This is a genomic window from Microbacterium sp. Leaf159 (genome assembly GCF_001423615.1).
Lineage (GTDB): Bacteria > Actinomycetota > Actinomycetes > Actinomycetales > Microbacteriaceae > Microbacterium.
Genome location: NZ_LMOU01000001.1, coordinates 378,492 through 430,301 on the forward strand (window position 1 = coordinate 378,492; position 51,810 = coordinate 430,301).

General features: G+C 68.7%; 40 protein-coding genes, 4 tRNA genes and 1 pseudogene (1 of these 45 cut by a window edge). 21 read left to right on the top strand and 24 right to left on the bottom strand.

Going from position 1 to position 51,810, the window contains the following annotated elements:
• On the bottom strand, positions 1-969 hold the beginning of the coding sequence (locus ASF80_RS01900; RefSeq protein WP_157520963.1) for a DNA topoisomerase (ATP-hydrolyzing) subunit A. 1,476 nt of this gene lie to the left of the window's left edge; 969 of the gene's 2,445 nt are visible here — the first part of the coding sequence; the start codon lies at positions 967-969; its stop codon lies off the left edge, out of view.
• 60 nt (positions 970-1,029) lie between these two features.
• Between ASF80_RS01900 and ASF80_RS01905 the strand changes: the two genes are divergently transcribed.
• A complete protein-coding gene (locus ASF80_RS01905; protein WP_056307511.1) occupies positions 1,030-2,151 on the top strand; it encodes an alkaline phosphatase family protein in 1,122 nt (373 codons plus the stop codon).
• Between the two features lie 48 nt (positions 2,152-2,199).
• Here ASF80_RS01905 and sepH read toward each other — a convergent pair whose 3' ends face one another.
• Positions 2,200-3,237, bottom strand: coding sequence for a septation protein SepH (gene sepH, locus ASF80_RS01910; RefSeq protein ID WP_056307513.1), 1,038 nt, complete (start codon positions 3,235-3,237; stop codon positions 2,200-2,202).
• Between the two features lie 196 nt (positions 3,238-3,433).
• Between sepH and ASF80_RS01915 the strand changes: the two genes are divergently transcribed.
• Entirely contained in the window at positions 3,434-3,727 is a 294-nt protein-coding gene (locus ASF80_RS01915) for a DUF4193 domain-containing protein (protein ID WP_056307515.1), read from the top strand.
• 79 nt (positions 3,728-3,806) lie between these two features.
• On the opposite strand, the gene ASF80_RS01920 is transcribed toward ASF80_RS01915, so the two are convergent.
• Positions 3,807-4,271, bottom strand: coding sequence for a DUF3093 domain-containing protein (locus ASF80_RS01920; RefSeq protein WP_056307517.1), 465 nt, complete (start codon positions 4,269-4,271; stop codon positions 3,807-3,809).
• Between the two features lie 12 nt (positions 4,272-4,283).
• On the opposite strand from ASF80_RS01920, the gene dut reads away from it, so the two are divergent.
• From dut to dxs, 5 genes are all read left to right on the top strand, one after another.
• On the top strand, positions 4,284-4,757 hold the full coding sequence (dut, locus tag ASF80_RS01925; RefSeq protein WP_056307519.1) for a dUTP diphosphatase: 474 nt from the start codon (positions 4,284-4,286) through the stop codon (positions 4,755-4,757).
• Positions 4,750-5,337 carry a DUF3710 domain-containing protein gene (locus ASF80_RS01930; protein ID WP_056307521.1) on the top strand — a complete coding sequence of 196 codons (588 nt, stop codon included), beginning with the start codon at positions 4,750-4,752 and terminating at the stop codon, positions 5,335-5,337. Before dut ends, ASF80_RS01930 begins: the two co-directional genes overlap by 8 nt.
• Positions 5,334-6,074 (top strand): DUF3159 domain-containing protein, encoded by a 741-nt coding sequence (locus ASF80_RS01935; RefSeq protein ID WP_056307523.1) that lies wholly within the window; start codon positions 5,334-5,336, stop codon positions 6,072-6,074. The genes ASF80_RS01930 and ASF80_RS01935 overlap by 4 nt, the downstream gene beginning before the upstream one ends.
• A gap of 153 nt (positions 6,075-6,227) precedes the next feature.
• The gene (locus ASF80_RS01940; protein WP_056307525.1) at positions 6,228-9,062 is read left to right on the top strand and encodes an aconitate hydratase; all 2,835 of its coding nucleotides are present in this window, start codon (positions 6,228-6,230) and stop codon (positions 9,060-9,062) included.
• A 169-nt stretch (positions 9,063-9,231) separates the two neighbouring features.
• A complete protein-coding gene (gene dxs, locus ASF80_RS01945) occupies positions 9,232-11,172 on the top strand; it encodes a 1-deoxy-D-xylulose-5-phosphate synthase (RefSeq protein ID WP_056307528.1) in 1,941 nt (646 codons plus the stop codon).
• A gap of 33 nt (positions 11,173-11,205) precedes the next feature.
• Here the strand turns inward: dxs and ASF80_RS01950 are convergent, their stop codons facing one another.
• From ASF80_RS01950 to ASF80_RS01960, 3 genes are all read right to left on the bottom strand, one after another.
• Positions 11,206-11,901, bottom strand: a complete 696-nt coding sequence (locus ASF80_RS01950) for an SPFH domain-containing protein (protein WP_056307531.1) — start codon at positions 11,899-11,901, stop codon at positions 11,206-11,208.
• 140 nt (positions 11,902-12,041) lie between these two features.
• Positions 12,042-13,493, bottom strand: coding sequence for a glycerol-3-phosphate dehydrogenase/oxidase (locus ASF80_RS01955; protein WP_056307533.1), 1,452 nt, complete (start codon positions 13,491-13,493; stop codon positions 12,042-12,044).
• The gene (locus ASF80_RS01960; protein ID WP_082488151.1) at positions 13,490-14,098 is read right to left on the bottom strand and encodes a TetR/AcrR family transcriptional regulator; all 609 of its coding nucleotides are present in this window, start codon (positions 14,096-14,098) and stop codon (positions 13,490-13,492) included. Before ASF80_RS01960 ends, ASF80_RS01955 begins: the two co-directional genes overlap by 4 nt.
• 20 nt (positions 14,099-14,118) lie before the next feature.
• Here ASF80_RS01960 and ASF80_RS01965 point away from each other — a divergent pair, with 20 nt between their 5' ends.
• The 3 genes from ASF80_RS01965 to ASF80_RS01975 are packed head-to-tail and all read left to right on the top strand — an operon-like array spanning position 14,119 to position 18,308.
• Positions 14,119-15,741, top strand: a complete 1,623-nt coding sequence (locus ASF80_RS01965; protein ID WP_235559853.1) for an FAD-binding oxidoreductase — start codon at positions 14,119-14,121, stop codon at positions 15,739-15,741.
• Position 15,742: 1 nt separating this feature from the next.
• The gene (locus tag ASF80_RS01970) at positions 15,743-16,657 is read left to right on the top strand and encodes a YegS/Rv2252/BmrU family lipid kinase (RefSeq protein WP_056307537.1); all 915 of its coding nucleotides are present in this window, start codon (positions 15,743-15,745) and stop codon (positions 16,655-16,657) included.
• Entirely contained in the window at positions 16,650-18,308 is a 1,659-nt protein-coding gene (locus ASF80_RS01975; protein WP_056307539.1) for a GMC oxidoreductase, read from the top strand. The genes ASF80_RS01970 and ASF80_RS01975 overlap by 8 nt, the downstream gene beginning before the upstream one ends.
• A gap of 43 nt (positions 18,309-18,351) precedes the next feature.
• Here ASF80_RS01975 and ASF80_RS01980 read toward each other — a convergent pair whose 3' ends face one another.
• From ASF80_RS01980 to ASF80_RS01995, 4 genes are all read right to left on the bottom strand, one after another.
• The gene (locus ASF80_RS01980) at positions 18,352-20,511 is read right to left on the bottom strand and encodes a 3-hydroxyacyl-CoA dehydrogenase NAD-binding domain-containing protein (RefSeq protein ID WP_056307541.1); all 2,160 of its coding nucleotides are present in this window, start codon (positions 20,509-20,511) and stop codon (positions 18,352-18,354) included.
• A 6-nt stretch (positions 20,512-20,517) separates the two neighbouring features.
• The gene (locus tag ASF80_RS01985; RefSeq protein WP_056307543.1) at positions 20,518-21,723 is read right to left on the bottom strand and encodes a thiolase family protein; all 1,206 of its coding nucleotides are present in this window, start codon (positions 21,721-21,723) and stop codon (positions 20,518-20,520) included.
• A gap of 73 nt (positions 21,724-21,796) precedes the next feature.
• Positions 21,797-22,990 (bottom strand): ribonuclease D, encoded by a 1,194-nt coding sequence (locus tag ASF80_RS01990; RefSeq protein WP_056307545.1) that lies wholly within the window; start codon positions 22,988-22,990, stop codon positions 21,797-21,799.
• Positions 22,983-23,564: a DUF3000 domain-containing protein gene (locus tag ASF80_RS01995; protein ID WP_056307547.1), complete on the bottom strand. Its 582-nt coding sequence runs from the start codon at positions 23,562-23,564 to the stop codon at positions 22,983-22,985. The genes ASF80_RS01990 and ASF80_RS01995 overlap by 8 nt, the downstream gene beginning before the upstream one ends.
• 25 nt (positions 23,565-23,589) lie before the next feature.
• Here ASF80_RS01995 and ASF80_RS02000 point away from each other — a divergent pair, with 25 nt between their 5' ends.
• Positions 23,590-24,744: an alpha/beta hydrolase gene (locus ASF80_RS02000; protein ID WP_056307550.1), complete on the top strand. Its 1,155-nt coding sequence runs from the start codon at positions 23,590-23,592 to the stop codon at positions 24,742-24,744.
• On the opposite strand, the gene ASF80_RS02005 is transcribed toward ASF80_RS02000, so the two are convergent.
• Together ASF80_RS02005 and ASF80_RS02010 are read right to left on the bottom strand one after the other, a co-directional pair.
• Positions 24,728-25,159: a SufE family protein gene (locus ASF80_RS02005; protein ID WP_200934731.1), complete on the bottom strand. Its 432-nt coding sequence runs from the start codon at positions 25,157-25,159 to the stop codon at positions 24,728-24,730. The two genes, ASF80_RS02000 and ASF80_RS02005, sit on opposite strands and share 17 nt — an antisense overlap.
• Positions 25,160-25,178: 19 nt before the next feature.
• Positions 25,179-26,072 carry a sulfurtransferase gene (locus tag ASF80_RS02010; protein WP_056307553.1) on the bottom strand — a complete coding sequence of 298 codons (894 nt, stop codon included), beginning with the start codon at positions 26,070-26,072 and terminating at the stop codon, positions 25,179-25,181.
• A 147-nt stretch (positions 26,073-26,219) separates the two neighbouring features.
• Here ASF80_RS02010 and zapE point away from each other — a divergent pair, with 147 nt between their 5' ends.
• The 3 genes from zapE to ASF80_RS02025 all read left to right on the top strand — a co-directional run bounded on the left by zapE (position 26,220) and on the right by ASF80_RS02025 (position 29,225).
• Positions 26,220-27,269, top strand: coding sequence for a cell division protein ZapE (gene zapE / locus ASF80_RS02015; protein WP_056307556.1), 1,050 nt, complete (start codon positions 26,220-26,222; stop codon positions 27,267-27,269).
• 115 nt (positions 27,270-27,384) lie between these two features.
• Positions 27,385-28,623: an ammonium transporter gene (locus tag ASF80_RS02020; RefSeq protein ID WP_056307558.1), complete on the top strand. Its 1,239-nt coding sequence runs from the start codon at positions 27,385-27,387 to the stop codon at positions 28,621-28,623.
• A gap of 20 nt (positions 28,624-28,643) precedes the next feature.
• Complete coding sequence (locus ASF80_RS02025; RefSeq protein ID WP_056307560.1) at positions 28,644-29,225, top strand: type II toxin-antitoxin system PemK/MazF family toxin; 582 nt, start codon at positions 28,644-28,646, stop codon at positions 29,223-29,225.
• On the opposite strand, the gene ASF80_RS02030 is transcribed toward ASF80_RS02025, so the two are convergent.
• The gene (locus tag ASF80_RS02030) at positions 29,194-29,853 is read right to left on the bottom strand and encodes a Pr6Pr family membrane protein (RefSeq protein ID WP_056307562.1); all 660 of its coding nucleotides are present in this window, start codon (positions 29,851-29,853) and stop codon (positions 29,194-29,196) included. The two genes, ASF80_RS02025 and ASF80_RS02030, sit on opposite strands and share 32 nt — an antisense overlap.
• Before the next feature lie 96 nt (positions 29,854-29,949).
• Here ASF80_RS02030 and ASF80_RS02035 point away from each other — a divergent pair, with 96 nt between their 5' ends.
• Positions 29,950-30,330: an SPW repeat domain-containing protein gene (locus tag ASF80_RS02035; protein WP_056307564.1), complete on the top strand. Its 381-nt coding sequence runs from the start codon at positions 29,950-29,952 to the stop codon at positions 30,328-30,330.
• Positions 30,331-30,379: 49 nt separating this feature from the next.
• On the opposite strand, the gene ASF80_RS02040 is transcribed toward ASF80_RS02035, so the two are convergent.
• Positions 30,380-30,802: a GIY-YIG nuclease family protein gene (locus tag ASF80_RS02040; protein ID WP_235559854.1), complete on the bottom strand. Its 423-nt coding sequence runs from the start codon at positions 30,800-30,802 to the stop codon at positions 30,380-30,382.
• 141 nt (positions 30,803-30,943) lie between these two features.
• On the opposite strand from ASF80_RS02040, the gene ASF80_RS02045 reads away from it, so the two are divergent.
• Together ASF80_RS02045 and ASF80_RS02050 are read left to right on the top strand one after the other, a co-directional pair.
• Positions 30,944-31,444, top strand: a complete 501-nt coding sequence (locus tag ASF80_RS02045) for an RNA polymerase sigma factor (protein WP_235559855.1) — start codon at positions 30,944-30,946, stop codon at positions 31,442-31,444.
• A 121-nt stretch (positions 31,445-31,565) separates the two neighbouring features.
• The gene (locus ASF80_RS02050; RefSeq protein ID WP_056307568.1) at positions 31,566-31,949 is read left to right on the top strand and encodes a YybH family protein; all 384 of its coding nucleotides are present in this window, start codon (positions 31,566-31,568) and stop codon (positions 31,947-31,949) included.
• Positions 31,950-32,001: 52 nt separating this feature from the next.
• Here the strand turns inward: ASF80_RS02050 and ASF80_RS02055 are convergent, their stop codons facing one another.
• The 8 genes from ASF80_RS02055 to ASF80_RS02090 form a co-directional block, all read right to left on the bottom strand.
• A complete protein-coding gene (locus tag ASF80_RS02055) occupies positions 32,002-32,793 on the bottom strand; it encodes an ABC transporter ATP-binding protein (RefSeq protein WP_056307570.1) in 792 nt (263 codons plus the stop codon).
• On the bottom strand, positions 32,790-33,857 hold the full coding sequence (locus ASF80_RS02060) for a FecCD family ABC transporter permease (protein ID WP_056307572.1): 1,068 nt from the start codon (positions 33,855-33,857) through the stop codon (positions 32,790-32,792). The genes ASF80_RS02055 and ASF80_RS02060 overlap by 4 nt, the downstream gene beginning before the upstream one ends.
• Positions 33,854-34,882 carry an iron chelate uptake ABC transporter family permease subunit gene (locus ASF80_RS02065; RefSeq protein WP_056307574.1) on the bottom strand — a complete coding sequence of 343 codons (1,029 nt, stop codon included), beginning with the start codon at positions 34,880-34,882 and terminating at the stop codon, positions 33,854-33,856. The genes ASF80_RS02060 and ASF80_RS02065 overlap by 4 nt, the downstream gene beginning before the upstream one ends.
• Before the next feature lie 10 nt (positions 34,883-34,892).
• Positions 34,893-35,783: a siderophore-interacting protein gene (locus ASF80_RS02070; RefSeq protein ID WP_056307576.1), complete on the bottom strand. Its 891-nt coding sequence runs from the start codon at positions 35,781-35,783 to the stop codon at positions 34,893-34,895.
• Complete coding sequence (locus tag ASF80_RS02075) at positions 35,780-36,745, bottom strand: ABC transporter substrate-binding protein (protein ID WP_056307578.1); 966 nt, start codon at positions 36,743-36,745, stop codon at positions 35,780-35,782. The genes ASF80_RS02070 and ASF80_RS02075 overlap by 4 nt, the downstream gene beginning before the upstream one ends.
• Positions 36,746-36,855: 110 nt before the next feature.
• Positions 36,856-37,647 (bottom strand): helix-turn-helix transcriptional regulator, encoded by a 792-nt coding sequence (locus ASF80_RS02080; RefSeq protein WP_056307580.1) that lies wholly within the window; start codon positions 37,645-37,647, stop codon positions 36,856-36,858.
• Between the two features lie 65 nt (positions 37,648-37,712).
• Positions 37,713-38,714, bottom strand: a complete 1,002-nt coding sequence (locus tag ASF80_RS02085; RefSeq protein ID WP_056307582.1) for a SecDF P1 head subdomain-containing protein — start codon at positions 38,712-38,714, stop codon at positions 37,713-37,715.
• Positions 38,715-38,826: 112 nt separating this feature from the next.
• Positions 38,827-38,899, bottom strand: a tRNA-Val gene (locus ASF80_RS02090).
• A gap of 152 nt (positions 38,900-39,051) precedes the next feature.
• On the opposite strand from ASF80_RS02090, the gene ASF80_RS02095 reads away from it, so the two are divergent.
• The 3 genes from ASF80_RS02095 to ASF80_RS02105 all read left to right on the top strand — a co-directional run bounded on the left by ASF80_RS02095 (position 39,052) and on the right by ASF80_RS02105 (position 39,345).
• A tRNA-Gly gene (locus ASF80_RS02095) sits at positions 39,052-39,124 on the top strand.
• A gap of 53 nt (positions 39,125-39,177) precedes the next feature.
• Positions 39,178-39,248 (top strand) — tRNA-Cys (locus ASF80_RS02100).
• Between the two features lie 25 nt (positions 39,249-39,273).
• Positions 39,274-39,345, top strand: a tRNA-Val gene (locus ASF80_RS02105).
• A 103-nt stretch (positions 39,346-39,448) separates the two neighbouring features.
• Here the strand turns inward: ASF80_RS02105 and ASF80_RS02110 are convergent.
• Together ASF80_RS02110 and ASF80_RS02115 are read right to left on the bottom strand one after the other, a co-directional pair.
• On the bottom strand, positions 39,449-40,498 hold the full coding sequence (locus tag ASF80_RS02110) for a 2,3-butanediol dehydrogenase (protein WP_056307584.1): 1,050 nt from the start codon (positions 40,496-40,498) through the stop codon (positions 39,449-39,451).
• 28 nt (positions 40,499-40,526) lie between these two features.
• Positions 40,527-41,078 carry a TetR family transcriptional regulator gene (locus tag ASF80_RS02115; RefSeq protein WP_056307586.1) on the bottom strand — a complete coding sequence of 184 codons (552 nt, stop codon included), beginning with the start codon at positions 41,076-41,078 and terminating at the stop codon, positions 40,527-40,529.
• 202 nt (positions 41,079-41,280) lie between these two features.
• Between ASF80_RS02115 and ASF80_RS18845 the strand changes: the two are divergent.
• A pseudogene (locus ASF80_RS18845) lies at positions 41,281-51,810 on the top strand (DUF11 domain-containing protein); the annotation flags it as partial.

The window sequence follows — 51,810 nt, forward strand, 5'->3', positions numbered from 1 at the left end:
CTCGAGCACCGCGTTGGGGTCGAACCCGGTCTTGATGCCGATCGCGACGCGCAGACCGTGGTTGCGGTCCGTGAGGTCGGTCACATCACTGATGCCCTGCAGCTTCTTCGCCTGCACCGCATCGCGGATCTTCTCGATCAGTCGCTCGGGGCCGACCATGTACGGCAGCTCCGACACGATGATGCCGGTTCGGCGCGGGCCGAGAGGTTCGACGGAGACCTTGCCTCGCACCTTGAGCGCGCCGCGCCCGTTCGTGTACGCGTCCTTGACACCGTCGAGACCCATCAGGATGCCGCCGGAGGGGAAGTCGGGCCCCGGTACGAACTCCATGAGCTCTTCGGTCGTGGCGTCGGGGTTCTCGAGCAGGTGAGTGGCGGCGGCGACGACCTCGATCAGGTTGTGCGGTGCCATGTTGGTGGCCATGCCGACCGCGATGCCGCTCGCTCCGTTGACGAGGAGGTTCGGGAAGGCGGCCGGGAGCACCGAGGGCTGCTGGAACTGGCCGTCGTAGTTCGGGATGAAGTCGACGACGTCTTCGTCGAGGTTCTCGGTGAGCGCCATCGCCGGCGATGCCAGGCGTGCCTCGGTGTAGCGGGCGGCGGCGGGACCGTCGTCGAGTGAGCCGAAGTTGCCGTGGCCGTCGACGAGGGGAACGCGCAGCGCCCATTCCTGGGCGAGTCGCACGAGGGCGTCGTAGATCGCGGTGTCGCCGTGCGGGTGCAGCTTTCCCATGACCTCGCCGACGACGCGGGCGCTCTTCACATGACCGCGGTCGGGCCGCAACCCCATCTCGGCCATCTGGTAGAGGATGCGGCGTTGAACGGGCTTCAGCCCGTCGCGAGCGTCGGGCAGTGCCCGCGAGTAGATCACCGAGTACGCGTACTCGAGGAAGGAACCCTGCATCTCGGTTTCGAGATCGATGTCCTGGATTCTCTCCGGGGCGAGCTCGGGAGGCGGGGTCTTCGGCATGGCCATCCTGAATGGGTGCGAGGCTGAGGGCGTACGGGAGCCTGTGTCAGACTGGCTCGGATGCCCTTCATTCTACCGTCCGAGTCGCTCGCAGTCCGGAGCGTCGTCGGGGTGGCGGACGACGTGTTCGCCGCTCTGCGCGGCGAGTCCGCGACCCTGCCGCGGGCCGAATCCGTCGTGCTCGTGCTGATCGACGGCCTCGGCGCGATCAGCCTGCGCGCCCATGCCGGGCACGCCCGCACACTGACGGCGGGAATGGCGAAGAAGGATGTGGCCCATTCGGTCTTCCCCTCGACCACCGCGGCGGCCCTCACGAGCATCCTCACGGGCGTGTGGCCCGGCGAGCATGGGCTGGTCGGATACAGCGTGCTGGACCCCGCACAGGACACTCTGGTCAATCAGCTCACCGGCTGGGAGTCCGAAGGGATCGACCCCGCGACCTGGCAGGCTGCGCCGACGATCTTCGAGCGCGCCCGTGCCGAGGGGCGACCGACCTTCGCGGTCGGTGTCGCCGCCTACGCCGGAAGCGGGTTCACACGAGCGACGCTGCGCGGTGCCGACTTCGTCGCCGCGCAGACGCCGGCAGAGCGGGTCCAGGTCGCGTACGACCTGGCCGAACGGCACCCCGGTTCGCTGGTGTACTGCTACCTGCCGGAGGCGGACAAGGCGGGCCACCGCTACGGCCTGGATTCGGTGCAGTGGGTGTCGGCGCTCGAGGAGATCGACGCCGCGATGTCCCGGCGGGTGCCGCCGGGAGTCGGAGTGCTCGTCACCTCGGACCACGGCATGGTCGATGTACCCGCGCACCGGCAGGTCGTGCTCGAAGTCGAGCATCTGGCCGATGTGCGTCACATCGGCGGGGAACCGCGGATGCTGCACGTCTACGTCGATCCCGACGTCGAGGCCGCGGCCGTCGCCGCTCGATGGACGCGCGATCTCGACGGACGCGCCGATGTCGGCACCCGTCAGGAAGCGATCGCGGCGGGGCTGTTCGGCCCGGAGGTGACTGCCGCCGCCGCATCGCGGATCGGCGACGTGCTCGTCGTCGCGCGCGGCAACGGTGCGGTCTATGACGGGACCGCGCAGGATCAGCGCAGCCGGGGAATGATCGGTCAGCACGGCGGCCTCACTCCGGAGGAACGTCAGGTGCCCCTGCTCCGCTTCGGTGCGTTCGCCCGCTGAGCGGTCTCTGAGCCGACCCGTGGAGCGCTCGCGTCCGACCCGCGGACTCTACTCGTCGGTGCGTGCCCCGAAGACGATCTCGTCCCACGAGGGCATGGCGTTCCGTCGCTTGCGTCGGCCGGAGTTGTCGTTCGTCGGCTCGGGAGCGACCTCGGGCTCGTCGTCCTCATCGGGCGCGGAACTCTCGAAGGCATCGAACAGCGCGATCGGATTGCGATCGTCCTGGTCGTCTTCGGATGTCTCCAGGATCGGGGCGGTCTCCCGCTGTCCGCGACGACGACGAAGGGCTTCGAGCAGGTCGGCGGTCTCGGGGCTCGTCGTCGCCGACTCCGGTGCGCGCTTGATCGCAGCATCCTGCACCGCCGCGGGGGAGCGCTCGGGCGCGGCAACGTCCTCGACATCGGCCTCGGGGGCAGCGATCAGTCGAGGTCCGAAGGCGCCGGAGTCGAAGCGGCTGTCGTCCTTGTAGGGCGATGCCTGGCGCTCGGCCTCGACCGCTCGCAGTCGCGGGATGAGACCTTCGGGGAGTGAGCCCTGGCGTGAGAGCTGTGTCGCATCGGCGTTGAGCGGCGACAGGGCACTGCGACGCGGATCGAAGCTCCAGCGGGCATCGTGCTCGACCTCGTTCGCGGCGAACTCGAGCTTGATGATCCAGCCGCTCTCGTCCTTCCAGCTCGCCCAGCGTTCGGCGGAGGCCTCGATCTCGGAGAGCTTGGCGCGGATGGCGGTGCCGAACGTCGGCTGCGCGTCGGGCTCGACATCGCTGCCGATCAGCACGGGAACGGCGAGAGCCTGGCCGATCACGTGCTCGCGCTCAGCCAGCACGGGGCCTTCGAAGCGGATGACGTCGTCGACGCTGATGCCGAGGAGCTCTGCCACCTCGGGGGCCGTGAGTCCGGCGCGGATCTGCGCCTGGATGTCGCGCGGGCTCGCGGCGAGTCGCTGAGCGGTCGGCTCGCTCTGTCGCGTCGCCCGTCGGATCTCGCGGTGCAGGACGTCGTCGATGGGCAGCGCGAAGCGCTCGCCCGACTCGGTCGCGAGTACGAGCAGACCTGCTTCTGTGCCGACGATGGTGACGTTTTCCATGCGAATGCCCCTCTGATGGGTGTGCGTTCATGGTGTCACGCGGGGTGCCTCTCAGCCGGGAATACTCTGGGCGTGCCGTGAGTTTGGTCTGTCGCACGCACCGGCATTTGCTTATTGCCTCACAGTCGTGCAAACTATGGCCGCCGATTACCCCGACGGCGCACCACCCACTCGCATGAAAGTGGAGATTCACCACATGGCAACCGACTACGACGCTCCCCGCAAGAGTGAAGACGACTCCGAGTCGATCGAAGCCCTCAAGGAGCGTGTGCCGGACAAGAGCTCCGGCTCTTCGGGAGACGAAGATGCGGACAACCCGTCCAGCTTCGATCTTCCCGGAGCCGATCTTTCCGACCTCGAGCTCGATGTCGTCGTGCTGCCCGCGCAGCAGGACGAATTCACCTGCATGAACTGCTTCCTCGTGAAGCACCGTTCACAGCTCGATCACGAGGGCTCCTCCGGCCCCATCTGCAAGGAGTGCGCCGCCTGAGCGCACGCGAACGAGATTCCACGCGCCCCCGACCTCTCGGTCAGGGGCGCGTCGTCTTTGTCCGTGGGGGCGGGTGTCGTCAGCCCCGGGATGCGAGGATCGCCGCCGCGAGGCGGTCGGGCGTCCTGGTCGAGACGGTCCAGGTGTCGACCGGGTCGTCCGGGTCGATGTTGGGCACCACGACGATGCCGTCGACGCCGCCGCGGATCAGGTGCCATCCGCGGGCCGGCAGGCCGGGACCGCGCGCCTGGCGTGCCTCTTCGCCGCTCAGCGCCGTCGGCGTGCCGAGGTGTCGAGTCTCGATGTGCGCCCGTCCGGCGCGGAGCACGTCGCCCTCGACCGACACGACGGGCGTGAGGGCGATGAATGCGATCACGAGCAGTGCCGACACCGCGGCGCCGACGATCAGCGCGATCGTGGAGCCGACGGGGACGAAGATGAGGGCGACCATCGGGCCCGCGAGTGCGACCGTCACCAGCAGCCACAGGCTGGGGGACAGTCTCTCGCGGTAGCGGGTCCGCGCGTCAGGAGCGATGTTCTGCATTAGCCTCGTGGGGTGACTGATTCCGTTGATGTCCCCATTATCGCCTCTGTGGTGCCCGGTTACGCCCACCCCGGCGATGCCGGAGCCGATCTGGTGGCGGCGGAGGCCGTTCATCTCGGCCCGGGGGAGCGCGCCCTCGTGGCGACGGGCGTGCGCATCGCCCTGCCTGAGGGATACGCGGCGTTCGTGGTGCCGCGCAGCGGCCTCGCGGCCAAGCACGGCATCTCGATCGTCAACTCTCCTGGCACGGTGGATGCCGGATACCGCGGCGAGATCAAGGTGAGCCTGATCAACACCGACATCCGCAGCGCGTACGATGTGGCCGTCGGCGACCGCATCGCGCAGCTGATCGTCATGCCCGTGACGCGAGCCACGTTCATCCCGGTCGAGGAGCTGCCCGACAGCGTCCGCGGCGAAGGTGGCTTCGGTTCGACCGGCTACCAGGCAGGATCCCATTCCCCTTCGGCAGGACAGGCCAATGACTGACAACAACGCGACTCCCTCGAAGTCGGCTCCGGACGACCGCGCGACTCAGGGTCCATTCGACGACTCAGAGGCGAACCCCGTGCGCCCCTACATCGACCTCGGCGGAATCAAGATCCTTCCGCGCGAGGGACTGAACCTCCGCCTGGAGGTCGAGGAGCAGTCCAAGCGCATCGTCGCCGTCGGCCTCGACTACGCCGACTCCTCCCTGCAGGTGCAGCCGTTCGCCGCACCGCGCTCGGGCGGGCTGTGGGACGAGACGCGAGTGCAGCTGCGCGATCAGGTCCGCGGCCAGGGCGGTCGCGTCGAGGAGCGGGACGGCCCTCTCGGCAAGGAGCTGCTCGCCGAGGTGCCGGCCGCCGCGAACGAGGGCTCGGAGCTTCGGCTCGCCCGGTTCATCGGCATCGACGGTCCGCGCTGGTTCCTCCGCGGCGTGATCGGCGGTGCCGCCGCGTCCGATCTCGAGGCGGCTGCGAAGGTCGAGGACCTCTTCCGGTCGATCGTGGTCGTCCGTGGTGGGGCTCCGATGCCTCCGCGCGACCTGATCCCGCTGAAGATGCCCGCGACTCCCGGCTCCGCGTGAGCACCCCGGCCCCGGCCTCGGAGCCCGAGCGCGAGCAGAGCGCATCGGACATCGTCGGCGCCGCGCTCGGTGGCGCCGCCCGGCGTGCAGGACTCGACCCGAACGAGAGCGGCGCGACCCACAAGGTGGTCTGGTCCGCGATCGGCGGGTGGCGCGGGATCCTCGAATCCGTCCTGCCGAGCCTCGCGTTCGTCATCCTCTTCACGATCCGCCCGGAGCCGCTGATTCTTCCGCTGGGGGTCTCTGTGGGACTCGCGGCCGTGTTCACGATCGTGCGGTTGGTGCAGAAGTCTCCGCCATCGGCGGCCATCGGCGGCCTGGTGGCTGCGGCCGCAGCCGCGGCACTCGCCCTGTGGACAGGACGAGGCGAGGACAACTTCGTCCCCGGACTGATCACGAACGCCGCGTACGGCACGGCGATGCTCGTCTCCGCGCTGATCGGGTGGTCGCTCATCGGCCTCGCGGTGGGTTTCCTGATGGGGGAGGGCACCGCCTGGCGCGGCGACCGCCGCAAGCGCCGGGCATTCTTCTGGCTCGGGGTCGCCTGGGCCGCACTGTTCTTCGCTCGGCTCGCGGTGCAGCTCCCGCTGTACCTCGCAGGCGACGTCACGGCGCTCGGCACGCTCAAGCTCATCATGGGTCTTCCGCTGTTCGCACCGCTGATCGCGGTCACGTGGCTCGTCGTGCGCGCGCTCTACCCGCGCGCGTCGGATGCCGAGGCGCCTGCCCAGTCGTGATAGATTTATCTTGACATCAAGATAAATTGCAGGCTTTCGCCCGGAGGCCGAGCAGAGCAGACTGGTTAGGTCTGCCTTGCTAGCCGCAGGGGCTCGCTGGCGAGCAAGATGGAGGCGCCTGTCGCTCCCATCCGAATAGAAGGAGACGGATTCGTGTCCACGGTGAACAGCTTCGGTGCCAAGAGCACCCTGACGGTCGGCAGCACCGACTACGAGATCTTCCGCATCGACACGGTGCCCGGTTTCGACAAGCTCCCCTTCAGCCTCAAGGTCCTCCTTGAGAACCTGCTTCGCACCGAGGACGGCGCGAATGTGACGAAGGCGCAGATCGAAGCCCTGGGTTCGTGGGATGCTGCGGCAGAGCCGAGCACCGAGATCCAGTTCACGCCGGCCCGCGTGGTCATGCAGGACTTCACCGGTGTTCCCTGCATCGTCGACCTCGCCACCATGCGCGAGGCAGTGACGGCGCTCGGCGGCGACGCGAACAAGATCAACCCGCTCTCGCCCGCCGAGATGGTCATCGACCACTCGGTGATCGCCGATCTCTTCGGTTCCGAGAACGCGCTCGAGCGCAACGTCGAGATCGAGTACGAGCGCAACGGCGAGCGCTACCAGTTCCTCCGCTGGGGCCAGACGGCCTTCAGCGACTTCAAGGTCGTCCCGCCCGGAACCGGCATCGTCCACCAGGTGAACATCGAGCACCTGGCCAAGGTCATCTACGACCGAGACGTCAACGGCGTGCTGCGCGCGTACCCCGACACCTGTGTCGGCACCGACTCGCACACCACGATGGTCAACGGTCTGGGCGTGCTCGGCTGGGGCGTCGGCGGCATCGAGGCCGAGGCCGCGATGCTCGGCCAGCCTGTGTCGATGCTCATCCCGCGCGTCGTCGGCTTCAAGCTGTCCGGTGAGATCCCGGCCGGTGTCACGGCGACCGACGTCGTCCTCACGATCACCGACCTGCTGCGCAAGCACGGCGTCGTCGGCAAGTTCGTCGAGTTCTACGGCGAGGGCGTGGCGTCCGTGCCGCTGGCCAACCGTGCCACGATCGGCAACATGTCTCCGGAGTTCGGCTCCACCGCCGCGATCTTCCCGATCGACGACGTCACGCTCGACTACCTGCGCCTGACCGGGCGCAGCGATGAGGCCGTCGCACTAGTCGAGGCCTACGCCAAGGAGCAGAAGCTCTGGCACGACGCGTCTCACGAGCCCACCTTCAGCGAGTACCTCGAGCTCGACCTCGGCACCGTCGTGCCGTCGATCGCCGGCCCGAAGCGCCCGCAGGACCGCATCCTCCTCTCGGAGGCGAAGACGCAGTTCGAGCACGACATCCTGTCGTACGCATCGGCGTCGACCTCGGACTCGATCGTCGACCTCGAGTCGAAGCACTCGTTCCCCGCGTCCGACCCCGGTCAGGTTCCCGGAGAAGAGGCGCCGACCACCCGTCCGGTGCACATCAACAGCGGTGCTCCGGCCAACGCGTCGACGCCGGTGCCGGTCACGACGCCCTCGGGCGAGAAGTACATCCTCGACAACGGTGCTGTGACGCTCGCGGCCATCACGTCGTGCACGAACACCTCGAACCCGTCGGTCATGATCGCCGCAGGTCTCGTCGCCCGCAAGGCGCTCGAGAAGGGCCTCAAGCAGAAGCCGTGGGTCAAGACGACGCTCGGCCCCGGCTCGAAGGTCGTCACGGACTACTACGAGAAGTCCGGACTCGACAAGGATCTCGAGGGCCTCGGCTTCTACACCGTCGGCTACGGCTGCACGATCTGCATCGGCAACTCGGGTCCGCTGATCGAAGAGGTCTCCGCGGCCATCAACGACCACGACCTCGCCGTGACCGCCGTGCTCTCGGGCAACCGCAACTTCGAGGGTCGCATCAGCCCCGACGTGAAGATGAACTACCTCGCCAGCCCGCCGCTGGTCATCGCCTACGCGCTGGCAGGGTCGATGCACTTCGACTTCGAGAACGACGCGCTCGGCAAGGGAACCGACGGTGAGGACGTCTTCCTGAAGGACATCTGGCCCACCCCGGCCGAGGTCCAGGAGCTGGTCGACTCGTCGATCTCGCGCGAGCAGTTCATCAAGCAGTACGCCACGGTCTTCGACGGTGACGAGCGCTGGCGCAGTCTGCCCACCCCGGACGACGACATCTTCCAGTGGGACGAGAACTCGACCTACGTGCGCAAGGCCCCGTACTTCGACGGCATGACGATGGAGCTCACCCCGGTGCGCGACATCGAGGGCGCGCGCGTCATGGCGACCCTGGGCGACTCGGTCACCACCGACCACATCTCGCCCGCCGGAAACATCAAGGCCGGCACGCCCGCCGCTCAGTACCTCACCGAGCACGGCGTCGACCGCAAGGACTTCAACTCCTTCGGTTCGCGTCGAGGCAACCACGAGGTCATGATCCGCGGAACCTTCGCGAACATCCGCCTGAAGAACATGATGGTCTCGGCCGTCAACGACGGTCAGGTCGTCGAGGGTGGGTACACCCGCGACTTCACCCAGGCGGGCGGCCCGCAGTCGTACATCTACGACGCGAGCATGAACTACCAGGAGCAGGGCACCCCGCTCGTCATCTTCGGCGGCAAGGAGTACGGCTCCGGCTCGTCGCGTGACTGGGCGGCCAAGGGCACGAGCCTGCTGGGCGTCAAGGCGGTCATCACCGAGAGCTTCGAGCGCATCCACCGCTCGAACCTGATCGGCATGGGCGTCGTCCCGCTGCAGTTCCCGGCCGGCGAGAGCTGGGAGTCGCTGGGTCTCGACGGCACCGAGGTCGTCTCGATCACGGGTCTCGAGGAGCTCAACAACGGCACCACCCCGAAGACGGTCCGCGTGACCGCCACCCCGACCGATGACTCGCCCGAGGGCAAGCAGGTCGTGGAGTTCGACGCGGTCGTCCGCATCGACACCCCCGGTGAGGCGGACTACTACCGCAACGGCGGAATCCTGCAGTACGTGCTGCGTTCGCTGGTCTGATCGCACAGTCGAAGAGGGCTCGGTTCTTCGGAACCGGGCCCTTTCCGCGTGCCAGCGCCTGTGTCAAGGGGGAGTCGCTCTCCGAGCTTTCCCGGATGCCCGGGGTAGGATCGAGCAGGCGTCCGTACCGGAATCGGATGCCGCGAACGGTGCCTATGAGGAGGTGCAGATGCCGATTCTTCCGAGCATCTCAGGACCCCGTGACCTCGACTCGCTGTCCGAGGATCAGCTCATCGAGCTCGCGGGGGAGATCCGTGAGTTCCTCGTCGAGAACGTGTCGCGCACCGGCGGGCATCTGGGCCCGAACCTCGGTGTGGTCGAACTGACGATCGCCCTGCACCGCGTCTTCTCGTCTCCCGACGACCCGTTCATCTTCGACACCGGGCACCAGTCGTACGTGCACAAGCTGCTCACCGGGCGTCAGGACTTCTCGTCGCTCCGAGTGCGCGGAGGGCTCGCCGGCTATCCGCAGCGTTCCGAGAGCCCGCATGACGTCGTCGAGTCGTCCCATGCATCCAGCTCGCTGAGTTGGGCCGATGGCGTCTCGCGCGCACTGACCGCGACCGGGCGCGCAGACCGCCATGTGGTCGCCGTGGTCGGAGACGGGGCCCTGACCGGCGGCATGACGTGGGAAGCGCTCAACAACATCTCCGACGACAACGACCGCAACCTCGTGATCGTGGTGAACGACAACGGGCGCTCGTACGCGCCGACCATCGGTGGGATGTCGCGTTACCTGAACCGTGTGCGCACCGCGGCGGCGTACAAGGAGCTGCATCACAAGTCGGATCGCCTCTTCAGAGCATTCGGGCCCGTCGGCCGCGCGGTGTTCCGCGGCGTACGGGGCGGCACGCACGGGTTCCTCTCGCGCTTCACGAACAACGAGGCGCTGTATTCCAATCTCGACATCAAGTACCTCGGCCCGGTCGACGGACACGATCTTCCTGCGCTTCTCGAGACCCTCGAACTCGCGAAGTCGTTCGGCGCACCCGTCATCGTGCACACCATCACCGAGAAGGGCCGCGGCTACCAGCCCGCCCGCGACGACGAGGCCGATCAGTTCCATGCCGTCGGGCGCATAGATCCGACGACCGGTGAGACGCTCTCGTCGGGAGGGACCGGCTGGACCGATGTCTTCTCCGATGCGCTCGTCTCGGTCGGCGAGCGACGCTCGGACGTGATCGCCATGACCGCCGCGATGCTCCGCCCGACCGGGCTGGCTCCGTTCGCGGAGCGATTCCCCGATCGTGTGTACGACGTGGGAATCGCCGAGCAGCACGCCGTGGCGTCCGCCGCAGGTCTCGCCTTCGGCGGGCTGCACCCTGTCGTGGCGCTCTATGCGACGTTCATGGGCCGCGCGTTCGATCAGGTGCTGATGGATGTGGCGCTCCACCGTGCGGGCGTCACGTTCGTCCTCGACCGTGCAGGTGTCACCGGTCCCGACGGTCCGAGTCACCACGGAATGTGGGACCTGGCGATGCTGCAGATCGTCCCGCACATCCGCATCGCGGCTCCGCGAGACGGCGCGCGTCTGCAGGAAGCCCTGGACGAGGCCGTCCTCGTCGAAGACGCCCCGACCGTGATCCGCTTTCCCAAGGGCGATGTCGCGCCTGAGCTGCCCGCCCTTGAGCGCCTGCACGACGGTGTCGACGTGCTCGCCCGCGGCGAGTCCGAAGACGTGCTGCTCGTGGCGATCGGGCCGTTCGCCGCGCTGGCGATGGATGTCGCCGAGCGTCTGCGCGCTCAGGGCATCGGAGCGACCGTGATCGACCCCCGCTGGGCGATCCCGGTGCAGCCCTCGATCGTCAGCATGGCCGCGCGTCATCGCCTCGTCATCACGCTCGAAGACGGAATCCGCGTCGGAGGCATCGGCACGCGCGTGCGTCAGGTGCTCCGCGAGGCGGGCATCGACACGGCTGTCGACGAGCTGGGACTGCCGGACGAGTTCATCGATCACGCCTCACGCGATCAGATCCTCGCGGATGCCGGGCTCACGGCGTCGAAGATCGCGCAGGACGTCGTCGCCCAGGTGCTCGGCACTCGTATTCCGGTCGCTCGCCAGTCGGGGGAGACCGGCGCCGTCGATCTCCCGCTGCACGAGCGGAGCTGATCGCGGGCAGCACGCCCGTGAGCGCCCGCCCGGTCAGTTGAGGGCGTGGAGAGCCGCGACGGCCTCGGCGCCGCGGTCGGTGTCGCGGAGCGCGGTGGAGAGCAGATAGCCGTCGGTCAGGGCGTCGCCCGTGACCATCACCCGGACGAGCTCGACGCCGCAGGAACGTCGCACCTCCTCGGCGCTGGCGGCGATGACGCGGGTGTTGATCTCGTCGTTATGCGGCAGCTCCGCGCCGTCGAGGCTCCGGATGACGTCTCGCAGCGCGGCGCCGACGATGTTCGACGCGCGCTCGTTCACGTTCACCACGTCGAGCTCGAACACCCGGAGATCTCGGCCGGTAGCCAGCGGTCTCCACTCGAAGGACGCGTGCACACGGTGCTGATGCCCACTGGCTCCGGTCATCTCGCGGGCCGGCAGGTCGGTCGCGCGACAGCGGACGTCGATGAGCTTGTACCAGTAGAACAACGGGAAGGCGCCGTGCGATCCGGGATCGAGCACGACGACCTCGCCGACCGCGCCCCCGCGTGAGGTGGGCCGCCGCTGGGGTCTGTTGCGGATGATCGGCTTGCCGTTCCGGGTGCGGATCGCCGCCCACCCCTCATCCACTGTGACGACGAAGATCTTCAACAGGGCCGGGACGACCAGCAGGATCGTGAGGATCGCCGTGCCGGTCTTGAACAGACCCGACATTCCCTTACCGCCCAGCATCGTGAGGAGCATGTCCATGACACCACTGTGCCGTGTCCTGCCTCTGCGCGCGGCCATTCGCCGCTCTCCGACGTCGCTGTTCACGCGCTGTTCCGTGGACGTTACCCGCGACGCCGCGAGGCGGATACGCCGCGGCTGCGCATGTGGCTCGACGCTCCTCAGTCGAGGTCCGCGAGCGCCTCGGCGAGCCGCGCTTCGGTCGTGGCCCACGCCCGCTCGCGGTCGGCGTCCACGAGGCCGACCCTGGTCCGCCGGTCGAGGACGTCGTCGACGGTCATCGCACCCTCGGCGCGCACGGCGAACTCGATCTGTGCACGGCTCACCGCGCCGTCGACGTCAGAACCGGGGTGAGACCAGTCCGGCGCCGTGTCGGTGAGCCGGAGGGATGCCGTCCGACTCGGTGCGGCATCCAGGTCGTGCACGCGTGCCGCGAGGTCGACCGCGTCTTCCGCCATCCGCCGATACGTCGTCAGCTTGCCGCCGAGGACGTTGACGAACCCGGCCTCGGAGACGGCGACCAGATGGCGGCGGGAGATGTCCGCGGTCGAATCGGAGCCCGTGTCGACCAGCGGGCGCAGGCCCGCGAACGCCCCGCGCACTCGGTCCCGTCCGATGGGCTCCGCGAGCACCCGGTTCAGCGTCGAGAGCAGGAAGGATATCTCGCCCTCGGTCGGCGTGGGGATCCGGGGAACGGGGCCCGGAGCGTCCTCGTCGGTCAGGCCGACGATCACCCGGCCGCTCTGCTGCGGCAGGGCGAACACGTAGCGGCTGATCGAGCCCTCATGCGGGATGGTCAGCGCCGCCGACGGGTGGCCGAGGTCCGCGGCGTCCAGGAGGATGTGGGTTCCGCGGCTGGGACGCATGGTGATCGACTCGTCGAGGGTCCCGGCCCACACCCCGGTGGCGTTGATCACCGAGCGGGCTCGGATGTCGAGGCTCTCGCCGGTCAGCGCGTCTTCGGCGATCGCCCCGTCGCTGCGGAGCTCGCGTGCGCGGACCCGGGTGAGGATGCGCGCTCCGAGAGCCGCCGCCGTGCGTGCGACCGTCACGACCAGTCGCGCATCGTCGACGAGCTGCCCGTCGTACGAGAGCATGCCGCCCCGTAGTCCTCGGCGGTCGAGCGCCGGGACCAGACCATGGGCGGCGCGCGCGGAGACCAATCGCGGTCCGGGCAGCACCGCGCGCGGCGTGCGGGACCGCATCCGCAGCAGATCACCCATGGCCATCCCCGCGACGCCCGCCGTGCGCTGCGCGGGGCTCACTCCGACGGCGAAGGGCATCAGCTGGCCGAGCGGTCTGATGAGATGCGGTGCGATGACCGTCATCAGCAGGTGCCGCTCGAGGGCGCTCTCCTTCGCGGTCGCGACATCACCGGTGGCGAGATAGCGAAGGCCGCCGTGCACGAGCTTCGAGCTGAACCGGCTCGTGCCGAATGCGAGGTCATCCGCTTCGAGCAGCGTGACGGTCAGCCCTCGGGATGCGGCGTCGAGAGCGACTCCCGTGCCGGTGATCCCGCCGCCGATCACGAGCACGTCGACGGTCTCGTCGGCGGCCCGAGCGAGGTCTGCGGCCCGACGCACGACGTTGAGGTCGGGGGAGTGAGTGGTCATGGCCGGAGCAGTCCGTCGAGTGCCGCACGCAGCTCGCGCTCCCACGATTCCTCGGAGATCAGCTCCGAGACGGTGCCGTGCGACAGCACCGCCGATTGCGCGATGAGCAGCAGCATCACCGCGATCTCGGTCGGCTCTCCCGGCCTGACGCTCCCGCCCTGTTGCGCGGTCCGGATCGCCGCGGCGAGCCACTGCAGGATCAACCGCTGGCTCGATCCGACCCGCTGCAGCGTGTAGCGGGTGAAGACCTCAGGCTCGTCTGCGAGCAGTCGCCCGTAGAGCTCGTCGGAGCGGAAGGCCGCCGAGAAACGGAGCACGTCGTCGACGAGATCGTGGCGGGTGAGGGGATCTGTCGGAAACTGCGAGACGATGCCGGCGACCCGGCGGAGGAGGGCTGAGCGCACGACGTCGTCGGCGTCGTTCCAACTGCGGTAGATCGTCGGGCGACTGTGGCCTGCGCGTCGCGCGAGCTCTGCGATGGTGACTCCGTGCACCCCTCTGCGGCTGATCAGCTCATCGGCCGCGTCGAGGATGCGCGCCTGGGTGGCGTCCCAGAGCGGATGCTGCGCGAGCCGCGCTACGGCATTCACTTGACGTTCTTCCATGATGTGTCACACTGTAACGCATGGGTCAGGAGAACGGCAGAGTCGCCGCACGATCGGAGATGCGGTGGAACGGCTGGGGCGACCCCGCGAAGGCCGATGACCTGCCCCGCGCCGTGCGGGCGCTGCTCCCGTTGCTGCTCGGGCGTATCCGCAAGCCCGCCGCGCCCGTCGAGCTCGGGGACGTGCTCCTCGACGCCTCTGCGCTGACTCCCGACGACATCGCGGCGTTCATCGTCGTCGTGGGCGACGATCGGGTCGATGTCTCGGACGAGGCTCGGATCCGCCACGCGGGCGGCCGCTCCACGCCCGACCTGCTGCGAAGGCGACTGGTGCATCAGGCCACCCCGGATGCCGTCGTCCTTCCTGACACGCACGACGAGGTCGCTGCTGTGCTCGCCGTCGCGGCTGACCGCGGGGTCGCGGTGATCCCTTTCGGCGGCGGGACGAGCGTGGTCGGGGCCCTCGATCCGCAGCGCGGTCGTCACCATGCCGTGATCAGTCTGGATCTGCGCCGACTCACCGGTCTCCTCCGCCTGGACGAGGTCAGCGGCGAAGCCGTCCTCGCCGCAGGGACCACCGGGCCCGATGCAGAGGCGCTGCTCGGCGCGCACGGATACGAGCTCGGCCATTACCCGCAGAGCTTCCGCTACGCGACGATCGGCGGGTTCGCGGCGGCTCGATCGTCGGGACAGAACTCTGCGGGTCACGGTCGCTTCGACACGATGGTCACGGGCATCCGGGTGGCCACGCCGACCGGTGACATCGATCTCGGGCGGTCGCCGGGTTCGGCTGCGGGGCCAGACCTCGTCCGCGTGTTCCTGGGCTCCGAAGGCATCTTCGGGGTGATCACCGAGGTCCGCGTCCGCATCCATCCGATCCCGCGTGAGCGTGTTCTCGAGTCCTGGACCTTCCCGGATTTCGTGGCGGGTACCGATGCCCTCAGAGCCGTGGCGCAGCACGGTGGCGGGCCGACTGTCATCCGCCTCTCCGACGAGGCGGAGACCGCGGTCAGCCTCGCGCAGGTCGGCCGGATCGGCAAGGCGCTCTCGAAGGGCGCTGCGGTCGTCACCGTGTACGAGGGCGACGGCATCGTCGAGCGCCGGGCGCGCACGTCCGCTCTGCTGGCCGGTGCCGGTGGAGTGTCCTCCGGTGAGGGAGCCGCAGAGGGATGGCTGGACGGACGCTTCGACGGCCCGTACCTGCGCGACGCACTGCTCGATGCCGGAGTCTTCTGCGAGACCCTCGAGACGGCGACCACCTGGGCGAACCTCTCCATGCTGAAGGCGGCGGTCACGGCGGCCCTCCGCGACGGCCTCTCGGATGCCGGGGTGAAGTCCTCCGTGATGTGCCACGTCTCCCACGTCTACCCCACGGGTGCATCGCTGTACTTCACCGTGCTGGCCGGCATCCGGTCCGACCCGCTGGAGATCTGGGGTCAGGTCAAGGCGCGCGTCAACGACGCGATCATCGCGAGCGGCGGCACGATCAGCCACCACCATGCCGTGGGTCGGGACCACGCGCCGTGGCTGGAGCAGGAGATCGGCGAGACCGGCGTGCGGATCCTGGCCGCGATCAAGCGAGAGCTCGACCCGACGGGGATCCTCAACCCCGGCGCCGTGATCGCCGCTGATCGGATGCGCTGACGTGGCCGATCACATCGCCGTGCTGTCGAATCCCTCCGCAGGCAAGGGGCGCGCCGGGCGTGAGGCAGCCGCTGCTCTGGCCCACCTGCGTGCACGCGGCGCGGACATCCATGCCTTCACAGGGCACTCCGCCGAGTCGAGCCTCGTGCTCGCGGCGCAGGCACTCGATGAAGCGCCTCGAGTGCTGGTGATAGTCGGGGGAGACGGCACGCTCTCCGGCATCCTCGACCTGCTCTGCGAGAGCGCCGTCCCCGTCGCACTGGTGCCGGCCGGCACGGGGAACGACCTCGCGCGGGCGCTCGGGCTCCCTCGCCACGACCCGGTCGCCGCGGCGGAGCTCGCGCTCTCCGGAGTGGCCAGGGCGATCGATGTCGGAGAGATACGCACCGGTGGCCGAGTCACGCCGTTCCTGACGATCGCGGCTCTCGGCTTCGACGCGAAGGTCAGCGATCGCACCAACCGGCTGCGCTGGCCCCATGGTGTGCTGCGCTACTACCTCGCCCTCGTGATCGAGCTCCTGCGCCTGAGCCCGATGGAGTTCACGGTGTCCGTCGACGGCTCCGACGCCGTGGCAGCTCCTGGCACGCTCGTGGCCGTCGGCAACACCGAGAGCTATGGAGGCGGCATGCCTGTGTGTGTCGGCGCGGCGGCCGACGACGGTCTCCTCGACCTCGTGCAGGTCGCACCGCTGAGCCGCCTTCGTCTGCTGCGGCTGTTCCCGCTGCTGCTCCGAGGCACCCACCTGTCGCGCCGCGAGGTGGCGCACAGACGTGCCCGTTCCGTGACGGTGAGTGCACCGGGACTCGTCGTCTACGCCGACGGAGAGCGCATCGGTGTGGATGAGTGCACGATCGGGATCCGCCCGGCCGCGCTCACCGTCCTGGTGCCTGCAGCGAAGGAGACGGGTGATGACTGACGCCGGCAGCAAGGCACGTGCCAGCGCGGCGTTCGACGAGGACGTGATCGTGATCGGTTCGGGGTTCGGAGGATCCGTCTCGGCGCTGCGGCTCGTCGACAAGGGCTATCGCGTCCGGGTCTACGAGGCGGGACGCCGCTTCGAAGACGACGACTTCGCGAAGACCAGCTGGGACCTGCGTCGCTACCTGTGGGCGCCGGCGGTCGGCTGCTACGGCATCCAGCGCATCCATCGTCTGCCGCACGTCATGATCCTCGCCGGAGCGGGTGTCGGCGGAGGATCGCTGAACTACGCCAACACGCTCTACCAGCCGGGCGGCGGCTTCTTCACGGATCCCCAATGGAGCGCACTCGCGAACTGGGATGCCGAGCTGTCTCCGCACTACACGACGGCGAAGCGGATGCTCGGCGTGGTCGAGCGATACCCCCATTCCGGCCCCGTCGAGCGCATCATGGCGGGTGCCGCAGAGGATCTCGGCGTCGGAAGCACGTTCCGGCGCGCTCCGGTGGGCGTGTGGTTCGGTACGCCGGGGGAGCGCACGCCTGATCCGTTCTTCGAGGGAGAGGGCCCCGATCGCACCGGCTGCACACTCTGCGGCAACTGCATGGTCGGATGCCGTGTCGGCGCGAAGAACACGCTGATGAAGAACTACCTCGCACTCGCGGAGCGCCGTGGCGCGGTGATCGAGCCGCTCCGCACGGTCACCGAGGTGCGCGAGCTCGCGGGCGGTGGGTTCGCCGTGACGAGCGAGCGCAGCGGTGCCTGGCTTCGTCGTGATCGCCGCACTGTGCGCGCCGGTCAGGTCGTGCTGGCCGCGGGCACCTGGGGCTCTCAGCAGCTGCTGCATCGGATGAAGCACTCGGGTGCTCTTCCCCGTGTGTCCGACGCTGTCGGGCGACTCACGAGGACCAACTCCGAGGCGCTCGACGGCGCGATCGCGACGCGGGTTCCGGCTTCCCTCGACCTCGCGAAGGGCGTCGCCATCACCACCTCCTTCCACGTCGACGAGCGCACCCATGTCGAGAACGTGCGCTACGGGCCGGGCTCGAATCTGATGGGCGCGCTGGCGTCGATCATGGTGCCAGGAGACATGCCTCTCGGTCGCCGACTGGGCGGTCTCGTCGGGCGGTTCCTCCGGGCGCCGATCCGTCAGCTGCGCCTGGGGTCTCTCCGGCACTGGAGCGAGCGCGGCATCATCGCCCTCGTCATGCAGACCGTCGACAACTCGCTGACACTGTCTCTGCGGCGCCGATTCGGACGCCTGGTGATGACGAGCAGGCAGGGGCACGGTGAGCCGAACCCGAGCCACCTGCCGCAGGCGCACCGTGCGGCTGCGGCGATCGCCGCGCGCATGCAGAAGGAGGGTGGCGTGCCGGCAGAGGCGCGGGGCTCTTGGCCTGAGGTCTTCGGCATCCCCCTCACCGCGCACTTCCTCGGCGGTGCCGTGATCTCGGCGTCTCCTGCGACCGGGGTCGTCGATCGCTACCACCGCGTGTGGGGCCATCCCGGGCTGCACGTCGTCGATGGGGCCGCGGTACCCGCGAATCCGGGTGTGAACCCGTCGTTGACGATCACGGCCCTCGCGGAGCGGGCGATGTCGTTCTGGCCGCGCTCCGGCGAGGTCGACGAGCGTCCCGTTCAGCAGGCATGACGAAGGGGGCCGCGCAGAGCGCGACCCCCTTCGATGCGTCCGATCAGTGGCTCTCGATACCGCGGATCTGCGGGGTGTGGAACTCTCCGCCGAAGGCGCGTTCCGAGGCACCCTCGCGGTCGAGGTAGGGCGAGGCCCCACCATCGATGAACGGCCAGCCGGCGCCGAGGATGAGGCACAGGTCGATGTCCTCGACCTCGGGGACGACGCCCTCGTCGAGCATCAGCTTGATCTCGCTCGCGAGACCGTCCTGCACCCGCTGCAGGATCGTCTCGGCCGACGCGGGCGTCTTGCCGACCGCGGGCTTCAGCAGCTTCTCGGCCTGCTTCGTCCAGCCGGTCACCCGACCGCCCTTGTCCTTCTCGATCACCGCGTCGAGCTCCGCGAGAGCGTGGAAGTTCTCGTTCGCGTAGAAACGCTCCGGGAAGGCGTGCGCCATCGTGTCCTGCACGTGAGCGGCGACCTTCCATCCGACCAGGTCGATCAGCTGGAAGGGTCCCATCGGCAGCCCGAGAGGCGCGAAGGCCTTCTCGACCTCCGTGATCGGCGTGCCCTCGTACACCGCGCGAGCGGCCTCGCCCATGACCTTGGCCAGCAGACGGTTGACCACGAAACCGGGCGCGTCCGCGGTGAGCACCGCGTTCTTGCCCAGGTTCTTCGCGACGACGAACGCGGTCGAGAGCGCACCCTCCGAGGTGACGGGCGTCTTCACGATCTCGATCAGCGGCATCACCGCGACCGGGTTGAAGAAGTGGAATCCGACGAGGCGCTCGGGGTGAGCGAGCTTCGCGCCGATCTCCTCGACCGACAGCGACGAGGTGTTGGTGGCCAGGATCGCGTCCTCGGCGATGATCTTCTCGATCTCGCCGAACACCTGCTGCTTGACCCCGACCTCTTCGAAGACGGCCTCGATGACGAAGTCGCAGTCCGCGTACAGGCTCTTGTCGGTCGTGCCGGTGACGAGCGCACGCAGCTTGTTCGCGGAGTCCGCGTCCAGTCGGCCCTTGCCCTCGAGCTTGCCGATCTCTTCGTGGATGTAGGCGACACCCTTGTCGACGCGCGCCTGGTCGAGGTCGGTGATCAGCACCGGCACCTGCAGCTTGCGCACGAACAGCAGCGCGAACTGGCTCGCCATGAGCCCCGCGCCGATGATGCCGACCTTGGTGACCTTCTTGGCGAGAGCCTTGTCGGGCGCGCCGACGGGCCGCTTCGCGCGCTTCTGCACGAGGTCGAACGCGTACATGGATGCCGCGAACTGGTCGCCGGTCACGAGTTCGGCGAGAGCCTCGTCCTCGCGAGCGAAGCCCTCGGCCTTGGTGCCGCTCTTCGCCCGGTCGAGCAGTTCGAGCGCGGCGTACGGCGACTTCGGAACGGTGCCGATCTTCGACTCGAGCATGCCGCGTGCCATCTTGATGGCGATCGGCCACTTGGTGAGTCGCTCGATTTTGCCCGGCTCGTTCTTGCGCTCGACCTTCTTGCCGCCGAGGACCGCGTCGGCCCAGGCCAGCGAGTTCTCGAGGTAGTTCGCCGCGGGGAAGATCGCATCGACGATGCCCAGATCGAACGCCTGCTGCGGCTTCAGCATCCGGTTCTGCTTGAGCGGGTTCGAGATGACGACCTCGAGCGCGTTCTCGATCCCGATCAGGTTCGGCAGCAGGTAGGCGCCACCCCAGCCGGGGATGATGCCGAGGAAGACCTCGGGGAGAGCGATCGCCGCGGCGGACGCGTCGACCGTGCGGTAGCTGGAGTTGAGCGCGATCTCGAGGCCGCCGCCGAGCGCCAGCCCGTTCACGAACGCGAACGACGGCACGCCGAGCTCGCCGAACTTGCCCAGCACCTTGTGGCCGAGCTGCGCGATCAGGCGGGCGTTGTCACGCGAGCCCACCTTGCTGATGTCCGAGAGGTCGGCCCCGGCGGCCAGGATGTACTGCTTGCCGGTGATCCCGACGGCCTGGATCTCTCCGGCGGCGGCGCGAGCGGCGAGGCCGTCGAGTGTCTCGCCGAGAGCGGTGAGCGTCGCCGGTCCCAGCGTGTTCGGACGCGTGTGGTCTCGTCCGTTGTCGAGGGTGATCAGGGCGAGCACCTTGCCCGATGCGAGACGGATGTCGCGCACGGGCGAGTGCGTGATCACCTCGCCGTCGGTGAGGGCCTGGATGGGGGAGAAGTCGACGTTCGCGTACTGTTCGGAAATCGAGTGTGCCATCGGCGCTTACTTCCTCTTCTTGCCGTCGAAGTGCGGGTTCTCCCAGATGACGGAGCCGCCCTGCCCGAGCCCGACGCACATGGCCGTCAGGCCGTAGCGCACGTCGGGACGCTCGGCGAACTGCGCCGCGAGCTGGATCATCAGACGCACACCGGATGCCGCGAGCGGGTGTCCGAGTGCGATCGCGCCGCCCCACTGGTTGACGCGGGGGTCGTCGTCGGCGATCCCGAAATGATCGAGCAGCGAGATGACCTGGATCGCGAAGGCCTCGTTGAGCTCGAACAGGCCGATATCGGCGATCGTGAGCCCGGCCTTCTTCAGCGCCTTCTCGGTCGAGGGGATCGGGCCGATGCCCATGATCTCGGGCTGGACGCCCGCGAACGCGAACGACACCATGCGCATCTTCGGTGCGAGACCGAACTCCTTCACCGCACCGCCGCCGGCGAGCAGCGACATCGTGGCACCGTCGGTGAGAGGCGACGACGTGCCGGCGGTCACACGACCGTGCGGCCTGAACGGCGTTTTGAGCGCGGCGAGGTCGTCCATCGTCGTCTGCGGGCGCCGGCCCTCATCCTCCGTGGCGAGTCCCCAGGCTCCGTCTGCGGTCTTGGTCGCGACGGACACGAGATCGGGCTGGATCTTGCCGGCGTCGTACGCGGCCTGCACCTTGTGCTGGCTGAGCATGCCGAACCGGTCGGAGCGCTCCTTGGTGAGGTGCGGGAAGCGGTCGAAGATGCGCTCGGCCGTGACGCCCATGTTCAGGGCGCCGGGGTCGACCATGCGCTCCGCGACGAATCGGGGGTTGGGGTCGGCGTTGCCGCCGATCGGGTGATGGCCCATGTGCTCGACACCGCCGGCGAGGGCGAAGTCGTACATCCCCACGCCGATGGATGCGCCCATCGTCGTGACGCTCGTCATCGCGCCCGCGCACATGCGCTCCACGGCGAGGCCGGGAACCGTCTGCGGAAGCCCTGCGAGGATCGCCACCGAGCGGCCGAGGGTGAGGCCCTGGTCTCCTGTCTGGCTCGTCGCCGCGATGGCGACGTCGTCGATGCGATCAGCAGGGACTGCTGCGTTCCGCTCCATCAGGCCGATGGTCGCCTTCACGGCGAGGTCATCTGCGCGGGTGTTCCAGTACATGCCCTTTTCGCCGGCGCGCCCGAAGGGGGTGCGCACTCCATCGACGAAGAAGACGTCCGAGATCTCGGCCACTCTGCCTCCAAGTTTGTGCGGTGGCCTCAGTCTATGGAGGGCCGGAAACCGGGAAGAATCGGTTGGATCGAACCTACGAAGCGGGGGTGGGGGCCTCGTCCGGCGTTTGCGCCGCCTCTACAAAGGCGTCGGCGATCTTCTGTGCGGTCTGTGCAATCTGCCACGGGCGTGCACCGAGCGCCGCGAGGGCATCGCCGATGGCCTCGGGAGTCGTGCCCGGCACATCCCAGGCCACGCGGCGAAGGTAGTCGGGGGTCAGCAGGTTCTCAGTCGGCATCCCCAGTTCCTCTGCCGTCGCCTCGATCACGGGACGTGCGGCCTTGAGTCGCGCATCGGCCTCGGGGTTGCGGTCCGACCACGCACGAGGCGGTGGCAGGGCATCGCTGGGGACGCGTTCGCGCGGAAGCTCCTCGGTCGCGCGCCCGTCGACGAAGGCCTGCCACCAGCGGTCGAGCTGCGTGCGGCTGGCGCGCCCCTGGAAGTCCTTGACTCCGGCGAGCGCCTGTTTGCTCTGCGGGTTCGCGAGGACCGCCGCGATCAGCGAGCGGTCGGGGACCAGGCGACCGGGAGAGACGTCCTGATCCTGTGCGAAGGCCTCTCGCGCCTGCCAAAGCGACCGGGCGACCGCGAGGTTGCGGGATCCGCGGACCTGGTGCAGCCCGCTCAGCCGGCGCCAGGGGTCCTCTCGAGGCGGCTTGGGGAGGCGAGTGAGGGTCGCTGCGAACTCCTCGGCCGCGTACTCGGTCTTGCCCTGCTCCTCGAGCTCGGCCTCGAGCGCCTCGTAGACGTCGATCAGGTGCAGCACATCGAGGGCCGCGTACTCGAGCCAGCTCGCGGGCAGTGGTCTTGTCGACCAGTCCGCGGCCGAGTGCTCTTTCTTGAGCGTGATGCCCAGGGTGTTCTCGACGACGGCGGCGAGACCGACGCGTTCGTGTCCGAGCAGACGCGAGGCAAGCTCGGTGTCGAAGATCGAGGGAGGGAGCAGATCGAGCTCGCGCAGCGAAGGGAGGTCCTGGCTCGCGGCGTGGAAGATCCATTGCACGTCGCCGATCGCCTCCTGCAGGGGGCTGAAGTCGCCGAGCGGCGGCGGGTCGAAGAGGAACACCCCCGCATCTCTGCGGAACACCTGCACGAGGTAGGCGCGCTGGGAGTATCGGAATCCGGATGCCCGCTCGACGTCGACGGCGACAGGGCCTGTGCCTGCGGCCAGCACGGCGCATGCCGCACGGAACTCCGAGACGTCGGAGATCACGGAGTATTCAGTCACGTGCTGCCTTTCGCGCGCCGATCACGGCGATGCCCTCGGAACCCGGCGGAAGACCCGCCAGCATTCCGACCAGTTCGACCCATGCTTCGACGTGGGGTGTGAAGGGGCCTTCGGGTGTCCAGGACGCCCTCAATTCTATCTGTGCGCCGTCGCCTTCGTCCGCGAGGCCGCCGAAGCCCTTCGAGAGCGTCTTGGTCGAGGTTCCGGATGCGGAGTGGTATCCGGCGCCCCGGGAGTCCAGTGCGTCGACCAGCCACGACCACGTGACGTCCGCGAGCAGCGGGTCCGTTCCGATCTCGGTCTCGAGCGGCGCCTGCGCGAAGATCACGATCCGCCATGCACCGTCCCATGCGGAGGGCGTATCGGGATCGTGCAGGAGCACGAACCTGCCGGTCCCGTAGGCGGACTCTCCCTCGTCGTCCGGACGGACGTCGGCGGCGAGCGCGAGGGCGTGCGGGGCGAGGCCTTGAGGGGTGGGGATCTCACGGATCGTGATGTCCGCTCGGAACGCGATATCACGCAGCTCGGCCACTGCGGCGTCGAAGATCGTCCCGGCATCGGGGTGTGCGGTCACGGCAACAGGCTAGAGTCAGGAAGCGATGAAGAGTCTCAGGCACGCCGTTGCGCTCCTTGTCCCTGCACTGCTCGCACTCGGGGCGGCGATGGCCCTGCTCGTGCTCAGCATCGCCAGACGGGTGGTGATCCCGGCGAAACGCCCCGCGGATGCCGAGATCCTCGCCGTCGACACGGGCGCCCAGACGATCGAACTCACCCGCACGCGCGACACCGAGCTGCCGGGCCGCTACGGGCTGTTCACGTCGGGCACCTACGGCTACGTCAAGCTGGGTGCGGTGCTGAGCGCCGACGCGACGACCGTGCGCCGAAAGCTGCTGACGCAGATCGAACCAGGGGCTCGCGTCGACCGCAACGCCGCGTTCAGCGGCTGGTACTACTCCACCCCGAGCGAGCTGCATCTGCGGTGGGAGAACGTGCTCATCGGATCGCCCGCGGGGCCGTGCCCGGCATGGTTCTTCCCGGCGGAGTCGTCGACCTGGGTCATCCAGGTGCACGGACGAGGCGTCACGCGCGCCGAATGCCTTCGCGCGGTACCTGTGCTGCACGCGGCCGGCTTCCCGAATCTCGTCGTGTCGTACCGGAACGACGGTGAGGCGCCCCGCAGTCGCAGTGGCGCGTACGCCCTCGGAGCATCGGAATGGCGCGATGTCGATGCCGCCGTCTCGTACGCGCTGCGCCACGGCGCCGATCGCGTGATCCTGATGGGGTGGTCGATGGGCGGGGCGGTCGCCCTGCAGACCGCCGTCTCCTCGGGCAACCGCGACCGCATCGCAGGCCTCATCCTCGAGTCGCCCGTGGTCGACTGGCGCACGGTGCTGCGTTTCCAGGCACGGGAAGCCGGCATGCGCGCTCCGCTGCCGGACCTCGCGATGAGCGCTCTCTCGGTGCCGCTCACGGCGCGGCTCAGCGGTGCGGACGATGCGATCCCGTTCGATCGCCTCGACATGGTCGCCCGGGCCGAGGAGCTGGCGGTGCCGATCCTGATCCTGCACAGCGACGACGACGGGTTCGTCCCCGCCGACGCCTCGCATGCGCTCCAGGAGGCCAGACCCGATCTCGTGACGATGCCACGGTTCACGGTGGCGCGCCACACCAAGCTGTGGAACTACGACCAGGCGGGGTGGAGCGACGCGATCACCGGTTGGCTCCGCGCACAGGGGTTCAGCGCTTCTGCCTGACCTGCTTCTTCGCCCGCATCAGCATTCCGGTCATGCCACCGATGCGCAGAGGTGAGACGGCTCTCGTGAGTCCGATCGACTGCGGATAGTCGTCGGGGATCGCCAGCACTTCGTCTGCCGTCAGACCGGAGATGCCCTGCACGAGGATGCTCGCGAAGCCGCGGGTCGTCGGTGCCTCCGGCGGAGCCGTCGCATGCATCGTGACGATCCCGTCGTTCACCTCGACGTAGATGTAGACGGGCGACTGGCATTCGGCCACGCGCTCGCACATCTCGGGATGGTTCGCGACCTCCTCGGAGACCTCGGGCAGTTCGTCCGAGTACTCCAGCAGGAGCAGCAGGCGATCTGCCTCAGGGGTCTCGAGGAATCCGTCGCGGATCTCGGCGAGGGTGTCAGGAACTTCGCTGGTGCTCATCCCTGTCATTGTCACACGGTCAGAGGGAACCGGGCTCCGCGCCGGTCACGATCGGGACGCGCACGGCACTGCCCCACTCGGTCCACGATCCGTCGTAGTTGCGCACGTTCTCGAAGCCCAGCAGGTGCTTGAGCACGAACCAGGTGTGGCTGGAACGCTCGCCGATGCGGCAGTACGCGACGACGTCGTCTCCGTCGGCGAGTCCCGCACCGTCGCGATAGATGGCGTCCAGCTCGGCGCGCGAGCGGAACCCGCCGTCCTCGGCGACGGCCTTCGCCCACGGCACGCTCTGCGCAGTCGGGATGTGGCCGGCGCGCAGTGTGCCCTCTTCGGGGTAGGCCGGTGCCGTGGTGCGCTCACCGCTGTACTCCTCGGGGGAGCGGACGTCGATCAGCGGGCTGCCGATGTGCGCGAGCACATCCTCCTTGTAGGCGCGGATGACGGAGTCGTCGCGCTCGACGATCGGATAGTCGGTCGGCGTGGGCGTCGGTGCCTCGCGCGTGATCTCGCGGCCCTCGGAGATCCAGCGGTCGCGGCCACCGTCGAGCAGGCGCACATCTTCGTGACCGAAGAGCGAGAAGACCCAGAGCGCGTAGGCGGCCCACCAGTTGTTCTTGTCGCCGTAGATCACGACGGTGTCGTCGCGCGAGATGCCCTTGCTGCTCAGGAGCTTCGCGAAGCCCTTACCGTCGACGTAGTCGCGCACGACCGGGTCGTTGAGCTCGGTGTGCCAGTCCACCTTCACCGCACCGGGGATGTGTCCCGTCTCGTACAGGAGCACGTCCTCGTCGGACTCCACCACGACCAGACCCGGGTTGCCGAGCCGCTCCGCGAGCCACTCGGTGGTGACGAGGCGGCCGGGCTCGGCGTACTCGGCGAACTTGGACGAAGTGGTGTCGAACTCGATGGCCACAGGGATCTCCTCAGACGGTGAGCGGCGATGATGCAGGGCTTTGACGGCGTAATGTGGAGCCGATACTTCGACGATAGATCCACGCCGTGCGCCCTGCACCCGATTCGTAAGACTTCGACACAGGTGCGCCCCCGACACAGGACCGTGATGACCGACACGCCCACCCGCACGGGCATCGTGCACCTGACCGATCGCCAGCCGACCGTCACCGGTCCCGAGATGCTCGCGAGCCTCGTTCCGCCGCCGCAGTTCGACGGAGCCACTTTCGAGAGCTATCGGGCGGACGAGGCGTATCCCTCGCAGGATGAGGCGAAGGAGACGCTCATCCGCTTCGCAGGGCGCGGCGCTCCGGTCAAGCGCGGCGGCTTCTTCAGTCGTGCGAAGAAGGAGCCCGAGGTCAAACCGGGCGTGTACCTCGACGGCGGCTTCGGCGTCGGCAAGACGCACCTGCTCGCGTCCATCTATCACGCGATGCCCGCGCGGAGGAAGTACTTCGGATCGTTCATCGAGTACACGGCTCTCGTGGGCGCACTCGGCTACAAGAACACCGTCGACCTGCTCAAGGGCGCAGATCTGCTCTGCATCGACGAGTTCGAACTCGACGATCCCGGCGACACGATGGTGATGACCCGTCTCATCGGCGAGCTCGTGCCGACAGGCACCAAGCTCGCGGCGACCTCGAACACGCCGCCCAACGCGCTCGGCGAGGGTCGCTTCGCGGCGCAGGACTTCCTGCGTGAGATCCATGCCATGTCCGACAGCTTCCAGACGATCCGCATCGACGGGGTCGACTTCCGGCAGCGCGCGCTCGACGGGCATGCCGTCGTCAGCGAGACCGGTGAGTACGAGACGGCCGTCGAGACGGGCGCGGCCGCGGGAACGGCATCCGACGACTCCTTCGCCGACGTCATCCGCCACCTCGCGCGCGTTCACCCCTCTCGGTACCTGCGCGTGATCGCCGGCCTCGATCTCGTGGGCCTGCGGGACGTGCACGTCCTGACCGATCAGTCCGAGGCGCTGCGGTTCGTCGCCTTCGTCGACCGCGTCTACGACGCGCAGATCCCGATCGTCGCCACCGGTGTGAGCCTCGACCAGGTGTTCGCCGACGAGATGCTCGGTGGGGGATACCGCAAGAAGTATCTGCGCGCTATCTCCAGACTCAATGCACTTACACACGCGGATCGCAGTGTCGCGTAACGCGATGTTCACACACAGAGCCGCTCTGTAACGCCAGCGCAACAAACCTCACGCATTCCGGAAATCGGGCCTCGTCACACTGAAGCTCTCAGTTTCCCGAATGTGAGGTTTGACTATGGATGCTCCAGGCAACATCTCCTGGGCGATCACCGCGACCGCCCTCGTACTGCTCATGACGCCCGGCGTCGCCTTCTTCTACGGCGGCCTCGTCAAGGCCAAGAGCGTCGTCAGCATGATGATGATGAGCTTCGGCTCGATCGGTCTCGTCGCAGTGCTCTGGATCCTCTTCGGATTCTCGATGAGCGCCGTCGACAGCCCTACCGCCTTCGCAGGCAACCCCTTCGCCGACTTCGGCCTCTCGAGCCTCGCGGCCGGTGAGGGCTCGAACGTCGCGCTCCTCGGTGTCGCCTACGGCGCCACCTTCGCGATCATCACGGTCGCCCTGATCTCGGGTGCGATCGCCGACCGCGCCAAGTTCGGCAGCTGGCTGATCTTCGCCGGCGTGTTCGCGACCGTCGGTTACTTCCCGGTCGCCGCGTGGGTCTGGGGCGGCGGTTGGATCATGAACCTCGGCACCACGCTCTTCGGCGAGGACAGCGGAATCGGCGTGATCGACTACGCCGGTGGAACCGCCGTGCACATCAACGCGGGTGCTGCGGCTCTCGCTCTCGCACTCGTCCTCGGCAAGCGCATCGGCTTCCAGAAGGGCATCCTCAAGCCGCACAACGTGCCGCTGACGCTCCTCGGCGCAGCGCTCCTGTGGTTCGGCTGGTTCGGCTTCAACGCCGGTGCGGAATGGCTCGCGGAGGACATGGGCGGCGTCGGACTCATCGGTCTGAACACCCTCGGCGCCACGGCGGCCGCGATCCTCGGCTGGATCCTGATCGAGCGCATCAAGGACGGCAAGGCCACGTCGGTCGGTGCGGCATCCGGTGCGGTCGCCGGTCTCGTCGCCATCACCCCGGCGTGCGCCAACCTGACTCCCGGCTGGTCGCTGCTGCTCGGTGCCGTCGCCGGTATCGTCTGCGCACTCGCCGTCGAGATGAAGTTCCGTCTCGGCTTCGACGACTCGCTCGACGTCGTCGGCATCCACCTCGTCGGTGGTCTCATCGGAACCCTCTACCTCGGCTTCTTCGCGACCGACACCGGACTGTTCGTCGGTGGCGACGCCCGCCAGCTCGCCGTCCAGGCGATCGCCGCACTCGGCGTGCTGATCTACTCCTTCGTGGTGGCCTTCATCATCGGCTTCGCGATCGAGAAGACGATCGGCTTCCGCATCACGAGCGAAGACGAGATCGCCGGTGTCGACCAGGTCGTCCACGGCGAGGAGGGCTACGCGCTCGCTGACGCGTGAACTGCCGTTAGGGTGACCGTGTGAGCAATACCAACGGCATCCTGGCACGACTCGCGGAGATCCTCTTCACAGCACTGGGATCTGACCGGGCGTCTCGGACGAAAACTCGTCCGAGACGCCCGGTCTCGCGTCTGCGCACTTCCGACGAGGTCCATGAGTCGGTGCCGCGAGCCGAGCAGGGCCGGGGGCGTGGGGTCGATACCGTGCGGATCGACCCCGACCGCATCGACGACGTCCGCATCGGGTATGCACCCGACCGGGACGGTGCGCCCGATGCGGGCGAGATCATCTGGACGTGGGTGCCGTACGAGGAGAACGACGGTCGGGGCAAAGACCGGCCGGTGCTGGTGATCGGACGGGAATCCGCAGACCGCGTCTACGCGGTGCGGATGACGAGCAAGGCGCACGACGGCGACCGCGACTACCTGTCGATCGGCTCGGGCGGCTGGGACTCGCAGGGGCGGGAGTCCTGGGTCGACATCGAGCAGCTCTACAGCGTGCACGAGACCGGGCTCCGCCGTGAGGCCGCTGTGCTCGACCGGTCACGCTACGGTCGGGTCGCCTCCGCGCTCACGCGCCGATACGGGTGGGCGAACGCCTGACCGCCGGGATGCGTCTCCGGGTTCGGATCCGGCTGAGTGCCCACACGAGCGCGCCCGACGCGAGCAGGGCGAGGAGCAGGCCCGCGACGTGGGTCGCGAGTGATGCCGCGCCTCGCTCCGGGAGCAGGAAGCCGTACGGGACCCATCCGTCGGTGGCCCCGCGCACGAGGACGACTCCGAGCCAGACCACCGGATAGGGGAGTACCACCCAGAGGCGGCGCCAGGGCAACGGGGAACGGTCGTCGACGAAGATCCAGTCGAGCACGAGCAGGATCGGGAAGATCGTGTGCAGGGTCGCGCTCACCCAGGGCGGCGCGCTCCCCGTGCCGGGGACGAGGACGTTGTAGACGATCCCCACGATGATCATGCAGGCGACCGCCACAGCGCGCGCCGACATGAGAGGTGACGGCACCGCTTTCCCACGCAGCGAGATCAGGCCCGTCACGATGAGGATGCCGGCGGTCAGCAGACTGGTCAGGTTGGTGAAGTAGCCGAAGTAGTCGACGAGGCTCGCACCCTGACGGGGGATCCCGATCACGTAGGTGTAGAGCAGGATGCCCGTCACCGATGTTCCGACCGCGAGCCTCAGAGCAGAGACGGTGCGCGGGGGCGGTGGCGTCGACGTCATCCGTCCAGCGTAGGAGGGGGACGTGGGCAATCCGTTTCGTCGGGGGCTGCGAACCATCTGTGAGTCGCAGCACGCGACGACACCACAGGAGGAATCATGCGTTTCATCCCCACCAAGGTCCATGGAATTCTCGACTACATCGTCGGAGTGGCACTGATCGCCGCTCCGTGGCTGTTCGGCTTCGCGAGCATGGGCGGCCCTGCCGTGATCATCCCGATCGTGCTCGGTGTCGGACTCATCGTCTACAGCCTGTTCACGAAGTACGAATGGGGCCCCTTCGGCTTCATCCCGATGCCCGTCCACCTCGTCTTCGACATCGTCGCGAGCCTGTTCCTGGCGCTGTCGCCGTGGATCTTCGGCTTCTCGACCGAGGCACCGAACGTCTGGGTGCCCCACGTCGTCGTCGGCGTCGCAGTGATCATCGTGGTGCTGTTCTCGCAGCCGCAGCCCGCGAAGGTCAAGGCCGCACGCGCCTGACCCGCTGAACTCTGAAGCCCCGCACGGAACGTCGGCCCCGTGCGGGGCTTCAGTTCTGCAATGCCAGGCTCACCCAGCGCGCGTAGAGCTGCCAGGGGTCGCCCACGGTGCGGAGCCCGGCGATATGGGACTCGAGCTGCGGGGTGAGCGTGAACCACTCGCCGCCCTCTCGGATGTCGGCGAACTCCCGATGCCGCGCCTGCTCCACCGCACGCCCTCCCTGTTCGAAAGCCAGCAGCTCTTCGTGACGGATGCTCGCAAGTCGCCGGCGCGGGCGTCCGCTCGTGCCGATCTTCACCCGACGGTCGTAGCGGAGGTAGTACACGACCTCGATCACCGGGCGCGGGAGGTCGGGGTCGGGGGAGTCGCCGTAGCGCCACCCGCACCACGCGCACATCAGAGCCGCCGCCACTCGCACCGCGTCATCGTGACCGCAGAGTGCACAGGGGCTCGGCAGCGGGGGCGTCTTCACCGTCGGCACGCTACCGGCGGCCACGGACGTCAGACTTCTGTGCGGTGCCGCCTCAGTCCGCGGGGCACCGGGTTCCGCCGTCCGACGCGTCCGTGCTCGGCTAGCATGAGGCCGACCGCCCGAACCCACGAGGGGATCCGTGTGAACGCCGAAGCCATCGCCGTCGCCTCCGCGCGTCTCGACACCATGCTTCGCACGGAGCCGGACCGGTTGCGCAGGCGCAGTATCTCGCTCGGTGTGCCGCTGGCGGATGCCGAGGATGCGGCGCAGAATGCGGCGCTCCGCGCCTGGCGTTCACTCGCAGCCCTCCGTTCGGCCGATGCCGGGCCGATGTGCGCGTGGCTGGACACCATCGTGCGCACGACCGCCATCGACATGAACCGTGCGCGCAAGGACGACCTCGGCGAGGTCCTGTGCGAGCGCCTCGCTTCGCCGCAGGACGTCGAGGCCGAGGCGGAGCTGCGAGATCGCCTCGAGGCCGCTTTCCGCGCGATCGACGCACTCCCGGACGATCTCCGCCGCCCTCTCCTTATGAGCGTCGTCGACGGTCTCACGGCGCAGGAGATCGCACGGAGGCTCTCGATCACGACGGTCACGGCGCGTCAGCGCGTGTCCCGCGCACGCCGGGCGCTGCGGGCCTGATCCGCGACGCTGCGCTATCCGCGACTCTGCCCTATCCGCGGCTCTGTCACATCCTTCGCTCCTCAACGTCTTTCTCGATGGGCCGCCTTTCGCGGCCTCGTACACGACGAAGGAGCACATCATGCCCACGACCCCGGTCACCTCGCTCGACCAGCTCAACCTCGCGTTCGCCGAGCGCTTCAACGCCCGCGATGTCGATGGTCTGCTCGCCCTGAACCTGCCGAACGCGGTGTTCGCCCCGGCGCCGGGCCACCCCGTCGAGGGGGAGGAGGCGATCCGCGGCGCACTCGAGCAGTTCCTCGCGCTCGGGCTGCCCATCACGATGAGCGTCCGGCACGTGTTCGAGGCGGGTTCCGTCGGACTCGCCATCGCCGATCGGACGCTCGAGGGCACCGGCCCCGACGGCTCCGAGGTCAAGCTCGGCGGCAGCACGGCCGACGTCGCCGTGCACGACGACGAGCACGGCTGGCGCTACGCGATCGACAACCCCTTCGGCACCGCCTGAGGCACGCCCGTGGGCGGCGCTTCCGCATGCAGAGCGCCGCCCACAACGCGCCTCAGCGCGGAACGACGAGCGGGGTGCCCGTGTGCGGGTCGGGGATGATCGAGCAGTCCAGCCCGAACACCTCCTGGACGCGCTCGGACGTCACGATCGACGCGGGGTCGCCGGAGGCCACGATCCGACCGTCGCGCATCATGATCATGTGGTCCGCGAACCGCGCCGCCTGGTTGAGATCGTGCAGCACGGCGACGATCGTGCGTCCCTGCTGATGCAGGCCGTGGAAGAGGCGCAGCAGGTCGTACTGGTGTGCGATGTCGAGGAAGGTCGTCGGCTCGTCGAGCAGCATGGTCGGAGATTCCTGTGCGAGCAGCATCGCGACCCACACGCGCTGGCGCTGTCCTCCCGAGAGCTCGTCCACGAGTCGGCCGGCGAGCTCCGTGGTCCCTGTCGCGGCGAGTGCGGCGGCGACGGCCGTCTGGTCGTCATGAGACCACTGCCGAAGGATCGTCTGGTGCGGATGGCGCCCTCGCGCCACGAGGTCGGAGACGCGGATGCCGTCAGGGGCGATCGAGGTCTGCGGAAGCAGGCCGAGGCGTCGCGCGATCTCCTTGGTGGGGAGCTCGGTGATCGCACGACCGTCCAGCAGTACCTGGCCGCTCCTGGGCTTCAGGAGTCTGGCGAAGGCTCGCAGCAGAGTCGACTTGCCACAGGCGTTCGGCCCGACGATCACGGTGAAGGCGCCTGCGGGGATGTCGACGCCGAGGTGCTCGGAGACGACACGGCCGTCGTAGCCGATCGTGAGGTCTTCTGCGCGCAGCCGCGCAGTGGAGGTGTCGATGACGGTCATCGCTTTCTCGCTTCCTGAATGAGCAGCCACACCAGATAGACGCCGCCGAGGCAGACCGTGACGATTCCGACGGGGATCTGGGTGGGCGCGAACAGCCGTTGTGCCAGCACGTCGCTGGATACCAGCAGCAGGGCACCGACTGCGGCGGACGCCGTCAGGGTCACGCTCGCGGATCCGGTGAGACGGCGGGCGATCTGCGGGGCGGCGAGCGAGATGAACGCGATCGGACCCGCCATCGCCGTCACGGCGGCGGTGAGGCAGACGCCGAGGATGATGAGGGTCAGCCGTGTCCCGCCGGTGCGGACGCCGAGCGCCGAGGCCGTGTCGTCCCCGAGCTCGAGCAGATGCATCCGATCGGCGAGCGTGGCCACGGCGATGCCGATCGGGACGATGACGCACGCGGCGATGGCGACCTGTTCGGCGGTGATGACGTTGAGCGACCCCGCGCCCCATGCGCTGGCGAGCATCGCGATCCGCAGGTCGGCGTTGAGGATGATCCACGTGTTCACCGACGCCAGCATCGAGGCGACGCCGATGCCGACGATGATGAGGCGGAAGCCCGTGAATCCGCGACGGAACGCGAGCAGGTAGACGAGCAGAGCCGTCGCCGCGCCGCCCGCCAATGCGGCTGCGGCCGTCGAGGCGACGCTGATGCCCATGGTGGTGATCACGATGAGCGCACCGGTGTAGGCGCCGGCGTCGAAGCCGATCACGTCGGGGCTGCCCAGCGGATTGCGGGTCAATGACTGGAAGATCGCACCGCCGATGCCGAGCGCGATGCCGAACACCAGGGCCGCGAGGACACGGGGGAGTCGCCACTCGATGATCACGAGTTCCGCGCGCGGCTCACCGAAGCCGAGGAGCGTCATGAGCACCTCGCCCGGAGAGAACGGGGCGTCGCCGAGAGTCAGGGCGAAGACGCCGACGGCGACGGCGGCGATCAGCGCAGCCACGGTCACGATGGTGGCGCGGACCCCGATGCGACGCGAGAAGACATCGGTCCGGGGTGCGAAGACCCGGCGACCGGCATCGACCTCGGTCGACGGAGGGAGCAGAACGGTCACAGTCCGCTCACCTTCTTCCTGCGGACGAGGGCGATGAGCACGGGGGCGCCGATCAGCGCGGTGACGACGGAGACGGGGAGCTCTCCGGTGCGAAGGACCAGGCGGCCCACGACGTCTGCGGTCAGCAGGAGCAGGGGAGCGGCGAAGACGGTGCCCAGGAGTATCCATCCCTGATGCGGCCCGACGAACCAGCGGACGGCGTGCGGCACCATCAGGCCGACGAAGGCGATGGGCCCGGCCGCGGCGGTGGCGGCTCCGCAGAGCAGCGTGACCGCGAGGATCGACAGTACCCGCGTGAGCACGACGCGCGAGCCGAGAGCGGTCGCCAGGTCGTCGCCCAGCGCCAGGGCGTTGAGCGAGGGCGCGAGGCAGAAGGCGAGCACGAGTCCGATCAGGAGGAAGGGGAGCACCGTGTAGACATCCGGGGTGAGCGCCGACAGTGATCCTGCGTTCCACGAGCGGATCGAGTCGAAGGCTTTCGGATTCAACAGCCCGATCGCCGCGACCACGCCTCCCATGACGGCGCCGAGCGCGACGCCGGAGAGCGTCATGCGCATCGGGTCGGGGGCGGTGCGGCCCGCCGACCCGATGAGGTACACGAGCACCGTCGCGACGATCGCTCCGGCGAAGGCGAACCAGATGTATCCGCTGGCGGCGGTGAGTCCGAAGAACGCCACACCGATCGTGACACCGAGGCTCGCGCCCGCGTTGACGCCGAGGATCCCGGGGTCTGCGAGCGGATTGCGGGTGAAGCCCTGGATGAGCGCTCCGGCGATGCCGAGCGCCGCGCCGACCGCCAGACCGATCAGGGTGCGGGGGACGCGCATGCCCTGGACGATCGCGCCGGGGTCGCCTGCGCCTGTCGTCAGTCCGCTCCAGACCTCGTCGACGCTGATGCGCTGGGAGCCGAGGAAGATGCTGGCGACAGAGGCGATCGCCAGTGCGATGGCGAGGACGAGGACGACCAGGCCCCGGCGCGTGGCCGTGACCTGGGTCGCCTGGTCCTCGGAGAGAACGGCGGTCATGAGTCGGTGATCACAGACCCAGCTTCTCGAGCTCGGCCTCGTAGGCTTCCTCGATGTCCTCTGCGGGGCGGGACTCGTCGTCCCACATCGCCATCAGACGCGCGTGAGTGGACTCGTCGAGGGACTCGTACCGCTCACGCCAGGCTTCGGCGTTCTCGGTCCAGTAGCCGATCACCTTGTATGCGGACGCGGGAAGCTTGAGCTCGTGCCGCAGGTGCTTGCGCACGCCACGGGTCGCCTTGGTCTCTCCGGCGACCCAGACGTACCCGAGGCCGCGGGGAAGCTCGGAGGCTCGGAGGATCTCCTCGATGCGAGTGGGGGCATGGCCGTTGCCGCCGTGCACCCAGTGCAGCTCGACGCCCGCCGCCGGGGTGAGGTCGAGCTCGTCCTCGGGGGTGGAGACCTCGAGCACCACGCGGGTGCGGATGCCAGACGGGGCGTTCTCGGCGAGGCGCGCGGCAGCGGGGAGCCCGGTCGCGTCGGCGATCAGCAGCTGCCATTCGATGTCGGCGGGCGGGTCGTACAGCCCCTTCGGGGTGTTGACGCCCACCACGTCGCCCGGCTTCGCATGCAGGGCCCAGGCCGCGGCGACGCCGCCGTCGTGCACGACGAAGTCGATCGTGAGCTCGCCGGCCGCGGCATCCCACGCCCGCACCGTGTAGGTGCGCATCGGTGCCGGCTCGACACCGTCGGGGAAGTCCCAGTAGCCGTCATCCGTGGGGAAGGGGAGGTTCGGCTCGTGCTGACCCTCGGAGGGGAAGAACACCCGGAAGTACTCGTCGCCGACCTCGGTCGAGACGAATCCGTCGAGTCCGTCTCCGCCGAACACGATCCGGACCATGCCGGGGCTCAGACGCTCGACGCGCTGGACGACGATGCGGTGTATCAGGTTGACGGTCATCCGAGCAGCGCCTTCTCGACGACGGTGAGGAACGCGTCCATGCCGCTGGGCGAGCCGTAGATCATCTCGTAGTTGTACGGGAAGTAGGCGCCGTCCTGAACGAACGACAGATTCTGCCAGAGCTGGTTCTGCTGCAGCGCGGCGTCGTCCTCGATCCAGACCGTGCCGTCCTCGTCGGCTCCGGTGAAGACGACGTCGATGCCCTCGAGCTGGCCCACCTGCTCGGGGCTGAGCTCGGTGTAGTCGTCGCTCGCGGGGAGTCCCTCGTCGGTCGCGTTCATGAGTTCGTGCATCTCGAGGCCGAGGTCGGCGAACACCAGGCACGGCACGCCGTAGCAGGAGGTGGTGACCTGACCCTCGAAGTAGCCGACGTCGGCGACGACGGGGTGGATGTCCGCGGCATCGAGGCGAGCCTTGATGTCGGCGACGCGCTCCTCGTACTGGTCGACCCAGGCCTGCCACTGGTCTTCGCGTCCGAGATCGGATGCCGCCTGTGCGACCACATCGCGCCAGTCCCCGCCGTCGAAGGCGTTGTACGTGTACGTCGGCGCGATCTTCTGCAGCTTGCCGTCGAGGTCCTCCTCATAGCCCAGACCGTTGAGGATGAAGTCCGGGTCGGCCTCGAGTACGGCCTCGAGGTTGAACTCGGGGAAGTTGCCGAAGGTCTCTAGTCCTTCGAGCTCCTCCTGGGGGAAGAATTCGGGGAACGCGGTGAAGTCGTCGCGGATCGGCTGGGTGTCGGCGAGCTCGAAGCCGAGGGTGATGAGGATGTCGAGATCGGTCGTGTAGAAGCCGAGAGCGGACTGCGGCTCGGCGGGGATCTCGATGTCGACGCCGGCGGGAGTGGTGAGCTCGACGGTCTCGGCGTCGCCGGAGGAGCCGGCTGCGGTGGAGCCGGCGCAGGAGGTGAGCAGGAGGCCGGTCGCGGCGAGCGCGACGAGCGAGAGGGGCGTGGAGCGCATGGATCGTCTTCCAGGAGTGAGTTCGGGAGGGCGCCAAGGAGGTTAGCTAAGGCTTGGCTTACCTAGTATGAACCGGCTCCGTGTCGCACAGATGCCAGCCGGTGTCGTGCTCAGGCCGACTTCTTGGTCGCTTCGTTGCGCACCGAGGCGAACTCCCCCGGGGTGCGACCGAGTTCACGCCGGAACGCCTGCACGAACGCACTCGGCGTCGCGTATCCGGAGCGACGGCTGACGTGTGCGACGGTGTGGTCGGCGGCCAGCCATTCGATGGCACGGCGCATGCGGGCGCGAGTGCGCCAGGTGGAGAAGCTCAGCCCCGTCTCGGCGACGAAGAGTCGTGACAGGTTGCGGGCGCTGGCGCCCACGTGGCGGCCCCAGTCCTCGATGGACCGATCGTCGGCGGGGTCCGAGAGGAGAGCTTCCGCGACGAGGCGCGTGCGCATGTCGAGGGGGAGGGGGAGGTCGATCGTCGACACCTCGACCGGCTCGAGCAGGCTCAGCGCCAGCTCTTCGGCGTGCACGCGTGGGGAGGCCGAGAGGTACGGGGGTGCTTCGAGCCTGTCGAGCACCGCGCGGACCACTTCGGGAATCGCGACGGCTGTGGTGCGGGAGGCGATCGGGTGGATGTCGGCATCGATGAATGTGCAGCGGAACGTGGTGCCTGCTGCCGCCACCACCCGGTGCGTGACGCCGGCGGGGATCCAGAGCCCGAGGGACCCGGGAATGGCGAAGTAGCCGTCGTCCGTCTCGGCGGTCAGCGCTCCCCGTGTGCCCCACAGCAGCTCGTGCTGATCGTCATGGGAGTGCGCGTCCCACTCGACGTGGTCCGCGAGTTCGAAGGAGTGGGTTCCGATGCGCCAGATGACGGACTCGTCGGGGTGCTGTCCGGTCAGCGACATCATCTCCCCGCCTGTCGTCTCGCGGTCGTGGTTAGGTCACCCTAAGTTACCACGGCGATCGGACGTGCTCAGCGCGCGGTGAACGACACCCCGGCGCTGAGCAGCTGCAGTCGGGCGGCGAGCAGGTCGGCATCGAGGGTCGCGCCGGAGATCTGGAACTCGCCGGCGAGCTCCTCGGCGACCGTGGGAGCGCTGATGACGCCGATGAAGTCGACGAGCGCGATCTGATTGCCCGGCGCCGTCGCGGTGGCCGCTTCTCTGGTCCACGCGGCGAAATCCTCGGCGGCAGGGTCGGACAGGGTCACGGCCACGACGTCGCCGGTCACCTCGACCTCGGCGATCGCGTTTCCGACGAGGCGCGCGGAGGAGGGGAGGAGCAGTTGGGTTAGCATCGCTTCGTCGCACGCGAGGACGTGCCCCTCGACGGTGATCGGACCGAACCGCAGTGCGTCGCACGGGGGAGTCGCCGAACCGTCGCCGAGGTCTGCGCCTCCCGTCGCCGGGTGCACGGCGTCGACGGCGTAGAAGCCCTCGGCAGCGGGGGTCGAGATGGCGCGAGCGAACGCGTCGATGTCGGCGCTCGTGACATCCGCACCGAACGTCACGGTGAGATCGTCGGCATCCGTCTCGGTGATGTCGACCACCTCGATGCCGGCGTTCTCGCCGTAGAAGGCGAGTGCGGTGCGGGCGGCGGCGAGAGTCGCCGAGTCCACCTCGCGCTCCGCCGTGACCTGGATGACGAGCTCGTCGCCGGATTCCGACCCTGACGGCGGCGTGGACTCGGACGGCGCGGGGGTCTCGGGCGTCGTGGGCTCGGCCTCGCCGGAGAGAACGCCTCCGAAGCTGAGCAGGAGCACGATCGCGACCGTCCAGACGACGCTGAGGATCGCGCCGATGGCGACGGCAGTGGTCGCCACCACCGACGGCGTGCCGGCGGCCTTCGACTTCACCCGTGCGACGAGCCCGAGGACGAAGCCGACCAGCGGAAGGATGAACGCGAAGGCGAGCGCCACGATCGACAGCGTGCTGGATCGTGTGTCCCTGGTGGAGACGTGCGGGGAGTCGGTCATGGGGGCTCTTTCTTCGCGGGGAAGGCGGACGGCGGCCACATGCGGACCCGTGGGGCGGCTCGTGGGTACGAGAAAGCCCCGCACAACTCTAGTTGTGCGGGGCTTGTGTCTGTGGGCGATACCGGACTCGAACCGATGACCTCTTCCGTGTGAAGGAAGCGCGCTACCAACTGCGCCAATCGCCCATACCCGTGGGGTACGTCAACCGATACTACCGGACGGTCCGAGGCGTTGCTGACCACGCTGAGAGACACGCGCGAGATTCGCTTCGGGTTTGGACAGTCGGGAATCATCGGCTAATGTTTCATAAGTGCCCGGGACAACAACCGGGAACAACGCGGATGTAGCGCAGTTGGTAGCGCACAACCTTGCCAAGGTTGGGGTCGCGAGTTCGAGTCTCGTCATCCGCTCAAGTGCAGGGGCCTTCTTCGGAAGGCCTTCGGCACGTGGGGTCAATCCACACGGTGGCGTGGCCGAGCGGCTAGGCACCGGCCTGCAAAGCCGTTTACACGGGTTCGAATCCCGTCGCCACCTCTCACAAACTGAATAGCCCACTTGGGCGCGATTGGCGCAGCGGTAGCGCGCTTCCCTGACACGGAAGAGGTCACTGGTTCGATCCCAGTATCGCGCACAGATAAAAACCCTCGGTTAACCGGGGGTTTTTTCGTTGTCGGGCGGATGCGACGGAGGGTCGAGCGGAAGCATCCGCTCGACCCTCCGTCTGCGTTCGTCGGTCAGTCTGCCTGCACGAGGATCTTCGCGCCGGCACCGCCGCGCAGCGAGTGGATGGCATCGACGACCTGCTCGAGCGCGACCTCCTGCACCCAGCCGGTGGTGTCGTAGACGCCCCGGGACATGGCCTCGATCACGGCGTCGAAGTCCTCGGGGAGGTACGCCAGCGCTCCGGCGATCTCGGTCTCGGCCATGACGAGCTGCGTGGGCAGGAACTCCATGGGTCGCTCGTGGATCGCGACGACGACGACGCGTCCGCCGGGCACGAGGCTGGCGAGCGACGAGGTGACGGCGGGGCCGGCACCGGCGGCGTCGAACGCGACATCCACGCCGTCTCCATCGCTGAGCGTCGCGACCGCGGCCGCGAGGTCTTCGTTCACCGGATCGACGACCGTCGCACCGAGTGCGGCGATGATCGCCCGACGGTCGGCGCTCGGCTCCGAGACGAGCACCTTCTCGATGCCGCGCGCCTTGAGGGCGAACCAGACGCCGATGCCGATGGGACCGGCGCCGGCGATCATCGCGGAGCCTCCGGCGTCGACGCCGCTGCGCGAGACGGCGTGCCATGCGACCGACATCGGCTCGACGAGGGCGCCCATGCGCAGGTCGACGTTCTCGGGAAGCACATGCAGCTTCGTGGCATCCACTGTGGTGAACTCCGCCATGCCGCCGCCGTGCGAACTCAGCCCATGGAAGCCGATCTTCTGGCAGGCATTGAACATTCCGCGACGGCAGGCCGGGCATTCGCCGCAGTAGTAGATGGGCCAGACCGCGACGCGGTCACCCACGGCGACGTCGTCCACGCCCTCGCCGAGCTCGACGATCGTGCCGGAGAACTCGTGACCCAGGATCTGGGGGAGCGTAGACCCGGTGACGGGGTGCGGGTGATCGAAGTCGAGCCCTGCGGCCTCGGGGCTGTAGTACACGTGGAGGTCGGACCCGCAGATTCCGGCGAAGGCGTTCCGCAGCTTCACCTGTCCGGGGCCGGGCGTGGGCTCGGGCACCTCCTCGATCCGGAGGTCCTCCTTGGCATGGAACTGTGCGGCCTTCATCTTCTTCTTCTCCTCTTCCGGGTGGCCGTCAACGCAGCCACCACTCGGGTGACGCCGCGAGGATCAGCCTCACGGCACGTTCGATGTCGTCGTCCTCGCTGCGCAACCACTCCTCGACTGCTCCCACAGTGCCTGCCGCGGCGTACGCGACGGCGATCCGCATGGCCGTGGCGTCGCTGGCGAACTCGGACGGGATGATCCCCGGGTGCAGCTCTGCCCACAGCACGAGACCTGCGCTGATCGACCGCTCGAGATTGCTGCGCACGGGGGCTGCGAGCAGCGGATGCATCGCGCCGCGGTACACATCTGCTCGCCGGTGCACGTGCTCGAGCAGGGCCCGCTCGCCGTCGCCGATCGCATCGGTGTGGGGGAGGACCTCCATGGCCTCGTCGATCTCGGCGGCCAGCGCGTCGGCGAGAAGGCTCACCGGGCTGTCGGCGTGGCGGTAGAACGTGTCGCGGGTGACACCCGCTTCTGCGCAGATCGCCGATGCCGTCACCGTGGTGATCGGGGTCGTACCCGCCAGCCTGAGGACCGCCGCGCGGAGACTCTCGCGCGAACGTCGCGACCGTGCATCCATGTCTCCAGTTTATCCGACAACTGTCAGATAAAACCCACTCGCACATTTCGCATCTGTCACAACTGCACCATTGTCAACAAAGGAGCATCTCGCCTAGGGTGAAAAGACGTCGTATACCCACAACGGGTGTCGACGGACTCTGAGGGGGGTCGTGATGGTCGGGGGAGGTGTTCGTCGTGGCTGGCGCAGATCCGCCATCGCCATGACCACCGCCATCGCCGTGATCGCGGCCGGGTTCACGCTCGGCGCACCGCAGGCCGCCGAAGCCGCCGTCGTGCAGTGGGGCACGAATTCAGGCACCGCTCCGAACTATCAGGCCAACGTCAACGGCGACTTCATCATGGCCGGAAACGGCGTGCTCGCCTGCTCGGCGACGACGGCCACGACGAACGGCACGTGCGCCGATCTGCACGCAGCCTCGAGCACCAACGCGAACAACGTCAACGACAACTTCGTGATGAGCCAGAACAACTCGGTCGCGGGTTTCACCTCGAACTCGAGCAGCGCGACGATGACGATCCCCGCCGGCGCCACCGTCGTGAAGGCCTTCCTCACCTGGAGCGCGAACACCGGCGTCTACACGGGAGACACGCGCCGTCTCTGCGCTCAGTACTCAGCCGCACGCGGCGTGGCGACGATGCCCTCGGGCAGCGCCACCGGGTACACCTCGCGAGCCATCCAACTCAAGGTCGCGGGCAGCTCGGTCACCAACGTCTCGCCGCAGAGCATGCTCGCCGACCCCGCATCGCAGGCGACGGCGCTCTACTACTCCGCGAGTGCCGATGTGACCGCGGCGTTCGCGGCCGTGCCGACCGGATCCGAGGTCACGATCTCGGCGGGCAACATCTGGACTCCGACCGGCGCCGGTTGCTATGCGGGCTGGTCGATCAACGTGGTCTACGACTACGGAACCTTCATCCCCGACAACCCCGCCTCGGTGCCGCACAACATCATCTACTACGAGGGACACGTGCGTCAGGGCGCGAACGACGCCGACCTCACCGTCGCCTTCAACGGGTTCACGGCCGTGGCTGCGGGAACTCGCGCCGGATTCACGCTCTTCGAGGGTGATCGCAACATCACCGGGGACTCGGCCTCGTACTCGCGGGGCGGCTCCACGCCGTACACGGAGATCGCGAACGCCGCGGGGGCGACGGGCAACGTCGGCATCTCGCGGGCAGTGGGATCAGTCAGATACACCGGTACCGCGGGCACCGCGTTCACCAACCAGAACGTCGACGTCGCGACAGTTCCGCTGACCAACGTCGTCGCGGGCGATTCGACCGTGAACCTGCGTCTGGGCACATCCGGCGACTCCTACCTTCTCCGCAACGCGATGCTCTCTGTCCCCACAGCCGGGCTGCAGATCGTGAAGACCTTCGACGGCACGGTGGACAGTCAGTCGCGAACGGCCGGCGAGCTCGCGACGTTCACGATCCGCATCACGAACACCGGCGCGGGAACCCTGCGCAACATCGTGGTGACGGATGACCAGGCCAACTGCGCACGCAGTCTCGGCGCGCTGACCCTCGCACCGCTGCAGACGACCACCTACACCTGCACGGCGACGGCTCCGTCGGCGACCGGGTACGTCTCGACGGCCGAGGCCACCGCAAGGACTGTGGTGGGGGACTTCCTCGCGCAGGACAACGACAGCACGACTGTGCTCCTCAGCGCGATCGGACTCACCAAGACCAGTGCCCTCGCTCCCGGCGGCACCGGGCGCGCGGGAGACGTCGTCATCTACACGTTCACCGTCACGAACACGGGACAGTCGACGCTCACCGGCATCGTGATCAGCGACCCGTTGTCGGGACTGTCGGCGATCACGTTCGGAGCCTGGCCGGGAACCGCGGGCACGCTGACGCCCGGGCAGTCGGTCACTGCCACGGCCAACTACACGCTCAAGCAGAGCGATGTAGATGCCGGTTCTGTGGCGAACACGGCGACGGTGAGCGCGGCGGATGACGACGGAGGCATCCGTCCCTCCGGTTCCGCGAACCGTGTGACGCCGATCGCCGCCGCCGGCGCCGTCACGGTCACCAAGACCGGGGCGCTCGCGAGCGGGACCACGGGCCGTGTGGGCGATCGCGTCAACTACACCTTCACGGTCCGCAACACCGGCAATGTGACGCTCGAGAACGCGTCGCTCGTCGACCCGCTGCCGGGGCTCTCGCCACCGGCGATCACCTGGCCCACAGCGACGGCAGGAGTCATCCCCGTCGGTCAGGCCGCCACCGCGACAGCCTTCTACACGATCACCCAGGCGGATGTCGACGCAGGCAGCGTCCGAAACACCGCCACCGCCACAGCCCGCACGCCGGGCGGCACCACAGTCTCCGGTTCCTCTCCGCAGGTCACCGTTCCCACCATCGCCTCAGCGCCAGGACTCACGACGACGAAGTCGGGATCCATCACCCAGGGCAGCGGGGGAGTGGGCAGCACGATCACCTACACCTTCACCGCCCGCAACTCCGGCAACACGACGCTCACGAACGTCGCGATCAGCGATCCGCTCGCCGGACTCTCGGCGCTCACCTACTCGTGGCCCGGAGTCGCAGGAACCCTCGCCCCGGCCCAGTCCGTGACGGCGACCGCGACGTACACCGTGACCCAGGCCGACGTGGATGCCGGAGCGGTCCGCAACACCGCCACCGGCACGGCCCGCACACCCGCAGGTGCGACCCTCACAGTTCCGAGCAGCCAGTCGGTCGTCTCGACCGCGGCATCCGCTCCTTCGGTCAACCTCACGAAGACCGGTGCTCTCGCGCCCGGTAGCACGGGCAAGGCGGGTGACGTCGTCACCTACTCGTTCCGCCTCGCGAACAGCGGAAACGTCACGCTCACCGAGGTCGCGATCGCCGACCCGCTGGCGGGGCTCTCCGCCCTGACGTACACCTGGCCGGGAGCCGCGGGCACACTGGCGCCGGGCCAGGCCGTCACGGCGACCGCGACCTACACGCTGAAGCAGTCGGACGTCGATGCAGGGTCTGTGGCGAACACGGCGACGGCGTCGGCACTGCCGCCGAGCGGTGCACGTCTGTCGCAGACGAGGTCGTCCACCCTGCCCGTCACCCCGACCGGTGCTCTGACCGTGCTGAAGTCGGGCTCCGTCACAGCGGGGACGGGCGGCGTCGGCAGCACCGTCACCTACAGCTTCTCGGCGACCAACAACGGCAACGTGACGCTGACACAGGTCGCGATCGCGGATCCCCTTCCCGGCCTCTCGGCCGTCACCTACACCTGGCCCGGTACCGCAGGAACCCTCGCACCGGGTCAGACGGTGCAGGGCCGCGCGACGTACACCGTGCGCCAGGCGGACGTCGATGCCGGCGCCGTGACCAACACGGCCACGGCGTCGGCGCGCACCCCAGGCGGAGCATCGGTCACGGGTACGTCACCCACGACCCGTGTGAACACGGTGGCTGCAGCTCCGGCGAGCACGACGACGAAGACCGCCACGGTGTCAGGCACTGCCGCGGTCGGCGACGTCGTCACCTACACCGTGCGCACGACGAACTCCGGGAACGTCACGCTGACCGACGTCGCCGTCAGCGACACGCTCGCGGGCCTGTCGGCCTTCACCTACACGTGGCCGGGAGCCTCGGGGCGACTCGCACCAGGGCAGACGGTGACAGCGGTCGCGACCTACACGATCAAGCAGGCCGACGTGAACGCGGGATCCGTGCGCAACGTGGCGTCGTCCACCGCCGTCTACGGCACGACGCCCGTGACGAGCACCTCGGGCACCGTCACGACGAACACCGTGCCCGCATCCGCCGGGATCGTGACGACGAAGTCCGGTGCACTGCAGAGCGGTTCCTCCGGCCGGGCGGGCGACACGATCGTCTGGTCGATCACGCTGCGGAACTCCGGCAACGTCACCCTGACCGGAGTCGCGGTCGCGGATTCTCTTCCCGGCATCTCCGTGCCGAGCTATGGCACGTGGCCGAGCGGCACGGCGGGAGTCCTGCAGCCAGGACAGACCGTCACTGCCACCGCGACGTCCGTCATCTCGCAGACCGACGTGAACTCCGGTGCCGTGAGCAACACCGCCACCGGTTCCGGAGCCCCGCCCACCGGAGCTGCAGTGACGAGCACGGCGCCGGCGACCGTGTCCCTCGCCGCAGCTCCGGGCCTCGTGCTCACCAAGACCGGTGCGGTCACCTCGGGCAACGGCTCCGTCGGCAGCACGATCACCTATACGTTCTCGGCCCGCAACACCGGAAACGTCACGCTCACGGGCGTCGCGATCACCGACCCGCACGCAGGCCTCTCGACGATCGCATACACCTGGCCGGCGACCGCAGGCACGCTGCAGCCTAACCAGACGGTGACCGCGACCGCCACGTATACGGTGCGTCAGTCGGATGTGGATGCGGGCTCGGCCAAGAACACCGCGAGCGCGAGCGGCACCCCGCCGACGGGGGCCGCGATCACCGCATCCTCCGGTGAGGTGACGGTCGCGACCATCGCTGCAGCGCCCGGCGTCGCGATCACCAAGACCGCCTCGGGCGGCGGCGGTGGTGTGGGCAGCGTCATCACGTACACCTTCCGCGCGAGCAACACCGGAAACGTCACGCTCACGGGCGTCGGCATCGCCGATCCGCTGGCAGGGCTCGGGACGCTGCAGTACCAGTGGCCGGGGGCTGCGGGAACGCTCGCTCCGGGGCAGACCGTCGTCGCCACCGCGCCGTACACCGTGACGCAGGCCGACGTGAACGCCGGATCGGTCACGAACACGGCGACCGCCACCGGCACCGGCGGAGGAACGACCGCGACCGCGGCATCCGGAGCGGTGACGACCCCGACGGCCACGAGCGCCCCCGCCGTCTCGGTCACCAAGACCGGAACGCTCGCAGGAACCGGTGCCGCGGGCGACACCATCACGTATGCCTTCACCGTGCGCAACTCCGGCAACGTCACCCTCACCGGCGTGTCTCTCGTCGACCCGCTGATCGGTCAGGCACCGGTGCCGCTGTCGGGTTGGCCCGGAGCCGCGGGCACCCTGCAGCCGGGCCAGAGCGTCTCCGGCACCGCCACCTACACGGTCAAGCAGACCGACGTCGACGCGGGCGCGGTGGCGAACACCGCGACGGCCACGGGCACACCGCCGCGGGGTGCAGCGGTGACCGGAACCGCTCCCTCCACCGTGCGGATCGACGCGGTCCCATCGATCGCCGTGCAGAAGACCGGTTCGGTCACTACTGGGTCCGGCGAGGTCGGCAGCACCGTGACGTTCGCGTTCACGATCCGCAACTCCGGCAATGTCACGCTCAGCGGCGTCACGCTCACCGACACTCTCGCAGGGCTCAGTGCTCCGTCGATCACCTGGCCCGGTTCGCCGAACACCCTGACCCCGGGACAGACGGCTACCGGAACGGCGACGTACACCGTGCGGCAGGCCGACGTCGATGCCGGATCCGTGCGCAACACGGCGAGCGTCAGCGGTCGACCGCCGGCGGGTGCCGTGGTGAGCGCGACGTCCACAGAGGCCGTGGTGCCCACGAGCGTCGCCGCACCGGGGCTGACCGTGACCAAGAGCGGTGACACCGCGGCCGGAACGCGCGTGGGCGATGTCATCACCTACACGATCCGGGCGACCAACAGCGGCAACCAGACGCTCACCGGCGTGACGCTGAGCGATCCGCTCTCGGGGCTCTCCGCGCTCTCGGTGACCTGGCCAGGCGCGAACGGCGTACTGGCACCGGGGCAGACGGCGACGGCTCGGGCCACCTACGTCATCACCCAGACCGACGTGAACTCCGGATCGATCCGCAACCGCGCGTCCGCAGCTGCCACGGCACCTGGCGGCGCATCGGTCAATGCGTCGTCCGCAGACGTCGTGACTCCGACGGTCACCGCTGCCCCCAGGCTGACCCTCGACAAGACCGCGAGCCTGGCGCCCGGCGCGACGGGTCGCGCGGGAGACGTCGTCACGTACAGCTTCACCGTGCGCAACGCCGGCAATGTCACCCTCACGAGTGTCGGCATCGCGGATACGCTGCCAGGACTCTCGACCATCGCGTACACGGGCTGGCCCGGCGCGACAGGCACACTGCAGCCGGGGCAGAGCGTCGCGGCGACCGCGACGCGGGCGCTCACGCAGTCGGACGTCGATGCCGGCTCCGTCGCCAACATCGCCACCGCCACAGGCACGCCGCCAACCGGTGACCCAGTGCAGGCGACGGCCGCTGCGACTCTCCCGCTGATCGCCGGCCCCCTCCTCACACTCGGCAAGACCGCGGTCTACACGCAGGGGAGCGGCGCGGTCGGCAGCGTCATCACGTACACGTTCACGGCTCGCAACGCCGGAAACGTCACACTCACCGGCGTCGCGGTCACTGACCCGCACGCGGGCCTCAGCACGATCGCCCTCACCTGGCCCGGTACGGCCGGCGCGCTCGCGCCGGGTGCCCAGGTCGTAGGAACCGCGACGTACACGGTCACGCAGGCCGACGTCGACGCCGGCACCGTGCGCAACACCGCACGGGTGACCGGCACGCCTCCCAGCGGTCCTGCGGTCGGTGCCGACTCGCAGACCGTCTCGCTCCCGACCGTCGCCGCCGGCCCCGCGCTGACGACCGCGAAGTCGGCATCCGTCGGCGGCACCGGGGCCGTGGGCGACGTCGTCGACTACACGGTGCGCGTGACCAACACCGGCAATGTGACGCTCCGCAGCGTCGTGGTGAGCGACCCGATGGCGGGACTCACACCCTTCACATACACCTGGCCCAGTGATGCGGGCGTGCTCGCGCCCGGTGCACAGGTCGTCGCGCGGGCGAGCCACACGATCACGCAGGCCGACGTGGATGCGGGCTCGATCGTCAACGTCGCCACCGGAAGCGGGCTGTCGCCGAACGGCACGCCCGTGAGCGCGGCATCCGGCACTGTCACCGCGCCGACAGCCGCGGGAGATCCGCGGCTCCAGGTCGTCAAGTCCGGCACGCTCCCCGGGGGCGCCACGGGCGTGGCGGGGGAGACCATCACCTGGACGGTGTCGATCCGGAACACCGGCAACGTCACGCTCTCCGGCGTCACTGCCACCGACTCCCTCCCTGGTATCAGCGACCTCGCCTACGGAGTGTGGCCGTCGGGCACCGCAGGTGTGCTGGCGCCGGGTGACGTGGTGACGGCGACCGCGACCTCGACCGTTCGTCAGACCGACGTCGATGCAGGTGCGGTGTCGAATGCAGCGACGGCGATCGGCACTCCCTCGCGGGGCCAGGCCACGTCGGCGGTGGGTTCGGCGACGGTTCCGCTGACCTCGGCACCGGCGCTCACGATCCAGAAATCGGGCGCCTACACCGCGGGTACGGGGTCGGTCGGCGACACGATCACCTACTCGTACACCGTGCGCAACGCAGGCAACGTGACGCTCACCGGAGTAGCCGTGAGCGATCCGCACAGCGGACTCTCCACGATCAGCTATGGCGCCTGGGCGTCCGGCACGACGGGCACACTCGCACCCAACCAGACGATCACCGCGACGGCGACCTACCAGGTGCGTCAGAGCGATGTGAACGCGGGCTCGATCACCGATGTGGCGACCGCGTCGGGGCGCCCGCCCACGGGCGCAGCCGTGTCGGCGACCTCGCAGACCGTGGTGCTCGGCACCGCCACTCCCGCCCCGGCGATCCTGACGACGAAGACCGCGTCGGTCGGCGGGCCCGGACAGCTCGGCGACCTCATCACCTACACGCTCCGTGCGACCAACTCGGGCAACGTCACCCTCACCGGCGTCGCGCTGTCCGATCCCGCTCCGGGGCTGAGCCCGCTCGCCTATGGGCCGTGGCCGGGCGCCAGCGGCACCCTTCAGCCGGGTGAGTCCGTGACGGCGACGGCGACGCACCGCATCACCCAGGCAGACCTCGATGCCGGTTCCGTGTCGAACACGGCGGCGTCGACGGGTACGCCCCCGACGGGGCCGGCCGTGACCGATCCGTCCGACACGGTCGTGACAGCGACGGCGGCCCAGACCCCCGACATCGAGGTGACGAAGACAGGCACGCTCGCCGGCGGAGCGACGGCTCGTGCGGGCGATGCGGTCGCCTACTCGTTCTCGCTGCGCAACACCGGCAACGTCACGCTCACCGGCGTCGCACTCGCCGACCTCGAGCCCGGCGTCTCTCCGCTGGTCTACTCGTGGCCGGGCGCAGAGGGCGTCCTCGCTCCCAACCAGGTCGTCACGGCTACCGCGACCTATGCGCTCACGCAGGCCGACATCGACGCGGGGGCCGTCGACAACGTCGTGAGCGGTTCGGGTACCGCTCCGGGTGGCGCGTCGATCACCGAGAACGACGACGTCACCGTCCCGATCGCTCCGTCGGCATCCATCGGCGTGTCGAAGACCGGAACGGTGGTCGGTGACGGAGTGGGAGACGGTGAGGCGGGCGACCAGATCCGGTTCGACTTCGTGGTCGTCAACACCGGCAACGTCACTCTCACGGATGTCGAGCTCGCCGACAGCATCCCCGGTCTCGTTCCGACAGTCACCTGGCCCGATGCGGGATCGGCGGGCGTCCTCGCTCCCGGCGCCACGGCCACGGCCACGGCCGTCTACGAGATCACCCAGGCCGACGTGAACAGCGGATCCGTGCCGAACTCCGTGACAGCGTCGGGTGCGCCGCCGACCGGGGCCGACGTGACGGCGACAGACTCCGTCCAGGTCGCGACGGGTGCGCAGCGGTCCGAGCTCAGGCTCAGCAAGTCGGGCACGACGCTGCCGGGCGAGGCGGGACTCGGCGACGACATCACCTACACCTTCGTGCTCAGCAACACCGGAAACGTCACCGTCACCGGGATCGTCATCTCGGATCCGCTGGTCGGGCTGTCCGACATCGTGGCGGACTGGCCGGGCGCCGACGGCGTGCTCGATCCGGGGCAGAGCGTGACCGCCACGGCCACGCTCGAGATCACCCAGACACACATCGATGCCGGGCGCGTGCTGAACACCGCGACGGCGTCGGGGACCGCGCCTGCGGGCGCCGTGTCGACGACCTCACCGCAGAGCATCGTGCCGGTGGAGGCATCAGCGCCGTCCGTCGCGGTCACGAACAGCGGCTCGCTCCCGCCAGGGTCCGCGGCCGGGTCGACGGTGACCTGGACCTACACGCTCAAGAACACCGGCAACGTGACCCTGAGCGGTTCTGCGCTGTCTGACGCTCTCGCGGGCACGACGGCGCCCGTCTACCAGTGGAACGGCCAGGCAGGCATCCTCGCCCCGGGGGAGACGGTCACTGCGACGGCCACGACAGTGCTGACCCAGGCCGACGTCGATGCGGGCTCGATCATCAGCCTCGTGACCGGGCGCGGCACGGCACCCACGGGTGCCGTCGTCACCGCGACCGCCCCGGCGACGGTGACCATCGCCTCGACCGCCGGTCTGACGCTGGACAAGTCCGCATCGCAGACCGAGGACCTGGCCGTCGGCGACATCGTGACATTCACGTTCGACATCACGAATGCGGGCACGGCGACGATCGACGCCATCGCGCTGAGCGATCCGCTCCCCGGACTGTCGGCGATCACGTTCGGTCCCTGGCCGTCGGCGACGGGAACGCTCGCCCCGGGCGGTGCCGTGCGCGCGTCGGCGCAGTACACCGTGACACAGGCGGACGTGGATGCTGCGGGCGTCCGCAACATCGCGACGGTCACGGGCCTCACGCCGTCCGACGCCGCGGTGTCCGCATCCGACATCGTGACGCTCGCCACCGAGACGAGGGCGCCCGCACTCGAACTGGTGAAGGCGGATGAGCTCTCCGGCGACGGCGTGCTCGGAGACTCGATCGGATACTCGTTCACCGTGCGCAACGCCGGGAACACGACGGTCACCGACATCGCGATCGCCGATGAGCTCGAGGGAATCTCGGGCATCGTGTTCGGAGCATGGCCGAGCGGTGAGACGGGACGCCTCGCTCCCGGGCAAGAGGTGACGGCCACCGCGCAGTACACCATCGGCCAGGCAGACGTCGATGCCGGTGAGGTCCTCAACACCGCCATCGCGACAGGAACCACCCCGACCGAGGTCGATGTGTCATCGACCGAGGCCGAGGTCACGACCCCGCTCGCTGCGGCTGGCCCTGCGCTGACGACGACGAAGCGCGGTACTCTCGCCGCCGGGTCGACCGGCCGCGCGGGAGACACCGTCGAGTTCCGCTTCTCGGTCGTCAACACGGGCGATGTGACGGTCAGCGAGATCGCTTTCGACGATGCCCTCGCCGGGCTCAGCCCTCTGGTGATCACCTGGCCCGATGCGGCGCGCCCCGGCGTGCTCGCTCCCGGCGCCGAAGCGACGGCGACCGCGACCTACGTGCTCCTGCAGTCCGACGTGGACGCCGGCGCGGTGTCGAACGCCGTCACGGTCACGGGTACCCCCGTACGAGGAACCCTCGCGCCCGCTCCTGCCGCTGCGACCGTTCCGATCACCCCCGGGGCGGCGCTGTCCGCGGTGAAGACGGGTGTGCTCGCTGCGGGAGACATCGGCGCGGTCGGCGATCGGATCGACTACACCGTCGTGGTGACGAACACGGGCAACGTGACGGTCACCGGCGGCATCCTCGTGGACCCGATGGAGGGGCTCCAGGGTGTCTCCATCGCCTGGCCGGATCCAGCCGTTCCCGGTCGCGTGGGTGTGGGGGAGTCCGCCACAGGGCGCGGCTTCTATCTGCTGACGCAGGCGGATGTGGATGCGGGGTTTGTGGAGAATACGGCGTCGGTGGCGGCGTTTGCT

What these genes read in the sequence shown, in the direction of transcription:
- ASF80_RS01955 (WP_056307533.1), bottom strand. Translation starts at nt 13,493, where the DNA reads ATGACCACTCACTCCCCCGACCTCAACGTCGTGCGTCGGGCCGCAGAC.
- ASF80_RS02005 (WP_200934731.1), bottom strand. Translation starts at nt 25,159, where the DNA reads ATGAGCACCAGCGAAGTTCCTGACACCCTCGCCGAGATCCGCGACGGA.
- ASF80_RS02080 (WP_056307580.1), bottom strand. Translation starts at nt 37,647, where the DNA reads ATGATGTCGCTGACCGGACAGCACCCCGACGAGTCCGTCATCTGGCGC.
- ASF80_RS01975 (WP_056307539.1), top strand. Translation starts at nt 16,650, where the DNA reads ATGACTGACGCCGGCAGCAAGGCACGTGCCAGCGCGGCGTTCGACGAG.
- ASF80_RS02050 (WP_056307568.1), top strand. Translation starts at nt 31,566, where the DNA reads ATGCCCACGACCCCGGTCACCTCGCTCGACCAGCTCAACCTCGCGTTC.
- ASF80_RS02075 (WP_056307578.1), bottom strand. Translation starts at nt 36,745, where the DNA reads ATGCGCTCCACGCCCCTCTCGCTCGTCGCGCTCGCCGCGACCGGCCTC.
- ASF80_RS02070 (WP_056307576.1), bottom strand. Translation starts at nt 35,783, where the DNA reads ATGACCGTCAACCTGATACACCGCATCGTCGTCCAGCGCGTCGAGCGT.
- ASF80_RS02115 (WP_056307586.1), bottom strand. Translation starts at nt 41,078, where the DNA reads ATGGATGCACGGTCGCGACGTTCGCGCGAGAGTCTCCGCGCGGCGGTC.
- ASF80_RS02030 (WP_056307562.1), bottom strand. Translation starts at nt 29,853, where the DNA reads ATGACGTCGACGCCACCGCCCCCGCGCACCGTCTCTGCTCTGAGGCTC.
- ASF80_RS01915 (WP_056307515.1), top strand. Translation starts at nt 3,434, where the DNA reads ATGGCAACCGACTACGACGCTCCCCGCAAGAGTGAAGACGACTCCGAG.
- ASF80_RS01920 (WP_056307517.1), bottom strand. Translation starts at nt 4,271, where the DNA reads ATGCAGAACATCGCTCCTGACGCGCGGACCCGCTACCGCGAGAGACTG.
- dxs (WP_056307528.1), top strand. Translation starts at nt 9,232, where the DNA reads ATGCCGATTCTTCCGAGCATCTCAGGACCCCGTGACCTCGACTCGCTG.
- ASF80_RS02085 (WP_056307582.1), bottom strand. Translation starts at nt 38,714, where the DNA reads ATGACCGACTCCCCGCACGTCTCCACCAGGGACACACGATCCAGCACG.
- ASF80_RS01960 (WP_082488151.1), bottom strand. Translation starts at nt 14,098, where the DNA reads ATGGAAGAACGTCAAGTGAATGCCGTAGCGCGGCTCGCGCAGCATCCG.
- ASF80_RS02110 (WP_056307584.1), bottom strand. Translation starts at nt 40,498, where the DNA reads ATGAAGGCCGCACAGTTCCATGCCAAGGAGGACCTCCGGATCGAGGAG.
- zapE (WP_056307556.1), top strand. Translation starts at nt 26,220, where the DNA reads ATGACCGACACGCCCACCCGCACGGGCATCGTGCACCTGACCGATCGC.
- ASF80_RS01965 (WP_235559853.1), top strand. Translation starts at nt 14,119, where the DNA reads ATGGGTCAGGAGAACGGCAGAGTCGCCGCACGATCGGAGATGCGGTGG.
- ASF80_RS02055 (WP_056307570.1), bottom strand. Translation starts at nt 32,793, where the DNA reads ATGACCGTCATCGACACCTCCACTGCGCGGCTGCGCGCAGAAGACCTC.
- ASF80_RS01905 (WP_056307511.1), top strand. Translation starts at nt 1,030, where the DNA reads ATGCCCTTCATTCTACCGTCCGAGTCGCTCGCAGTCCGGAGCGTCGTC.
- ASF80_RS02000 (WP_056307550.1), top strand. Translation starts at nt 23,590, where the DNA reads ATGAAGAGTCTCAGGCACGCCGTTGCGCTCCTTGTCCCTGCACTGCTC.
- ASF80_RS01950 (WP_056307531.1), bottom strand. Translation starts at nt 11,901, where the DNA reads ATGGACATGCTCCTCACGATGCTGGGCGGTAAGGGAATGTCGGGTCTG.
- sepH (WP_056307513.1), bottom strand. Translation starts at nt 3,237, where the DNA reads ATGGAAAACGTCACCATCGTCGGCACAGAAGCAGGTCTGCTCGTACTC.
- ASF80_RS01980 (WP_056307541.1), bottom strand. Translation starts at nt 20,511, where the DNA reads ATGGCACACTCGATTTCCGAACAGTACGCGAACGTCGACTTCTCCCCC.
- ASF80_RS02020 (WP_056307558.1), top strand. Translation starts at nt 27,385, where the DNA reads ATGGATGCTCCAGGCAACATCTCCTGGGCGATCACCGCGACCGCCCTC.
- ASF80_RS02035 (WP_056307564.1), top strand. Translation starts at nt 29,950, where the DNA reads ATGCGTTTCATCCCCACCAAGGTCCATGGAATTCTCGACTACATCGTC.
- ASF80_RS02065 (WP_056307574.1), bottom strand. Translation starts at nt 34,882, where the DNA reads ATGACCGCCGTTCTCTCCGAGGACCAGGCGACCCAGGTCACGGCCACG.
- ASF80_RS01930 (WP_056307521.1), top strand. Translation starts at nt 4,750, where the DNA reads ATGACTGACAACAACGCGACTCCCTCGAAGTCGGCTCCGGACGACCGC.